Annotated in this window: 48 protein-coding genes and 1 riboswitch (1 of these 49 only partly in view); of the genes, 42 read left to right on the forward strand and 6 right to left on the reverse strand. The window is 51.9% G+C overall.

All coding sequences use genetic code 11. From position 1 onward, the window contains the following. The 18 genes from BLQ36_RS09125 to deoC all read left to right on the forward strand — a co-directional run. Positions 1–1,420, forward strand: partial view of a DUF3375 domain-containing protein gene (locus BLQ36_RS09125; protein ID WP_180364855.1) — the 3' portion only. The gene continues 20 nt to the left of window position 1, outside the view; the window shows 1,420 of its 1,440 coding nt (coding positions 21–1,440); its start codon lies off the left edge, out of view; the stop codon is at positions 1,418–1,420. A 5-nt stretch (positions 1,421–1,425) separates the two neighbouring features. Next, positions 1,426–2,094, forward strand: coding sequence for a DUF4194 domain-containing protein (locus BLQ36_RS09130; RefSeq protein WP_074515297.1), 669 nt, complete (start codon positions 1,426–1,428; stop codon positions 2,092–2,094). Then, a complete protein-coding gene (locus BLQ36_RS09135; RefSeq protein WP_074515298.1) occupies positions 2,069–5,461 on the forward strand; it encodes an ATP-binding protein in 3,393 nt (1,130 codons plus the stop codon). The genes BLQ36_RS09130 and BLQ36_RS09135 overlap by 26 nt, the downstream gene beginning before the upstream one ends. A 272-nt stretch (positions 5,462–5,733) precedes the next feature. Beyond that, positions 5,734–7,443 carry a methyl-accepting chemotaxis protein gene (locus BLQ36_RS09140; protein WP_074515299.1) on the forward strand — a complete coding sequence of 570 codons (1,710 nt, stop codon included), beginning with the start codon at positions 5,734–5,736 and terminating at the stop codon, positions 7,441–7,443. 259 nt (positions 7,444–7,702) lie between these two features. After that, a complete protein-coding gene (locus BLQ36_RS09145; RefSeq protein WP_074515300.1) occupies positions 7,703–9,412 on the forward strand; it encodes a HAMP domain-containing methyl-accepting chemotaxis protein in 1,710 nt (569 codons plus the stop codon). Between the two features lie 196 nt (positions 9,413–9,608). Continuing rightward, positions 9,609–10,130 (forward strand): hypothetical protein, encoded by a 522-nt coding sequence (locus tag BLQ36_RS09150; protein WP_074515301.1) that lies wholly within the window; start codon positions 9,609–9,611, stop codon positions 10,128–10,130. 189 nt (positions 10,131–10,319) lie between these two features. Continuing rightward, complete coding sequence (gene hcp / locus BLQ36_RS09155) at positions 10,320–11,954, forward strand: hydroxylamine reductase (RefSeq protein WP_074515302.1); 1,635 nt, start codon at positions 10,320–10,322, stop codon at positions 11,952–11,954. A gap of 198 nt (positions 11,955–12,152) precedes the next feature. Beyond that, on the forward strand, positions 12,153–12,833 hold the full coding sequence (locus tag BLQ36_RS09160; protein ID WP_074515303.1) for a Crp/Fnr family transcriptional regulator: 681 nt from the start codon (positions 12,153–12,155) through the stop codon (positions 12,831–12,833). Positions 12,834–12,836: 3 nt separating this feature from the next. Continuing rightward, positions 12,837–13,466, forward strand: a complete 630-nt coding sequence (locus BLQ36_RS09165) for an ABC transporter ATP-binding protein (protein ID WP_074515304.1) — start codon at positions 12,837–12,839, stop codon at positions 13,464–13,466. Beyond that, complete coding sequence (locus tag BLQ36_RS09170) at positions 13,438–14,109, forward strand: heme exporter protein CcmB (RefSeq protein WP_074515305.1); 672 nt, start codon at positions 13,438–13,440, stop codon at positions 14,107–14,109. Before BLQ36_RS09165 ends, BLQ36_RS09170 begins: the two co-directional genes overlap by 29 nt. Before the next feature lie 23 nt (positions 14,110–14,132). After that, positions 14,133–14,789, forward strand: a complete 657-nt coding sequence (locus BLQ36_RS09175) for a cytochrome c biogenesis protein (RefSeq protein ID WP_074515306.1) — start codon at positions 14,133–14,135, stop codon at positions 14,787–14,789. Then, a complete protein-coding gene (locus BLQ36_RS09180) occupies positions 14,786–15,157 on the forward strand; it encodes a cytochrome c maturation protein CcmE (protein WP_074515307.1) in 372 nt (123 codons plus the stop codon). The genes BLQ36_RS09175 and BLQ36_RS09180 overlap by 4 nt, the downstream gene beginning before the upstream one ends. Positions 15,158–15,170: 13 nt before the next feature. After that, positions 15,171–17,270: a cytochrome c biogenesis protein CcsA gene (ccsA, locus tag BLQ36_RS09185; protein ID WP_074515308.1), complete on the forward strand. Its 2,100-nt coding sequence runs from the start codon at positions 15,171–15,173 to the stop codon at positions 17,268–17,270. 171 nt (positions 17,271–17,441) lie between these two features. Continuing rightward, the gene (locus tag BLQ36_RS09190; RefSeq protein ID WP_074515309.1) at positions 17,442–17,930 is read left to right on the forward strand and encodes a cytochrome c3 family protein; all 489 of its coding nucleotides are present in this window, start codon (positions 17,442–17,444) and stop codon (positions 17,928–17,930) included. Then, entirely contained in the window at positions 17,923–19,212 is a 1,290-nt protein-coding gene (locus BLQ36_RS09195) for an ammonia-forming cytochrome c nitrite reductase subunit c552 (RefSeq protein WP_074515310.1), read from the forward strand. The genes BLQ36_RS09190 and BLQ36_RS09195 overlap by 8 nt, the downstream gene beginning before the upstream one ends. Before the next feature lie 129 nt (positions 19,213–19,341). Next, the gene (locus BLQ36_RS09200; RefSeq protein WP_074515311.1) at positions 19,342–20,052 is read left to right on the forward strand and encodes an NlpC/P60 family protein; all 711 of its coding nucleotides are present in this window, start codon (positions 19,342–19,344) and stop codon (positions 20,050–20,052) included. Positions 20,053–20,093: 41 nt separating this feature from the next. Then, positions 20,094–21,026: a sugar-binding transcriptional regulator gene (locus BLQ36_RS09205; protein WP_074515312.1), complete on the forward strand. Its 933-nt coding sequence runs from the start codon at positions 20,094–20,096 to the stop codon at positions 21,024–21,026. A 90-nt stretch (positions 21,027–21,116) separates the two neighbouring features. Then, the gene (gene deoC / locus BLQ36_RS09210; RefSeq protein WP_074515313.1) at positions 21,117–21,770 is read left to right on the forward strand and encodes a deoxyribose-phosphate aldolase; all 654 of its coding nucleotides are present in this window, start codon (positions 21,117–21,119) and stop codon (positions 21,768–21,770) included. Positions 21,771–21,825: 55 nt separating this feature from the next. Here the strand turns inward: deoC and moaC are convergent, their stop codons facing one another. Both moaC and BLQ36_RS09220 read right to left on the reverse strand, forming a co-directional pair. Further along, entirely contained in the window at positions 21,826–22,308 is a 483-nt protein-coding gene (moaC, locus tag BLQ36_RS09215) for a cyclic pyranopterin monophosphate synthase MoaC (protein WP_033170209.1), read from the reverse strand. A gap of 92 nt (positions 22,309–22,400) precedes the next feature. Next, positions 22,401–23,744 (reverse strand): MFS transporter, encoded by a 1,344-nt coding sequence (locus tag BLQ36_RS09220; RefSeq protein ID WP_074515314.1) that lies wholly within the window; start codon positions 23,742–23,744, stop codon positions 22,401–22,403. Between the two features lie 195 nt (positions 23,745–23,939). Between BLQ36_RS09220 and BLQ36_RS09225 the strand changes: the two genes are divergently transcribed. From BLQ36_RS09225 to BLQ36_RS09245, 5 genes are all read left to right on the forward strand, one after another. Further along, positions 23,940–24,614, forward strand: a complete 675-nt coding sequence (locus BLQ36_RS09225; protein ID WP_081342301.1) for a Crp/Fnr family transcriptional regulator — start codon at positions 23,940–23,942, stop codon at positions 24,612–24,614. Between the two features lie 305 nt (positions 24,615–24,919). Then, positions 24,920–26,617: a methyl-accepting chemotaxis protein gene (locus tag BLQ36_RS09230; protein WP_074515316.1), complete on the forward strand. Its 1,698-nt coding sequence runs from the start codon at positions 24,920–24,922 to the stop codon at positions 26,615–26,617. Between the two features lie 12 nt (positions 26,618–26,629). Then, positions 26,630–27,649, forward strand: a complete 1,020-nt coding sequence (locus tag BLQ36_RS09235) for a sugar-binding protein (RefSeq protein ID WP_074515317.1) — start codon at positions 26,630–26,632, stop codon at positions 27,647–27,649. Between the two features lie 141 nt (positions 27,650–27,790). Continuing rightward, on the forward strand, positions 27,791–28,126 hold the full coding sequence (locus BLQ36_RS09240) for a hypothetical protein (protein ID WP_074515318.1): 336 nt from the start codon (positions 27,791–27,793) through the stop codon (positions 28,124–28,126). Between the two features lie 15 nt (positions 28,127–28,141). Then, positions 28,142–29,014 (forward strand): serine hydrolase, encoded by an 873-nt coding sequence (locus tag BLQ36_RS09245; RefSeq protein WP_081342299.1) that lies wholly within the window; start codon positions 28,142–28,144, stop codon positions 29,012–29,014. A 55-nt stretch (positions 29,015–29,069) separates the two neighbouring features. Here the strand turns inward: BLQ36_RS09245 and BLQ36_RS09250 are convergent, their stop codons facing one another. The 3 genes from BLQ36_RS09250 to BLQ36_RS09260 all read right to left on the reverse strand — a co-directional run bounded on the left by BLQ36_RS09250 (position 29,070) and on the right by BLQ36_RS09260 (position 31,757). After that, the gene (locus BLQ36_RS09250; protein ID WP_074515319.1) at positions 29,070–30,347 is read right to left on the reverse strand and encodes a serine dehydratase subunit alpha family protein; all 1,278 of its coding nucleotides are present in this window, start codon (positions 30,345–30,347) and stop codon (positions 29,070–29,072) included. Between the two features lie 136 nt (positions 30,348–30,483). Continuing rightward, a complete protein-coding gene (locus tag BLQ36_RS09255; RefSeq protein ID WP_074515320.1) occupies positions 30,484–30,786 on the reverse strand; it encodes a hypothetical protein in 303 nt (100 codons plus the stop codon). A gap of 65 nt (positions 30,787–30,851) precedes the next feature. Then, positions 30,852–31,757 (reverse strand): GGDEF domain-containing protein, encoded by a 906-nt coding sequence (locus BLQ36_RS09260; protein ID WP_074515321.1) that lies wholly within the window; start codon positions 31,755–31,757, stop codon positions 30,852–30,854. Between the two features lie 218 nt (positions 31,758–31,975). On the opposite strand from BLQ36_RS09260, the gene BLQ36_RS09265 reads away from it, so the two are divergent. The 5 genes from BLQ36_RS09265 to BLQ36_RS09285 all read left to right on the forward strand — a co-directional run bounded on the left by BLQ36_RS09265 (position 31,976) and on the right by BLQ36_RS09285 (position 38,771). Then, positions 31,976–35,659: a nitrate reductase subunit alpha gene (locus BLQ36_RS09265; RefSeq protein ID WP_074515322.1), complete on the forward strand. Its 3,684-nt coding sequence runs from the start codon at positions 31,976–31,978 to the stop codon at positions 35,657–35,659. Continuing rightward, positions 35,649–37,067: a nitrate reductase subunit beta gene (gene narH / locus BLQ36_RS09270; RefSeq protein WP_074515323.1), complete on the forward strand. Its 1,419-nt coding sequence runs from the start codon at positions 35,649–35,651 to the stop codon at positions 37,065–37,067. The genes BLQ36_RS09265 and narH overlap by 11 nt, the downstream gene beginning before the upstream one ends. Position 37,068: 1 nt before the next feature. Further along, the gene (gene narJ / locus BLQ36_RS09275) at positions 37,069–37,599 is read left to right on the forward strand and encodes a nitrate reductase molybdenum cofactor assembly chaperone (RefSeq protein WP_074515324.1); all 531 of its coding nucleotides are present in this window, start codon (positions 37,069–37,071) and stop codon (positions 37,597–37,599) included. Then, entirely contained in the window at positions 37,596–38,261 is a 666-nt protein-coding gene (gene narI, locus BLQ36_RS09280) for a respiratory nitrate reductase subunit gamma (RefSeq protein ID WP_074515325.1), read from the forward strand. The genes narJ and narI overlap by 4 nt, the downstream gene beginning before the upstream one ends. A gap of 84 nt (positions 38,262–38,345) precedes the next feature. Further along, on the forward strand, positions 38,346–38,771 hold the full coding sequence (locus BLQ36_RS09285; RefSeq protein WP_074515326.1) for a hypothetical protein: 426 nt from the start codon (positions 38,346–38,348) through the stop codon (positions 38,769–38,771). Between the two features lie 57 nt (positions 38,772–38,828). Here the strand turns inward: BLQ36_RS09285 and BLQ36_RS09290 are convergent, their stop codons facing one another. Continuing rightward, positions 38,829–39,524, reverse strand: a complete 696-nt coding sequence (locus BLQ36_RS09290; RefSeq protein WP_180364856.1) for a sigma-70 family RNA polymerase sigma factor — start codon at positions 39,522–39,524, stop codon at positions 38,829–38,831. Positions 39,525–39,775: 251 nt separating this feature from the next. On the opposite strand from BLQ36_RS09290, the gene BLQ36_RS09295 reads away from it, so the two are divergent. The 14 genes from BLQ36_RS09295 to BLQ36_RS09360 all read left to right on the forward strand — a co-directional run bounded on the left by BLQ36_RS09295 (position 39,776) and on the right by BLQ36_RS09360 (position 57,555). Beyond that, positions 39,776–41,518, forward strand: a complete 1,743-nt coding sequence (locus tag BLQ36_RS09295; RefSeq protein ID WP_074515328.1) for a methyl-accepting chemotaxis protein — start codon at positions 39,776–39,778, stop codon at positions 41,516–41,518. A 93-nt stretch (positions 41,519–41,611) separates the two neighbouring features. Continuing rightward, positions 41,612–42,775: a DNA polymerase IV gene (locus BLQ36_RS09300; protein ID WP_074515329.1), complete on the forward strand. Its 1,164-nt coding sequence runs from the start codon at positions 41,612–41,614 to the stop codon at positions 42,773–42,775. 76 nt (positions 42,776–42,851) lie between these two features. Next, positions 42,852–42,973, forward strand: a riboswitch (molybdenum cofactor riboswitch). A gap of 85 nt (positions 42,974–43,058) precedes the next feature. Continuing rightward, on the forward strand, positions 43,059–44,090 hold the full coding sequence (locus tag BLQ36_RS09305; RefSeq protein ID WP_074515330.1) for a molybdopterin-binding protein: 1,032 nt from the start codon (positions 43,059–43,061) through the stop codon (positions 44,088–44,090). Between the two features lie 12 nt (positions 44,091–44,102). After that, positions 44,103–45,302, forward strand: a complete 1,200-nt coding sequence (gene glp, locus BLQ36_RS09310; RefSeq protein WP_074515331.1) for a gephyrin-like molybdotransferase Glp — start codon at positions 44,103–44,105, stop codon at positions 45,300–45,302. A gap of 45 nt (positions 45,303–45,347) precedes the next feature. Beyond that, positions 45,348–46,337 (forward strand): GTP 3',8-cyclase MoaA, encoded by a 990-nt coding sequence (gene moaA / locus BLQ36_RS09315; RefSeq protein ID WP_074515332.1) that lies wholly within the window; start codon positions 45,348–45,350, stop codon positions 46,335–46,337. A 2-nt stretch (positions 46,338–46,339) separates the two neighbouring features. Next, on the forward strand, positions 46,340–47,272 hold the full coding sequence (locus tag BLQ36_RS09320) for an MOSC domain-containing protein (RefSeq protein ID WP_074515333.1): 933 nt from the start codon (positions 46,340–46,342) through the stop codon (positions 47,270–47,272). Between the two features lies 1 nt (position 47,273). Next, positions 47,274–48,380, forward strand: a complete 1,107-nt coding sequence (gene mobB / locus BLQ36_RS09325) for a molybdopterin-guanine dinucleotide biosynthesis protein B (RefSeq protein ID WP_074515334.1) — start codon at positions 47,274–47,276, stop codon at positions 48,378–48,380. A gap of 261 nt (positions 48,381–48,641) precedes the next feature. After that, positions 48,642–49,469, forward strand: a complete 828-nt coding sequence (fdhD, locus tag BLQ36_RS09330) for a formate dehydrogenase accessory sulfurtransferase FdhD (RefSeq protein WP_074515335.1) — start codon at positions 48,642–48,644, stop codon at positions 49,467–49,469. A 149-nt stretch (positions 49,470–49,618) separates the two neighbouring features. After that, positions 49,619–52,636: a formate dehydrogenase-N subunit alpha gene (fdnG, locus tag BLQ36_RS09335; protein ID WP_074515336.1), complete on the forward strand. Its 3,018-nt coding sequence runs from the start codon at positions 49,619–49,621 to the stop codon at positions 52,634–52,636. 22 nt (positions 52,637–52,658) lie between these two features. Beyond that, positions 52,659–53,519, forward strand: coding sequence for a formate dehydrogenase accessory protein FdhE (locus tag BLQ36_RS09340; protein ID WP_074515337.1), 861 nt, complete (start codon positions 52,659–52,661; stop codon positions 53,517–53,519). Between the two features lie 35 nt (positions 53,520–53,554). Then, positions 53,555–54,340, forward strand: coding sequence for a 4Fe-4S dicluster domain-containing protein (locus BLQ36_RS09345; RefSeq protein WP_074515338.1), 786 nt, complete (start codon positions 53,555–53,557; stop codon positions 54,338–54,340). 1 nt (position 54,341) lies between these two features. Beyond that, complete coding sequence (locus BLQ36_RS09350; protein ID WP_074515339.1) at positions 54,342–55,073, forward strand: formate dehydrogenase subunit gamma; 732 nt, start codon at positions 54,342–54,344, stop codon at positions 55,071–55,073. Between the two features lie 148 nt (positions 55,074–55,221). Beyond that, the gene (locus tag BLQ36_RS09355; RefSeq protein ID WP_318260960.1) at positions 55,222–56,793 is read left to right on the forward strand and encodes a HAMP domain-containing methyl-accepting chemotaxis protein; all 1,572 of its coding nucleotides are present in this window, start codon (positions 55,222–55,224) and stop codon (positions 56,791–56,793) included. Between the two features lie 162 nt (positions 56,794–56,955). Then, a complete protein-coding gene (locus BLQ36_RS09360) occupies positions 56,956–57,555 on the forward strand; it encodes a zinc ribbon domain-containing protein (RefSeq protein ID WP_074515341.1) in 600 nt (199 codons plus the stop codon). Positions 57,556–57,671 lie beyond the last annotated feature (116 nt).

The raw sequence follows: 57,671 nt of genomic DNA on the forward strand, positions 1-57,671 counted from the left end.
CAATCTGCGCATGAATAACGCAGCCTGGCGGTTACTTACAGCCGACCAGGCTGCGTTTATTGCGGCCTTTTTTTACCGGGAGTTCATTGCCGGTAAGCGCCGTGGCATTGAGGCCCAGGAACTTTTGGAGCATTTGGATATGTTCCTCTACGATGCGCAACGGCAGACGGCTGGCGAAGCGTTTGGGCGTGCTCCTCAGGATTATTTGGAGATATGGTCCGATACGGAGCATGGCTGGCTGCGAAAATACGAATATCATGACGATTGGTATTATGACCTGACCGCTCCAGCCCAGAAGGCTGTGGAGTGGCTGGTGAGTCTGCACAAGCAGGACTTTGTCGGTACGGAGTCGCGGCTGCGCACGGTGTTTAATCTGCTGCATGAAATTGCCCGGGAAACGGATACCGATGTGGAGCACCGCAAGGCGTATCTTCAGGAACAGCAGAAAAAAATCGTGGCGGAGCTGGCGGAAATCGAGGCCAGCGGGATAGTAAAGCCGCAGCTGGATGATGTGCAGGTCAAGGAGCGCTTTTTGCAGGCGGAGGATACGGCCCAGGCAATATTGGCCGACTTCCGTGAGGTGGAGGAGAACTTCCGCGAGCTCACCCGCAAGGTTCAGGACGATGTGGTCAAGTGGACTCGGGGTAAGGGCGAATTGCTGGAAAAGATATTTAATGAGAGCGATATTATCCGCAAATCGGAGCAGGGACGAAGCTTTATGGCGTTTTGGCGTTATCTGATGCTGTCCCAGCAGCAGGAGGATTTCCGCGATACCATGGCGCAGATCAGCAAAGCAGAGCCTATCCGTGAACTGTTGCCGGAGCATCCCCTCATGGCCATCAACCGGGATTGGGTGCGGGCGGCCGGTTCGGTACAGCAGACGCTGGGGCAGCTCTCAGCCCAGCTGCGTCGCTATGTCGATGAAGCTTATTTGCAGGAAGAGCGGACGATTTATCAGTTGATTCAGCGAATCGAAACCAAGGCAGTGGAGCAGCGCGGTCAGCTGCCCAATGGTGATTTTACGGAAATCCGGGAGATTGCCCCCGCGGTGCAGCTGCCCATGGAACGCCGACTCTTTGCCCCACCCCAGGCGACTAAACTCGTAAGTCCTGTCTTGCAGGCAGGTGATGGGGAAGATGGTGAGTTGTCGGCTATTTTCAATCAGGTTATTGTCGACCGGCAGCAGCTGCAGGCAAATGTTTGCGACCTTTTGGCTGAGAGGCCGGAGGTTACCTTGTCTGAGGTGCTGGCGGTACATCCTCTGCAGCAGGGACTGCCGGAGCTTTTGGGCTATTTGGTGTTGGCCAGCCATGAGGAAGCGGAGGCCTTTGACAGCAGTGCGCTGGAGCGCATTTTATTTGAGCGCGATGGGCAAAAGCTTATCGCCGTTTGTAATCGAGTCGTATTTCGGAGGAAATAAAGGATATGGATTTGGATAATACTGCAGCCGATAGGGGAGAAAATCCCCAGGAGCAGGCTTTTTCACGGGCAGCAATCATGCTGCTCAAGGGAATTGTAAGCCGTGGCCGGGATGAAGCCCTGTGGCAGGATATTGTAGGCCGTCAGACGGAGTTGCGGGACTATTTCCGCCGCATTGGCCTTAAGCTTATCATCAATGAGCTTGACGAATACGCCTACCTGCGCCAGGAAGAGGGGAGTGGGCTTCCCCATATTGTGCCGCGCTATCCGCTTAGTTATAATCTGTCGATGCTGTTGGTACAGTTGCGCAAGGTTTTGGCGGAGTATGACCGGGCAGCTGGTGGTGACCGCGTCGTCATCAGCTTTGAGGATATTTTGCGCCGCATGGAGCCCTTTTTGCCGGTGCAAATCAATGAGATGAAATACCGTCAGTCGGTGGAGCATCTCGTGCGGGGAGCTGTGCGCATGGGCTTTTTGCAGAAAATCAAGGGCAAGGATACGGATTACGAAGTTCGGCCGATTTTGCGCAACTTTGTGGATGCACAGTGGCTGGATGATTTTGCCCAGAAACTGGAGGCTTATGAACAGTACGGGCAGTCCCGTCATGACGAGCGGGCAGAAGAGGAAACGGAGGAAGGAGAGATGATGGATGAACTTATTCGAGACGACGACTGAGCTAAAAGACATCCCCCTCGGCTTCCGCCTGCAGCGCTTGGAGGTTTATAATTGGGGTACCTTTGATAAGAAGGTCTGGACGCTGGAACTGTCCGGGGACACGTCGCTGCTCACCGGTGACGTTGGTTCAGGCAAGTCCACACTGGTGGATGCTATCATCACGCTGTTGGTGCCACCGCGGAAAGTGACCTACAACAAGGCTGCTGATGCAAGTGCCAAGGAGCGCAGTCTGGCTTCCTACGTACGCGGTTACTATGGACAGAAGCGCACCGAAGATGGCGGCGGCCGTCCAGAAGCGCTGCGGGGCAAAGACCAGTACAGCGTCGTGTTGGGGGTGTTTTCGGACCGGAACTTTGGCCGCACGGTGACCTTGGCGCAAGTATTCTGGTTCCCTGACGAGGCGGCGGCTTCGCCGAAGCGTTTCTACGTGCTGGCCCAGAAGACCTTGTCGATAACGGAGCGGTTTTCGGCTATTGGCGGCGATATGCGCGCCTTCCGCAAGCAGCTCGAACGGGATTCCTTTATTAAGACCTTTGACGACTATCCCCAGTACGGTCATGAATTCCGCAAGATTTTCGGCATTCGTCAGGTTCAGGCTATGGATCTGTTCCAACAGACGATTTCCATGAAGAAAGTCGACAGCCTCACGGGCTTCGTTCGTCAAAACATGCTGGAAGTGCCGGATGCGGAGCAGGAGGTCGAGGTCATGCTGCGCCAGTACCATGACCTGGAAGCAGCACATCAGGCGGTGGAACGGGCCCGGGAGCAGCAAAAATACCTGCAGCCCATTGAAAAACTCGGTCAGGAATATGCAGCAGCCGGCCGGAAACAACAGGAAAATGCCGTCATGCAGCAGCATTTGGCCAGTTGGTTTGCCGGTAAGGCTTATAAAGTCCAGGAGAGCATGCTGCAGCAGTCCGAGGTCAAATTAGCCGAACTGCAGAAAGCCTGGCAGGATGCCAAAGGCACCTGTGATGGCTTGCAACAGCAGCTGGACGGCGTCCGCCGGGAAATGGCCCGCAATGGCGGCCAGCAGCTGGACGAGGTGCGTCACCAGCTGGAACTTTGCCAGCAGCAAAAAGGCCAGTGCGAACTGGTGCGGGAAAAATATCAGCAGCAGCTTGATTTGCTGGCGCTGACTATGCCCTCCTCAGCGGAGACTTTTCGCAGGAATCAGCAGACTATGCAGGAACGGCAGCAGTCCATCGAGCAGGAGCTGGAGGACTTGATGGCCGACAGTGGTGCCATCGAAGCCAATCGCAAAGAGGCCGTGGCGCTGGAAACGCAGCTGACGGAGGAAATCGAATCGCTGGCAAAGCGCAAATCGAATATCCCGAATAAATATGTCAAGATCCGCGAACAGCTCTGTGAGGACCTGGGCTTGGCGGAAGATGAGATGCCTTTTGCCGGGGAACTTATGGCCGTCAAGGAAACGGAAGCCGAATGGGAAGGCGCCTTGGAGCGGTTACTTCATGGCTTTGGCATTTCTTTGCTGATTTCCGATGCCCATTACGGTGAGGTCGCTGGCTGGATGGAGAAACACAATCTTCATGTGAAATTGGTGTATTTCCGCGTTTCGGACTATGTAGAATCCGTGGATATGGAAACTCTGCCTGAGGATGCCGCCTGCCGCAAATTGCAGCTAAAAGAAGAGTCGGCCTATTGCAATTGGCTGAGCAGTGAGCTCTATACCCGGTTTCGTCATACCTGCTGTGAGACCATGCAGGAATTCCGCCAGGCTAAGTTTGCCCTGACCCGCAATGGACAGGTCAAGATTAACGGCCGTCGTCATGAAAAGGATGATCGCCGGGCCCTCGATAACCGCCGTGACTATGTGTTGGGCTTTTCCAACCTGCGCAAAATCCAATCCTTGCAGGAGGAGCGCGAGAACATTCGCGAAGAGCAGAAATTCTTCCAGCAGAAATTGCACAAGAACAAGGCGGCGCAGAAAAAATTGCAGGGAGAAAAAGATGCCATTATGCTGGCCGGTCAGGTTCAGAGCTTTCAGGAGCTTGACATTGCGCCGCTGATCCAGCAGCTGGCAAAACTTCAGCAGCGGGTGGAAGAACTGCGGCAAAAGAACGATGTTTACCGCAAACTTCAGGAGGAAGAGCAGGCACTGGTTCGTCAGGTGGCACGCTGCCAGCAGGACGTAAGTTCCAAGCGGGATGAAGCCAGCCGGATTCAGGAGCGCTGCCGTGGTACCCGGGAACAGATGCTAGTAGAAGCTGAGCTGATGAATGAGACGCCTGTCGAGGTGCAGTCTAAGGTATATCCGCTGCTGGAACGCTATATGGCAGAGGCTTTGCCCAACCAGACCTTTGACCTGACCAGCCGGCAGAAATTGCAGGCCCGTTTTGGTGCCTGGCTCCAAGACGAAGGCCATCAGCAGGAAGAGATCCTTCGCCATCATGGCGAGGAGCTTGCCCGGCTGATGACGGGATTCCGGCAGCAGTGGCCGGAGGCGAGTGTAGATCTTCTTTGTTCTCCCGAGGCAGCTGCGGATTATATCGCCCTGCTCAACCGCCTGCGCACCGATGATCTGCCAAAATTCGAGGGCCGTTTCCGGGAACTGCTACGGGAAAACACCATCAACCAGATAGCCCTGTTCCAGACTCATTTGGAAAATACCTGCCAGGAAATTGAAGACCGCATTGCGCGAATCAATCGCTCGCTGGCGGAGATTGACTACAATGAGGGGCGTTATATCCAGATTGAATGCAGTCATGCGGTAAGCGATACGATACAGCAGTTCTGCCGGGATTTGCGGGCTTGCACCGAGGATGCCCTGACAGGTGCGGGGGATGACAGCTACAGTGAGCAGAAGTTCCAGCAGGTGGCAAGGATATTAGAACGCTTGCAGGGACGGCCAGGAAATACGGAAATCGATGCCCGTTGGCGGCGTGAAGTCATCGATGTGCGCAATTGGTACACCTTTGCGGCCTCGGAGCGTTGGCGTGACCCAGCCCCGGGGGCCGATGCCGAATACGAGCATTATACGGATTCGGGCGGCAAGTCGGGGGGACAGAAGGAAAAACTTGCCTATACGATTTTGGCGGCCAGTATCGTTTATAACTTTGGTCTTGAAGGCAAGCGGGCCGGTGAGCAATCCTTCCGGTTTGTCGTTATCGATGAAGCCTTCCTCAAAAGTTCGGATGAGTCGGCTCGTTTTGGCCTCGAATTGTTCCGCAAAATGGATTTGCAGCTGCTGGTAGTGACGCCTCTCTTAAAGATTGCGACGATTGAGCCCTTTGTGCGTCATGTGGGCTTTGTCTATCAAAAGGATGAGGAGCATAGGTCCTATTTGCGAAATTTGACGATAGAACAATTGCAGGCAGAAAAAATAGCGCATACCAGAAAGAAGTGAAGAATAGCAACAGGTTTAAGGCATCTCATTTATGGGATGCCTTTTTTAATATAAATGACATCGATAAGAAAAGTGATAGTTTTCAGAATAGCGTAATGTAGATTCCTACCGACAAAAGTCCTAAATATTGTAGGATTATAACATTGTGGGGGGGGCTGGCGCAGAGTATAATAAACGATGTGTTGTTTTTTGGAATGTGAAAACAATTGGATGTAGGAAAAAGATCCTGGGGATAAGAAGATCGTTAGTAAAGAGAAAGGCAGAGTGAAGGAATGCGATTAAAAGACGTTCGTATTGGTTACAAGATTATGGTACTGGTAATTATCGGTATCATTGGTATGGTATCTCTCGGTTTATCGAGCTATCAGGGGATGAGTAAAGCAAGTGATGATCTTGACAATATGTATAGTCGCAAATTGCAGGCCACTCGTTTGCTCGGTACTGAAATCAGCCTCATGCGTGCGGTTAAGGTAAGTACCGTCGAGTATATCTTAGAACCGGGCGATGCCAAGGTAGAGGAATCGATTGATGTAAATATCCAGAAGTACGAAAGCTATTGGAGTGAATATAGACCGCTGGGAATGAGGGCCGATAAAGCCGCAGCGGAGATTCCGAATACGGAAGCCAAGTGGAACGAATTCAAGCAGGGGGTGCAGGAAGCCCGCCGCCTGGTGAAGGAAGGCAAGAAAGAGGAAGCCTGGAAGTATTTCCGCAAGGTCGAACTGACGACGGCCGAGGATTTGCTCAAGAGCCAGCAGGCTCTGCGCAAGGTAGCTGATGATAATGCAGATATTCTCAACACCGAAATCAAGGAAAGCAATACCAGCCATATCAAATTCTCTTTCATGGTGAATTTGGTGGCACTGGCATTGCTCGCTGGTTTGTCCGTCGTTATTATCCGCGATATCACGAGCTCGCTTCATCGCGGCGTTGCCATTTGCGAAGCGATGAAGAAAGGTGATTTCCGCACCGATGGGGTAAATCACGTTGACCGTGGCGATGAGCTCGGGGCAATGGCTAATGCCCTGTTTGCTATGCGCAAGGAACTCAATGCTCTCATGCGTAGTGTCAGCGAGTCGTCCGAACAGCTTGCTGCGTCGTCGGAGGAGCTTACGGCCAGCTCGAATCAGGCCGCTCAGGCATCGACTCAGGTGGCTCAGTCGGCGGGCGATGTTGTCAATACGATCGAGAATCAGCAAAAGGCCGTAGCCAATAGTAATGAGTCGGTGGCACGAGTTCAGAGTGCAGTGGCTCATGTCAAGGAACAGTCGCGCATGGTAGCAGGCAATTCTGCTTCAGCTGCTGAGCAGGCTGCTGCTGGTTCGGTGTCGATTGACAATTCGGTTGAGCAGATTAAAAGTGCGGAGTCGACGGTAAAAGATTCGGCTGAGGTAGTCGATCGTTTGGGTGAGCGTTCGCGAGAAATCGGTGAAATCGTTGATACGATGGCAGGTATCGCTGAGCAGACGAATCTTTTGGCACTCAATGCCGCTATCGAGGCTGCTCGTGCCGGCGAGCACGGCCGTGGCTTTACGGTAGTAGCGGAGGAAGTGGGCAAACTCGCTCATGAATCGCAGGAATCGGCAGAAAAGATTGCTCAGCTCATCAAGGGAATTCAGCAGGATACCGATGCGGCGGTCAAATCAATGCAGAATGGCCGTGAAGCGGTAGTATCAGGGGCTCGTTCCGTTGAGGAACTGCGGTCGATGTTCGATGAGATCAGCAACCTTGTCCAGGGCGTATCGAATCAGATTCAGACGGTTGATGAAGCGGTCGATGCAATGACGCAGGAAGCCAACTCCATCATGGGTGAGGTAAATAACATTAGCGGTTACAGCAATAAGGTATCTTCGGAGATGCAGGCTGTATCGGCGGCAACGGAAGAGCAGTCCGCTTCGGCTGAGGAAATTGCCTCGGCTAGTGATTCACTGGCAGTGCTGGCTCAGAAACAGCAGGAAACGCTGTCTTACTTCAAATTCTAAAAATACGATATATGATAGTAGAAAAGCTGTCGTCTCATGCGTTTATGAGACGGCAGCTTTTTATCGTTAGAGTAATATGTAATAATTAGCATAACTTTTTCGTATAGGTAAAATAGGACTTTTGTACAGGTTTACGCTTGTAATAGTTTTTGTTTTCCCTTAAAATTGGCAATACAACTGTTTTGGGAAAAAACAGGACTAACAGGGGGCAGAGGACGAGTTGGGATGTACGGACTACTGCAGAAAGGCGTGTGAGAAAATGAGATTGAAAGACATTAAGATGGGGCACAAGATTCTGGTCTTGGTACTGGTGGGAATCATTGGTATGGCTGCACTTGGCATTTCGAGTTATACGGGAATGAGCAAGGCCAGCGATGATATCGAAGACATGTATAGCAGCAAATTGAAAGCTACGCGCTGGATGGGTTCGGAGATGAGCTTGATGCGTGGTGTTCAGATGAACGTCGTCAAACATATCCTAGATCCGAAAGATAAGGCTATTGAAGATGCCTTGGCAGAGCGTATCAACAAATACGAAGAGAACTGGGCCAAGTATAAAGTCATCGGTATGCAGTCTGAGCGTGCAGCTGCGGAAATCCCCAATACCGAGGCTTTGTGGGCGAAGTATATGAAGGAAGTCCAGAACGTCAAAAATCTGGTGGCTGAAGGCAAGCAGGATGAGGCTTGGAAAGCGTACAAAAAGATTGAGGATACGACGGTTAAAGATCTGCTCAAGAGCTTGCAGGGCTTGCGCCAGGTGGCCGATGAAAACGCAGAGAACCTGAACAATGATATCAAGGCTAGAAATAGTCAGCAGATTGCATTCTCTACGATTCTCGTATTGGTGGCGTTTGCCATTTTGGGCGGCCTCTCGGTTATCATCATCCGTGACATTACGGAATCCTTGGGAAGAGCAGTAGCTGCCTGCAATAAGATGCGTGGTGGGGACTTCCGTACGGCTGGCCAGAGCATTGTAGATCGTGGCGATGAATTGGGACAGATGCTTACAGCACTGGCGCAGATGCGTGGGGAACTCACGAAGCTTATGCGTAATGTCAGCGAGTCTTCTGAGCAGCTGGCAGCTTCTTCTGAGGAACTTACGGCAAGTTCCAATCAGGCAGCGCAGGCTTCTACCCAGGTAGCACAGTCGGCTTCGGATGTCGTGAACTCGGTGGAAGATCAGCAGAAAGCTGTGGTTAAGAGCAACGAGTCCGTAGAGCGGGTTCAGCAGGCAGTAAGCCATGTCAAGTCCCAGTCGGCAAAAGTGGCGGATAACTCGGCATCGGCTGCCCGCCGTGCTGCTGATGGCTCGGTGGCTATTGGTGAATCGGTGGAACAGATTCGCAGTGTAGAAAAAACGGTAAATGGTTCAGCAGAAGTTGTTGACCGCCTGGGCGAACGCTCGAAGGAAATTGGCGAAATCGTGGATACCATGGCCGGTATTGCTGAGCAGACGAATCTGTTGGCGCTTAATGCCGCTATCGAGGCAGCTCGTGCCGGTGAACATGGCCGCGGGTTTACGGTAGTTGCGGAAGAGGTCAGCAAATTGGCGCATGAATCCCAGGAATCGGCGGAAAAGATTGCCCGTCTTATCAAGGACATCCAGCGCGATACGGAGGATGCCGTTGATTCGATGCGGAATGGCCGCGAAGCGGTGGTCGCTGGGGCGCGTTCCGTTGAAGGTCTGCGTTCGATGTTCGACGAAATCAATGGCCTGGTCAATGGTGTATCGCAGCAGATCCAAACCGTGGATGAGGCGGTAGAAGCTATGGCGGCTGAGTCGAAAGCGATTACGGCAGAGGTGGCAAACATCAGTGGTTACAGTAATCAGGTTGCATCGGAGATGCAGGCTGTATCGGCTGCCACGGAAGAACAGTCGGCTTCGGCTCAAGAAATCGCTTCGGCAAGTGATTCGTTAGCACTGCTGGCACAGAAACAGCAGGAAGCTTTGGCAAAATTCAAATTCTAATAACTTCTAACGGGTGTTTTTTCTTGGCATGGCCAGGGAGAAAGGCCCGTTTTCAAAAATATAAACAAATTAAAACAATTTAAAACAGATAACAAAACGGTTGAAAAACGAGGAAAGTAATATTATAATATAGATAGAAAAATATACCTATTGAATAATGGATTAAGGAAATGTACAAGGAAAGAGAGGGATAATCATGGGTATATCGGCGGTTAGCATCACGACGCTGACCAGTTTCCCTCAGATGAACCGCGAGGTAACCGCGAGGGGACAACAGGTAGCGAAGGAGCATAGTGAGGCAGCGGCTTCGTATACGAAGGTTTCCAATTTTGGGAATGAGACGAAAATAGGCAGTAGTGCTTTTCAGCGTGCCAACTCCACGATAATCGACATTGGGGAAAGCAAGACTGCTATGTTGATGGATCGCAGCAAGTCTTATTACGAAGTTTCGAACTTTGGCAATGAGACCAAGTTGGGGTCCAGTAAGTTCCAGCAGCAGATCAAAGCCGATGCGGAACAGGGTGCTCAAAACCTGTCCAAGGGAATGAAAGCGACAGCTGACATTACGCGTGTATCGAATTTTGGAACGGAAACGAATCTTGGCAAGAGCGGTTTCCAGCAAGTCAATGCGCAAATCATGCAGGCTCGTCAAAAAGCCTATACGCAGTTTTCGGATTTCCAAAAACAAGCGGGGGGTAGCATCGATATTGGTGCGTGACAAAACAGAAAAAGACCTTTTCCCTTTGGGAGAGGGTCTTTTTTTTGTGCCGGGATTCCTGTCTATGTAGCGAATGTTACAGCTTGGGCGCAGTGGCTCCGCTATAATTGGTCATATCAAGAAGAGAGCAAATAATAAGGTTTGGGTATTATGGTTCCGAAGCAAACGGAGGAAAAGGAGAGATACTTTATGGAAAACAAGATGTTTTGTTATCAGTGCCAGGAAACGGCAGGCTGCAAGGGCTGCACGCAGGTAGGTGTCTGTGGCAAGAAGCCGGAAGTGGCAGCGATGCAGGATCTTTTGATCTATGTGACGAAGGGGTTGGCTGCGGTTACGACGCGCCTGCGCGCTGAAGGGAAGAAAGTGGCGGCAGAGGTCAATCATCAGATTACGCTGAATCTGTTTGTGACGATTACCAATGCTAATTTTGACCGTGAAGCAATCGTAGAACGCATCAAAAATACTTTGGTCGTTAAAACGGAATTGCTGGCAAGCCTCGCGAACCGTGAGAATCTGCCTGATGCAGCCCTTTGGAATGATACGGAAGACGGGTTTGACGCCAAAGCCGCGAAGGTCGGTATCCTGGTAACAGAAAATGAGGATATCCGCAGCCTGCGTGAACTTATCACCTATGGCCTCAAGGGGTTGGCGGCTTATCAGAAACATGCCAATGTGCTGGGGTATGAAAACGAAGCAATCGATGCTTTTGCCCAGTCGGCACTGGCTAAACTCCTCGATGACAGCCTGACCGGTGACGATCTGACGGCATTGACGTTGGAAACGGGTAAGTGGGGCGTCGATGGCATGGCCCTCTTGGATAAGGCAAATACGGAGACCTATGGCAATCCGGAACTTACCAAGGTTGATCTTGGCGTGCGCCAGAATCCGGGTATCCTGATTTCGGGACATGACCTCAAGGATTTGGAGATGCTTTTGGAGCAGACCCAGGGCACAGGGGTGGATGTCTACACCCATGGCGAGATGCTGCCGGCCCATTATTATCCGAAGTTCAAGAAATACGAGAACTTTGCGGGCAACTACGGCAATGCTTGGTGGAAACAGAAAGAGGAATTCGAAGCCTTCCATGGCCCGATTCTCATGACCACCAACTGCGTAGTACCGCCGAAGGCATCGTATCAGGACCGCTTGTTTACGACGGGAGCAACGGGGGTGCCGGGCTGCCAGCATATTGCCGCTAAAGCTGATGGTACGAAGGATTTTGGTCCGATTATCGAAATGGCCAAGCAGTGCGAAGCACCGGAAGAGCTCGAGCAGGGACAGATTGTCGGCGGCTTTGCCCATGAGCAGGTATTTGCGGTGGCCGATAAAGTCGTTGCAGCCGTTAAGTCTGGTGCCATCAAGAAATTTGTTGTCATGGCTGGCTGCGATGGCCGCATGAAGTCCCGTGACTATTATGCTGAGTTTGCCAAAGCTCTGCCCCAGGATACGGTTATCCTGACGGCTGGTTGTGCCAAGTATAAGTATATTAAGATGAATCTCGGGGATATTGGCGGTATCCCGCGGGTCCTCGATGCCGGCCAGTGCAACGATTCCTATAGCCTGGCCCTCATCGCCTTGAAGCTCAAGGAAGTATTTGGCCTTGATGATGTCAACGAACTTCCGATTGCTTACAACATCGCCTGGTATGAGCAGAAAGCTGTTATCGTCTTGCTGGCACTGCTGCACCTCGGCGTCAAGAACATTCACCTCGGCCCGACGCTGCCGGCCTTCCTGTCTCCCAATGTGGCTAAAGTTCTCGTAGAGAACTTCGGCATTGGCGGCATTACGACGGTAGAGGAAGATATCAAAAAGATGATTGGCTAAGGCCAGCCTAAGGAAATAAGCAGCCTGTTATTGTGGCTTCGTCCATGGTAATGGGCTGCCTTTTTGTGCAGATGACCAAAGCAGGATTTTGTGGGAGTAAGGAGAATAATGGGGGTAAAGAGTTGCTGGTGCAACATAAGCATGTGATTATAAGTGCTATAATTAGGCCAACTACAGCGGCAATGAGGAGGGGATGGAATGAAAGGTTATCAGCTGGACTTACAGGAGTTGCCCTTGTTCCGGGATGTTTCGGTTGAAGAAGTGGAGCGTTTTATTGTGAGTACTGGCGCGTCGGTTAAGCGTTATGCCAAGAATACGCGGATTTTAAAGGCCTATGAGCCGAATGGGAATATCGGGGTGATTGTCGAGGGACAGGCACAGGTTATTGCCGAAGACCGCTTTGGCAATGAATCCATTGGCCATAACCTTGAACGGGGGGCGATGATGGGCAGTGCTTCGGCGATTTTGCCAGAGTTTCAGTCCAATAATAATACGTCAATTGAGACCCTTACTGATGTGATTGTGCTTTGGGTGTCGTATCGATCCTTGCTGGTGGCTGGCCCTAAGCTGGGGCGTACCCATGGCTTGGTTATGCGGAATCTGTTGGAGGCATTTTGCAGCAAGAATGTCATGATGATGGAAAAGATCCAGTTGTTATCGCAGAAGACGCTGCGCGAGCGGCTGATCGTTTATCTGCTGCAGCGGGAAGGGCGCTGCAGCAGTGAGCGGGTAAAGGTTCCCGGACGCGTACAACTCGCTAAGGAAATCGAGTGCAACCGCAGCGCGCTGACCCGGGAAATTGCAGCGATGAAGGACGAAGGGATCCTGTTGGTTGGCGAGGATTGGCTGCAGCTTAACAAAGAACGGATCGGGTGCTGAGCTATGGTGACGATACGATTTGAGGCAGTTACACAATGCTTTCATGGACGGACGATATTTGGCCCGCTTCAGGCAGAGCTTGCCAGCGGACGGGTGGTAGCCGTGACTGGTCAAAATGGCAGCGGGAAATCAACGCTGTTGAAATTGGCTGCTCATCTTTTGCTGCCGACGGCGGGCAGCGTAGTGGTCACGGCAGATGGCAGGGCGCTGAAGGGGGACAGCCTGCGCCGCCGCATGGCTATGGTGACACCGGAGCTCCGTTTCTATCCGCGCCTTACGGCCAGGGAAAATATGGATTTTTTGCTGGGGCTTAGGGGCATAACGCTGGATGAGATCGCGTATCGGGCTTTGCTCAACCGTGTGGAGTTGCGGGAACAAGAAATCGGTACGGCCTTTGCTGGTGAATTTTCGACTGGTATGCGCCAGCGGCTGAAGCTGGCAGTGCTATTGGCCTCGGGGGCTGATATATGGCTGCTGGATGAGCCAGGGGCCAATCTCGATATGGCTGGCCGGAAACTGATCGTCCGTGAAGCCCGCCAGGCGGCTGACGAGGGCCGACTGGTATGCTGGGCGACTAACGACGAACGGGAGGAGGCGGCAGCTGATGCAGCAATCCATTTGGCAGGGCATTAAACTCGTTTTCCGGAAAGAGCTGGTGGCTGGTTTGCGTTTTAAAGCCGCTTGGGCGGCGATGCTTATGTTTGCACTTACGACGCTGGCTTGTGTCAGTATGGCAATGCAGGGGGGAATGCTGGAGCCACGGCTGCTGGCAGCGCTTTTGTGGATTATCCTGTTTTTTGCCTCACTAGCCGGCGCTGACCGAGTCTTTGCCGATGAGGACACGGTTGGGACTCTGTTGGCGTTGCGTATCTATGGCCGGTCACAGGCAGTGCTTATGGGGAAGATGCTGTATACGTTTTTCCTTATGGTGGTGTTGGCCACCTTTATTACGCCATTGTTCGTGCTGCTCTTAGATGTGACGGTTACGGTGCCAGGCCTTTTGGTGGGAGTTTTGTTGTTGGGCTGTGGCGGCATTGCCGCTGCAGGTACATTGGTGGCAGCGTTGACGACGGGAGCGAATATCCACAGCAGCCTGTTTTCGATATTGATGTTGCCGGTTATTTTGCCGGTATTTTTGCCGGCTATTTCCCTTTCGGCGGCCTCTTTTGGCGGCGGAGAGGGGGCGATTTCATACCTTGCGGGGATGGGGCTTTACGACCTTATCCTGGTTGTGGGTGCTTCGCTTTTGTTTGATTATCTTTGGTATGAAGACTGAATGCCTTCTTGGAGTATGGGGGGATGAACTTGAAACAGGGAAATGTTTTGCTGGCAGCTATTGGTTCTTTGACCTTGGTGTTGTTATATTTGGTCTTTTGGGTGGTGCCGCCAGCCCAAGGGCTGGGAAATTATGTGCGCATTGCGTTTTTCCATATTCCTTTAGCCTGGGTGTCGGTGTTGGCATTCTTTATGAGTGCCGGCTGGGGTGCAGGCTATCTGCGGCGGCGGGAGCTGCGTTTTGATGCGCTAAGTGCCGCGTCGGCAAAATTGGGATTGATTTTTGTCGTATTGGCAACGGTCAGTGGAGCAATTTTTTCCAAGCTGACTTGGGGGGCTTACTGGAATTGGGACCCGCGGCAGACGACAATTTTTGTGCTGCTGTTGATCTATGGGGCGTATCTTACGTTGCGGGCGGCTATGCCAGAGCCAAATCGCCGGGCACGGGTGTCGGCGGTATATGCCCTGTTTTCTTTTTTGACGGTGCCCTTTTTAGTGTTTGTCATCCCGCGGTTGTTTTTTTCGCTGCATCCATCGCCAGTCATCAATGGCAGTGGTTCCCTTGCGATGGAGCCGGTGATGTTTATGACATTGATGGTTGGTCTTCTGGATGCAACGCTGGTTTATGTCTGGCTGGTGCAGAAAAGGATCAGCCGGGAGAATAGGGAGGCAGCAGCATGAACCGTAAAATATTGTTGGGGATTCTTATTCTGGCTTTTCTTGGCTATGCTGGCTACAGCTTTGTGGATTCCGTTACGCCCTATGTCGGTATTGCTGAGGCGCAGAAGACTGCAGGCAGTGTACAGGTCAAAGGTTTGCTGGCTGAGTCGGCAGCGGTGCCGCATATGGAAGGGGATTATTTCGTCTTTACGCTTCGTGATGAAGATACAGGGGAGACGATGCTTGTGCGTTATCATGGGCTGAAACCAGACCAATTTGATGAGGCGCATCATATTGTGGCGGTAGGTAAGTATAAGGAGGGCGCGTTTCAGGCAGATAAACTGCTCATAAAATGTCCATCGAAATACGAACAACAAGGGAAGAAGTAGGAGGGAGTTTCTGTTGATAGGGACGATATCTTTAGCAGTTACTTTGGCGTTGGCGTTAGGCGCGCTGCTCTGTTATGCCACCCGTAACGGGGGCATGGAACGCTGGGGACGAGTTTTTACGCTGTTGTCCTTGGTGGGGGCGGTTGGTGCCAGCAGCTATTTGATGTGGCTTATTTTCGGCAATCATTTTGAGATTGCTTATGTGGCCAGTTATTCCTCGGCGGAACTTCCGGCCATGTACAAATTCTCAGCATTTTGGGCTGGCCAGCAGGGGTCGTTTCTGCTGTGGCTGCTGATTCATGCGGGTGCAGGTGTTATCCTGAGTTTTCGCCAACGGCTCACGCCTGTAGGCATGGCGGTGTATATGCTGCTGCAGTCGATGCTGGCATTTCTGGTTATGGCGAAGAGTCCGTTTTTGCCCCAGGAAGTTGTGGTGGAAAATGGCATCGGGCTTAACCCGCTGTTGCAGGACCCATGGATGGCGATTCATCCGCCGATTATCTTTCTTGGCTATGCCTTGTTGGCTGTTCCCTTTGCCTATTGTGCGGCGGCGCTCATAGAGAATCAAAAGGCGAAGCAGTGGCTGGAGCAGGCGCGCCAGTGGGCATTAGTGGCTTGGGCGTTCCTCGGTGCGGGCATCTTTATCGGTGGGTATTGGGCCTATAAAGTGCTGGGCTGGGGCGGTTTCTGGGGCTGGGACCCTGTAGAGAATTCCTCGCTGGTTCCCTGGCTTGTGGCGGGCATCTTTGTCCATGTTCTGCGGGTGGCCAGAGTCCGTGAGGCGGTCCTTCCCATGGTACACCTGGCGGCGGTGTTTGCGTTTTCGCTGGTGCTCTACGGTACTTTTTTGACCCGCAGCGGCATCCTTGGTGACTTTTCGGTGCATTCCTTCAGTGGTACGAGCATTGGCCTGACGATTGCCGTGGTCAACGCCATTGTTCTCGTAAGCGGACTGCTGCTCCTTACGGTACGGGTGAATAAGCTGCCGAAGGGGGAAATGTATCCAGGTTATGACAGCCGTGAGTTTATCATCTTGTTGGGAACGCTGTTGATGGTCTTTATGGCTTCTATTATTTTCCTTGGCATGTCCATGCCGCTCTTGACTCAGCTAGTGGGTAAGCCTGCCGCTGTGGATACGGATTTCTATGTGCGTACGACAATGCCGCTGGCAATTGTCATGATGGTTTGTATCGCCTTGGCCTGCCTGCGCCGCTATGGGAAAAGCAACAAAGTCATGGCGGGCAGGATGCTCAGTATTTTCTTTGCCGCAGGTTTGGTGGTTTCCTGGCTGGTTGGCATCCGTCAGTTTTTTCCGGTCATCTTGGCTGGGGCGGCAGTTCTAGGGGCGGCGGCATCGGTGTTGAGTTGGCGGAAGAAAGCGTTGGGACTCGGCGGCATGGTGGCGCATTTTGGGCTGGGGATTTCGCTGCTGGCCATTGTGTTGGCGGGCAGTGGCAGCAAGACTGTTTCCCAGGAGCTGAGAGTCGATGAACCGGTGACACTATATGGTCATGAGATTGTTTTTAAGGGACAGCAGTTTGCTGACGATATGAGTGCTAAGTATTACCGCTATACGGTGGATGGCCGTGAAATACGCGCGCTGACAAAACTTCATGCCAACGGCGAAGATGCCGCCCGGGAACCGGCTATTGATAAGACGCTGGCGGGAGATATTTATATCGCGCCAACGCCGCCCAAGGACAGTGGCCGTCAGGAGCTCATCCTGAAATACGGCCGGATGGACATGGATGATCTCTACGCTTACCGTTATGAGGGGGCGGCCATTGAGGACCAGGGGGACGGCAGGATGCTCGTCAGGGCGGTCATTGCCGTGACGGATGGTGATACGATTGAGCGCGTTGAGCCGGTGATACAGGCGACGCGGGAGGGTGGCACCTCGAAACCGGTCGACGTATTTGGAGGGAACAAACGTCTGCGCTTGACCGGCATATCTGCTGACCAAAAACAGGCCCGGCTGGAAATCCTGCCATCGATGGAAACAGAGACACAACAGGCCATAACGGCCAGTGTCAGTACCAAACCATTTATCTGGCTATTGTGGCTCGGCAGTGTACTGATTTGTGTTGGTACGTTGGCGGCGGTTAGAAAATAGAAAATAGTTTTAGCAGTAGGGAAGGTCCGATGGCTTTTATTCGAGTCATCGGACCTTTTTTAGGAAATAATTTTTATAAGTTTTAAAAAGTCTGACAAATGGTTGCGTGAGCAACATCATATTAATTTGACTAATGATATAATTGTCGTAAGTGAGAGGAGGGGAGCGGAAGTGGAATTCAAACAGCTTATTCAAAAGCATACGTTAGCATGTTTGGCGGGAGGATTTGTCCTTGGTATTGCAGTTTGCGGGTTTGGGGCAGCGATGATGTCCTTTTCGGGCAGTCCCGAATTTTGCGGTACTTGTCATGCCATGAAAACGGAAGCTTGGACCTTTGCCGAGTCAACGCATAGCAAGCTTGAGTGTACAGATTGTCATTTGCCGCATGATAACATGGCTATCTACATGATGGAGAAGGGAAGAACCGGCATGGTAGATACCTATCATGAGGTGATGCGGGATTATCCGGCTCATATCAAGTTGTCGGCGGATGCCAAGAAGACGGTCAATGCGAATTGCTTGCGCTGTCACGAGAATACCATGAAGAATGTTCATGCGCAGATCGGTGTTGACCTCGACACTGGTGCTGACTGCCTGAAATGCCATAGCAGTATCGCTCATGGCGCGAACCATCTCGAAGGGGGGATAAAAGTTGAGTAAGCTACAGAAAATATTAGCGGGAATCGCAGCTGTCTGCCTTGTATTCTTTGGCTTTGTGGTGGTTCGCATTGGTGCGGCGCCCAATGATGACAGCGTAAAACTGGCTAAGATTCCTAAGGATCAGCAATTGACAAAGGATGGGTATAAGGATGCTTACCCGCTGGAGTACGAGTCTTTTATGAAGAACAATGAGATGCATCCATCGCCAACGGGGTATGGTGGTTCGGATAAGGTGGATCATCTGAAGGAGCAGCCGGAGGCGGTTCAGAACTTTAAGGGCTATAAGTTTGCCATTCAATATGATGATGACCGAGGGCATACTTATGCTGGAATCGATATCCTGGAGTCGAAACGCCGTCCGGGGCAAAAGGGATCGTGTATCGTCTGCAAGAGTTCCTATATGTATGATGTTTACTTCAAAGAGAGTGGCTGGGACTTTGCTACGAAGCCATTTGATGAAATTGCTGCGCCAATAAAAGACGATGAGTGGTTTGGCTGCTCAAGCTGCCATGATCCTGAGACGATGGAACTGCGCGTTTATCAGCAGGGCTTTGTCGAGGCTATGGCTCGCCGTGGCGTTGATATCAGCCAGGCATCCCATAATGAGATGCGTGCCTATGTTTGCGGCCAGTGCCATAACGAGTATTATTTCTCCAAGGAAGATGGCCGGGTAGTTGAGCCATGGGATAATGGCTTCGATGCCGAGCAGATCTATCAGTATTATCAGGATGGACATGCGGGCGGTTTCACGCAGGACTGGATTCATGCCGATTCCAAGACGCCGATGCTCAAGGCTCAGCATCCGGATTATGAGACTTGGCAGGATTCCATCCACGCGATGAATGGGGTTACTTGTGTCGACTGCCATATGCCGTATATGCGTAAAGATGGGCAGAAATACACGTCCCATTGGATGACGAATCCGCTGCTGACGGCACAGGAGTCTTGCCAGAAATGCCATCAGGAAAGTGCGGAAACGCTGACGAAGCGCGTCAAGACAATTGGGGATAATACCTTCAGACTGCAGCGGATTGCTGGACAGACCGTAGCAAAAGCTCATCAGACAATCAAAGCTGCTATGGATGCTGGGGCGACCGATGAACAGCTCGCTGCAGCACGTCAGACGTTGCGTGAAGCTCAGTGGTATTGGGATTTTGTAGCTGCCGAGAGCAGCATGGGATTCCACAATCCGGATAAACAGCTGCGCGTCCTGGGCCTTTCGATTGATAAGGCACATACTGCAATTGCTCAGGTAAATGCAGTGGTAAAGGGAAGTTTATAATATAGAGCAACAAGAGCTGTGAAGTATTCACCGTAATGCTTCACAGTTTTTGTTTTGGGAAAGGTTTCAGGGAAATATGATATAATATAAAAATAGGTAAGAGATTTCATCAGGAAGTGAGGGATAGATATGAAAAAAGGATGGTACGGATTGGGCGCCCTGTTTTTGGGGGCGGCCGGTATTGCGATGAGTGGACCCTTTGCTGTGCAGGAACAGACGGCGGACCAGGTCTTGCAAAAAAGCGTCAAGATTGTGCAGGCCGAAGCGGAAGCTGGCAAGAACATGATAAAGGTGCCAAGGGCAGAGGCTGCCAGCCAGCAGCCGGATATGGAGAAGGCTGTGCAGTGGGCGATGTCCATTGCCGATGACCCGCGTCATGGCTATTCCCAGGGGGCCGAAAATGCTACGGCAAGCTGCCCGTATACGGGATCGCGGGAGGGCCCGGACTATGATTGTTCGTCCCTGGTTTATCATGCGCTGGATCATGCGGGTTTTCCTATTATCGCTGCTTGGCAGAAGAATCCGGATTTTTACCGTTTGTATAATGGCAAACAGGAAACCGGCGATGCAGATACGATTTGGCCGGACATGCAGCGCATTGGTGGTTTTACCCGTTATTCATGGGCAGCGGTCAAAGATGATCTCAAACGAGGGGATATTCTCTGCAAGCCGGATGCTCATGTGGCCATTTATATCGGCAATGGCAAGACTGTTGAAGCCCGTGGCGTGAATAACCCGCGTGGCGGCAGCTGGCGCACTGGCGACCAAGGCGGGGAAATCGACTATTACAGCGCCTATGGACGCAATTGGACTGAAGTGTACCGGTATACGGGAAAATAAAGAAAGACAATGGGGATAGTATAGCTTGAGAGGAGTAACGGATGGAGAGTAAAGACGGACAGAGTATTGCAATAGCCAAGTTATACTATGAATCCGATATGAGCCAGCAGAAGATTGCCGAGACCATGCAGTTATCGCGGCCCACGGTTTCTCGCCTGTTGCGGTATGCCAAGGAACAGGGCTATGTGGAAATCAAGATTATCGATCCGACGGAAAGCATGACGGCGCTGGAGGACCGGCTGCAGGAAAAATATGGGCTGGACTGTGTCAAAATAGCGGCAGCTCCCATGGAGACAGAAAGTGAGCAAAAAAAGGCAATCGGTGCGCTGGCGGCCGAATATCTTAGTGATATCATAAAGGATGAGGATATTGTGGGGGTAGGCTGGGGAGAAGTCCTATACGAGATGGCAAAACGGCTGCCTCACAAGAATCTGCCTCATGCAAAAATCGTCGAACTCAAAGGTGGTATCAGCCTCAACAACAACCGCACTTATGCGCAGGAAATTCTGGATCTCTTTACCCAGGCTTATTCGGCTCAGGGGTATTATCTGCCACTGCCGGTGATGTTTGATACGGTTGAGGTGAAAAATATTGTATCCCAGGACAAGTTCATCCGGAATATCCTGCAATTAGGGTGCGATGCCAATATTGCCGTGTTTACCGTTGGTTCAGCCAGCAAGGAGTCGACTATCTTCCATCTTGGGTATTACATCAACGATGAAGAGTGTAAATTTATTCAGAAACACGCAGTGGGAGATGTATGTTCGCGCTTTTATAATGAGCAGGGGGAAATCTGCGCGCCCCATGTGGATGAGCGTACGGTGGGCATCGCTTTAGAGGATTTGAAGGCCAAGCCTCAGCGGATTATGCTGGCCGGTGGCAAACACCGTCTGCCAGCAATCCGGGCGGCGCTTAAGGGCGGTTTTGCTACGGCGTTTATCACGGACCAATATACGGCAAAATCTTTGGTTTGAAAAAAGTTTCAAAAGTGTATTTACAAAATTTCACAACAGGATTATAATAAGAATCGTAAAGAATGCACTACCGAGAAAGGGGACTTTTAAATGAACGCAAAGGAAATTATGTCTCGTGTTGACCACACGCTGCTGAAACAGACGGCTACTTGGGAGGATATCCAGGCTATCTGTGATGAGGCTGTTAAGTATCAGGCAGCTACGGTCATGATTCCGTCCTGCTTTATTCCGCGCATCAAGGCAAAATATGGTGATGCTCTGAAGATTGCAACGGTTGTAGGTTTCCCGAATGGTAACTGCAATACGGCTGCCAAGATTGCCGAGACGGCACAGGCTTTGGCTGACGGTGCGGTAGAAATCGATATGGTCATCAACATCGGCATGCTCAAAGCTGGTGAGACGGACTATGTTACGGAAGAGATTCGTGCCCTGAAACGCGTCTGCGGTGACCGCGTGCTCAAGGTCATCGTTGAGACTTGCTTCCTTACGGAAGAAGAGAAAATCGCTGCTTGCAAATGTGTCAATGAGAGCGGTGCTGACATCATCAAGACGTCCACGGGCTTCGGCACGGCTGGTGCAACGCTGGAAGATATCGCTCTCTTCAAGAAGCACATCAACGAAAATGTTGGCATGAAGGCTGCTGGCGGCATCCATACGCGTGAAGAGATGGAAGCTTATATCAATGCTGGCTGCTGCCGGTTGGGCGCAAGTGCTGCAGTTAAAGTTTTGAAAGACGAGCTGTAAGCAATAAAAAATTCCGTTGGACTCTTACGAGACCCAACGGAATTTTTTGCGTTTATCAGCGGATAAATTCGCCGCTTTTGCCACCGGTCTTTTTGTCGAGGTGGATATATTGGATTTCCATGCGTTTGTCGATAGCCTTGCACATATCGTAAATCGTTAGCAGCGCAACGCTGACGGAATGGAGTGCTTCCATTTCGACCCCGGTCTGGCCGGTTACCTTGACAGTAGCTTTGGCTTCAACGGCGCATTCCGTGGGCAGCATCGTAAAATCGACGCTGCATTTGGCAATGGGCAGCGGATGACAGAGGGGGATGACCGAGCTGGTGGATTTTGCGGCCATAATGCCGGCAACCCGGGCGACGCCGAGAACGTCTCCCTTTTTTGCTGTGCCTTGTTCGATGGCGTCGTAGACGGCCTGATTGACTTTTATGCGGCCGGTAGCAATGGCCGTGCGGCTCGTTTCCTGTTTGCCGCTGACATCGACCATGATGGCTTGCCCTTCCTCGTCAAAATGGGTAAGACCTGTGCGTGGGTCCATACAATATCGTCTCCTTTTTTTATCGCTAGCAATATTGTAACAGGATTTACCGCGAAACAAAAGCCTTCTCCGTATTCGGGAAGGCTTTTGTTTTAGCAGTTCATTCCGGAGCCTTTGCGGTCATAGAACCACCAGGTAATCAGGATGGTGCTGGCCGTGAAGGCGATGAGAAGGTAAAAGGCTGGGGTAACGCTTTGGAAATTGGCGTAGGACCAGCCAAAAATCTTTGGAATCAGGAAAGCACCGTAGGCGGCGATGGCGGCGGTGAATCCCGTGACCAGCGAGGAATGGAAGGGATTGTTGAAGATATAAGGAATCATGCGGAAGGAGGCCCCGTTGACAAAACCAGTGGTCAGGAACAATAGCAGGAAGGCTGCGAAGAACATGGCAAAATTATGGGCTTGGATTCCTGCGAGCACGGTCAGGCAGGCTGCCAGCATGACGAAGAGCGAGAGCATCGTGATGCGCGAGCCGCTGTTTATCTTGTCGGCCAGCCATCCGCCAAGCGGACGGACGCTGGCACCGATGAAGGGGCCGAGAAAGGCGGCCATGGAGAAGGAGACTTCCGGAAATTCTTTGGTGACGAGAAGTCCCAACGCCGCAGAAAAGCCGATGAAGGAACCAAAGCCGCAGGTATAAATCCAGCACATGAGCCAGGTGTGTTTGTTGCCGAAAATCGAAAGAATGGATTTGGGACTTTGCTTTGGCAGCGGCAGGTTGTCCATGAATAGCCAGATCAGTGCCAGGGTGATAATCGTGGGGATGGCCCAGAAATAGCAGACATTCTGCAGGAAAAGCGTCGTGCCAGCGGTGGTGGTAAGTCCAGGGCCAAAAAGGGAGGAAAGGTTCCAGCCTAAGAGAAGAGGAGCCGTCAGATAGATGAGGGAAACGCCGAGATTGCCGACGCCGGCATTGATGCCGAGGGCAAGGCCTTTATGTGCCTTGGGAAAGAAAAAGCCGATGTTGGCCATGGATGCCGAGAAGTTTGCGCCAGCGATGCCGATAAAGGATACGAGCAGGACAAAGGTATCGTAAGAGGTGGCAGTATCCTGCAGGGCGTTGCCCAGGCCAATAATGGGCAGCAGGAGCAGTGCCGTGGTGATAAAGGTGGAATTTTTGCCGCCGATGAGTCCGGGAAGGTACGTGTAGAAAAGTCTGCCCGTGGCCCCTACAAGTCCTGGCAGGGCTGCCAGTGTGAAAATCTGCTCGTCAGTAAAGTGGAAGCCGACACTGTTTAGTTTAGCCGCAATCGTTGCCCAAAGGGTCCAAACGACAAAGGATAAAGTCAGGGCCCAGGTGGAAGTATAGAGATTCTGATTGGCAATCTTTTTGCCAAAAGCATTCCAGAAGGCTTCGTTTTCTGGTTCCCAGTGGGCCAGAATTTCCTTGCGGCTTGGCTTGTCGCCGAGCAGCTGTAATACATTGTTTTCTGCCATAATAATACTCCTATCCGATTGAAAGAATAATGAATGCGTACAAACCGGTTTATGATTTACATCAAGTATAATTAAAAAACATCAAGCTGTAAGTAACAAATCTCACGAGGGTTGTGATAAATGTTACAGGTAAAAATGCTTTTTTTTAGTACACTGTTATTAACAATAGGAAATGAGGTAATGGTCATGGAATCTATGGAATCGTTAGTCCGCCAGCTTTATGAAATTCCCGGCAAGGTTGTCATGCTTCATGATGGAGAGTATCTGTTTCATGAAGGAAATCCGGCCAAATATTTCTACATTGTGCGGACTGGTCAGATTTTTATCACGAAATACGCATCGTCGGGACGGGTGCTCAGCCTGCGACTGGCAACGCGCAGCAGCATAATCGGGGAACTGCCGCTCTACGAGAGCAATCCCGTCTATATCTTCAATGCTGTGGCGCAGAGTGCGGCGGAGGTCTATGCCATTGAGTTTCCGGTATTGCAGGCGTATCTTGAGAAAAAGCCGCAGCTGGCGGTAAATCTGCTCAAACTCATCAGTGCGCATATGCGGAAACAGCATTCGAAATTCCGCGACCTTGTCCTGTACGGGAAAAAGGGGGCCTTGTATTCAACGCTGATTCGCCTGTCCAACAGCTATGGCAAGGAAGTGGATGGCGGCATTTTGATTTCCGTGCCACTCACGAATCAGGAATTGGCAAATTATTCGGGAACAGCCCGGGAGAGTCTTAATCGCATGCTCAGCGAACTGCGCAAGGCGGGAATTATTGAATATCGCGGTCATTTGATTTTCATCAAAGACTTGGATTACCTGAAAGAGGCTATCCAGTGTGAGAACTGCGGCCGGGAAGTTTGCAATATCGAATGAGCAGTTGAACAAAAATGATAAGCGAAGCGAAACTATGTTACAAGCTATAGGCAACGGTATTGATTGCAGCCAGACAATCGATTATCGTTAGCGTATAGCTTTTTTGTGTGCAGAAAACGCTTAACGGATTGAGCAGATGGAAAAATAGGGAATAAGGGGGAAGGAGAGTGAAAATGCAGAAAAATGAGAACAAAAAATGTGAAAATACTTCAAATTTCTTGCTTTATTTTTGCGTATTTTGAAGTAAATGCTTATTTTTTATGATATAATTAGAGAAGATTATCAACAGGTAAGGAGTGGGTAATGTGGATAAGTTGACCATTCGCCAGAAATTGATTTTTGTTTTTGGCGTGCTCATTGCAATCTTTTTTGCTAATGGGCTCTATACGGGGTATAGTCTGAACAGTATTAACAGCGGTGCACTGCGCATCGCGACCGAACATCTTTCCAGTGTGCTGGCTGGTGTGGAAAGCAGCCGTACGCTGGCGGATTATCGTCAGGGAGAGTATGCTGTCGTAACGGCAACAACGCTGCCGAACCGTATTCATGCGGCGCAGGAAACGCTAAAGAAAGCCGACCAGCTCGATATTGCTTTTGACACCATTGAGCCGGCGGTAGCTCCCGATGTCCGCGATGATTTCAACAACATGCGTGGCACTTGGGAAAAGTATAAGCAGAACACCAAAGAAATCATCAAGTTGTCCAAAGATGGCAAGAAGGATGAGGCAATCAAACTGCTTGACCAGTCAAATGGGCAGTATGCCGATATGACGAATAAGCTCAACCGCGTTGTCGACAGCAGCAAGGATTTCATCCACAAGGAAAGTGCTGAGGCATCCAAGAAATACGAGCAGACGAAATGGACGCTGATTGTCTGCATTTTGTTCGTGGTATTGCTTTCTGGTTTTATGGCGTTCTACCTGAGTTCTTCCATTATGAAGTCCATCCAGTACCTCATGGCGGTTTCGAAGGAAGTGGCAGCCGGCAACCTTACGGTTGAGGCAGTGGCCAAAACGCAGGATGAATTCGGCCAGCTTACAGCGGCTTATGGTGACACCATTAAGAATTTGCGGGCGCTGATTAAGAATATCCAGCAGACGTCGGATGAAGTATCGACGTTTGCTACCCATCTGACGGAAAATGCTAGCCAATCGGCACAGGCGACCCAGCAGGTGGCGGTGTCGATTACGAATGTAGCGGGAAATACCAGCGTTCAGGGCGAATCCGTCAGCAAGTCGCTGGCTGATATTCAGGAAATGTCGGACAGCCTTCATGGGTTCCAGGATAAGGCATCTTCGTCAGCTGATGCGGCCCGCAATGTGGAAGGCATTGCTGCCGAGGGCAAGAATGCGATTGCCGGTGCTGTGGATCAGATGGCCGAAATTGCTGACTCGGTAACCGATTCGGCGGAGGTTATCAAGAAGCTGGCAGAGCGCTCGGAGGAAATTGGCCAGATTTCGGTTACGATTTCGGGCATTGCCGAGCAGACCAATCTGCTCTCGCTCAATGCGGCTATTGAGGCAGCCCGCGCGGGCGATGCCGGCCGCGGTTTCGCTGTTGTTGCCGATGAGGTTCGCAAGTTGGCCGAGGAATCCAATACGGCAGCGCAGAAGATTTCGGAACTCATCACGACAATCCAGAAGGACACGGAGCAGGCAGTTATGCGCATGCAGAAGGGCACGGAAGATGTCAAGAGCGGCCGCGAAGTCGTTGCGAAGGCCGGCAGTGCGTTTGAGTCGATTTCAACCGCCGTGTCCAATCTGACCAAACATGCAGATGATATTCTCATGGAGGCACGCAAATCCACGGCTAAGGCCGAAGAACTGGTCGGTGTGATGGAAGGCATCAATAAATCCGGTCACGATGTAGCGTCGGAGACGCAGTCGGTATCGGCGGCAACCGAGGAACAGTCAGCGGCCATGGACGAAGTGGCCAATGCCAGCCGCAACCTGGCCAGCTTGGCCGAAGAGCTTTCCGAGTCAGCGGCGAAGTTCAAGATTTAAGGAGACCTTGCAATGAAGAAAATTATCACGATACTCTGCCTGGCGCTCTTGGTCATCAGCACATTGGTGCTCGGAGGTTGTGGCAGCAGCGATACCAATAACAAAAAAGTAGCCGTAGCCTTTGCCAACTCGTCAAGCAGCTGGCAGAAGAACGGCCAGACCATTAAAGAAATGCTCGAAAAAGAAGGCTATACGGTGGACTTGCAGTTTGCCGATACGCCGGAGCAGCAGATTGACCAGATCAAAAAACAGCTGGCTGACAGTCCGAAATGTCTGGTCATTGGCGCCGTTGACAGTACCGCGCTTAAAGATGTGCTCACCGAAGCCAAGGAAAAGAAGGTTGCCGTCATTGCGTTTGACCGCTTGATTATGAATTCCGATGCGGTATCCTATTATGCGTCGTTTGATAATCTGGCCGTGGGGCAGGCCATGGGCGAATACATCGAGGCAAAACTTCAGCTGAAGACAGGAGCAGGCCCGTTCAATATGGAAATCTTCGCTGGAGACCCGGCGGATAACAATGCGCATGTGTTCTACGATGGCGCGATGGAAGTGCTGAAACCTTATATTGATAAAGGCCAGCTCGTCATCCCCTCGAAGGAAACGAGTTTTGACCAGGTCGCAATCAAAGGCTGGAAGCCCGAAGGGGCAACAGAGCGCATGACAAAGCTTCTGCAGGGGCCGGACGCTGGCGTTAAACTTGACGTCGTGCTTTCTCCGAACGATGGCCTGGCGGGCGGCATCCGCGATGCACTCGCCAAGGGGGGCTATAGCGAGATGCCACTGCTGACCGGTCAGGATGCGGAGAGTCAGGCACTCGATGCCATCCGAAGCGGCAAGCAGACCATTACGATTTATAAATCACCGGAACTTTTGGTGGCCAAGACCGTCCGCATGATTAAAGCCGTGGTCGAAGGCACCCAGCCGGATATCAACGATGTCAAATCGTATAACAATGGGGTAATCGTTGTCCCGGCGTACCTCTGCACGCCGATGATTATCGATAAGGATAACCTCAGTGAAGTGAAATAATAATATGGCAGAGCTTGTGCATCTTTTTTGATGGGCAGGCTCTGCTTTTTATTTCCCCGAAAAAAGAGAAGGAATTAAGCGCGGGGCGGCGAAGTAAAAAATAAATAATTGATAATGTTGGTTGATAAGGAGGTAGGTATTATGGTTAAACGATTGTTTTCGGCGGTTTTGCTGGTGGCGGCGCTGATTTTGGTGGCGGCACCGTCGGCTCCGGCAGAGGCCAGTGACTATTACATGGGAACGTATACCGATGGAACGGATGCGTATCTTATCACGCAGTCGGTCAGTATTTCGAGCCGCAGTCCGTACACATTTCGCTGTACGGTGAAAAATGCGGGCAATTACCTCTATTATTCGTTCTATCCGTCAAATGGCAGTCCGTATTACCGCAATTCGGAAGGCTACCATGGCTATGTGTTTGGCGGAGCTTCGCCGATTGCGGCCAATATTTACCGCTTTGTTGTCAATAATTATTGAGGTGGAGGTTTGTTAATGCGGCGTTTTACGGTTATCGGTTGTTTGGTGGTTTGGCTGCTGGCAATGTTTTTGCCAGCTGGATATGGTAAAGCGGCGGCCGCAGCTTCGCCGAAGGTCAGCAATGATTCGCTGGCGCAGGTGGTGACGGCGCTTTCTAATTCAGACAGCACGCAATATGCCTTGTTTGTGGCGTATCCAGGCGAAAATCGTGAGGAGTACAGTTATCAGTCAAAACAGATGCGTTCGGCCAGTATGATTAAAGTGTTTATTTTAGGTACGGCGATGGAAAAGGTTAGGGATGGCCAGCTGTCGCTTTACCAAAATTTGGTTTTGCACAGTTATGACAAGGTCGGCGGAGCTGGTGTATTGGCTGGTTATGCTAGCGGGACGGAACTCACGTTGGACACCGTCATGCGGCTGATGATTACCGAAAGTGATAATACGGCAACGAATATGATGATTGACCTCTTGGGCATGGAGGAAATCAATGCTTACATAACGCGCAATGGCTATGGAGATACGATTCTTCAGCGGAAGATGATGGATAGCCAGGCCGTAGCCGAAGGCCGTGAAAACTATACTTCGGTCAATGATTTAGGCCATTTTTTCCTGAAACTTTACCATAGGAATTGTGTAAGCCCGGAACTGGACGATGTGATGCTTGGCTATCTGGAGGCCCAGACCGATACGGAATGCTTTCCGGCAGCACTTCCCGGCGTTATGATTTGCCATAAGACCGGAGAGCTCTATGGGCTTTATGACGATGGTGGCATCGTTTATCAGCCTGGCAGGCATTTCATTATCGTAGGGATGACCGAAAATTATTCCAGCCGTGGACGGGCGATTTCCATCCTGCGGCAAATGGCAAAAGCCGCTGCAAATAATTGAGAAAGAAAAAAGTGGATTGACTTGTCAAAATGTAATTGACGAGTCAATCCACTTTTTATTTGCCAATCATCATGTTGATGATTTCTTTGTCGGTTTCTTTCATGCCGATGCGGCCGAGACGGCTGATATTGCGGATGGTGTTTTCGACGCCTTTTAGTACAAGCCCGTCGCCACCGTAGAACTGCTGGCCGTTGCGGTACATCTCAAAGCCTAGGATGCCGGCGTCAACAGCTGCTGATATCTTGGCGGCACAGGAAGCCTTGGCTCCGTCGCAGACAATGCCGGAGGTGATGGCCAGGGCATTGACGATGGTGTGGATGACGGCTTTGTAGTCGCCGCCGCAGAGCCAGGCAATGCCGGCACCGGCGCCAGCTCCAGCGCTGACGGCACCGCAGTAGGCGGAGAGCCGGCCGATGCCTTCTTTTTCGTGCAGGGTAACCAGGTTGGAAAGAAGCAGGGCCCGCAGCAGTTTTTCTTCATCGGCGCCGACTTCTTTGGCGTATTCGATGACTGGCAGCGAGACGGTCATGCCCTGATTGCCGCTGCCGGAGTTGATAATGACCGGCAGTTCGCAGCCATTCATGCGGGCGTCACTGCCAGCGGCCGCTTTGGCCCGAGCGCGGATATGGATGTCATTTCCGTAGGCTTTGAGCAGAGTAGAACCGATGTTAGCGCCGTAATTGTTTTTGAGGCCTTCTTCGGCAATGGCCGTATTGTATTGGATTTGGCGCTGGAGGATATCCCGGACATCGTCCAGGTCGCAGGTCATGGCAAAGTCGTAGATATCCTCGATGGTCATGCTTTCGTAGTCCGGTTTGTCTGTTTCAGGGGTATCGACGATTTCTTTTTGGAAGAGAATCTTTCCATTGCGGGTGATTTCCACGATGTTGGTGTGTTCGTTGACGATATGGACGCAGGCGGTATTGCTGCCTTTGCTGGCGGTTACGAGGATGTCGAGGACGTGGTTGGATTCGGCCGACAGGACGGTGATGGTGGTATTTTCCATGTAGTCGGCAAGTTTTGCCTTGTCTTCGTCTTTGGCATGGGCGATGACTTCTAGTTCTGCCCTTTCATCGCCAGCGACGACGCCAATGGCGGCGGCAGCTTCAATGCCCTTGCGGCCGTCGGTGTTCGGTACGATGACGCTTTTTACGTTTTTGATGATGTTGCCGCTGGCGGCGATTTCCAATTTGTCCGGCAGTTCCCCTAAGGCAGCCCGGGCCTTAGCGGCACAGTACGCGATGGCGATAGGTTCGGTGCAGCCCATGGCTGGTACGAGTTCCCGCCGGAGAATTTCTACATAGTCCTGATAGATTTTCGACGTTTTTTTCACGGGGATTCTCCATTCTTTTCCGATTTACATAGCGAATAGTTTTATTATAACGTTTTGGATTGTTTTTGCCAAAGAGGAAATTGCATTTTAGGGGCAAAAAAAGCCTTCCCACAGGTGGGAAGGCTTCGTTGCCGACTTATTCAATGCCGTGTTTGCGGCATTCGTTGAAAAAGAAAATTGCGTTGGTGTCTTTTGGATTTTCATTCCAGAAGTGAATGAGCTTTTGGGCCATATCGTATTTATCCAGTAAAAAGGACAGCAGATTATCGGCTGTTACCGGTCCGCCTACAGACATAAATACATCGATATTATGACCGAGGGCATCCAACATTTCCTCGGTGCATTCTTTGTTGGCCAAGGCTTGGGCAAAGCGGATGCCCTGCTCAAGGTCATCGGCATAGCCGCGCTGTAAAAGCCAGACGGCTATTTGCTTTTCCATAGGGATCCCTCCTTCAGCATTTTAGGTATTTTATTATTTCGTGATGGAAGAAAAAAATCCTTCTTCTAAATCACAACCTTTTTATGGATTTTTCGCTTGCGGTCATAAAGCTGCTGGTCGGCGGCGTGGAGGGCTGCCGCGGCAGTATCATAGGAATGAACGTCAGCTAATCCGTAGCTGATGGAGACGCGGAAACAGGTCGATTCGTTGCAAAGCAGGCTGCTATGTGTCTGGTGGTCGATGTCGTCTTTGATTGCTTGCAGCAAATGCTCACAGCGGTCGCGGTCGGTATGGTGAAACAGTATCATGAACTCATCGCCGCCGAAGCGGGCTGTGATGCCATCCTTAGGGGATAGGCCGCGTTGTAGTGCTTGGGCAACACTTAGCAGGATTTTGTCTCCCATATCGTGGCCATAGGTATCGTTGACTTGCTTGAAATTGTCGATATCCCAGATGGCAAGGTAAAGCGGGGAATCCGGCTGGGACTGTGCATGACGCTGTTCCAAGGCTTGTGTCAATTCCTTTTGCAGGTAATTTTTGTTGAATAAGCCCGTAAATGGGTCCCGTGATGAGACTCGTTCGAGTTCATGGATTAGATTCATGACAAAATTTCCTTCGTTGGGATTGTTTTGGGTGAACTGGTTGGTAACATCCATCACGAGTTCCAGCGCGTATTTTTTTCCTTGCAGCCAGATGGGCCGGGCGATGACAAAGTAGTATCGGTTCTTGGCGTATTCAAATTTGACGTGCTGGCGTTCCTCGTCATATGCCTGCCGCGATACGCAATTGCTGCAGCGATGTGTCTTTCCCCAGACAGAAAAACACGTTTCGTCCGTGACCGTGCAGGAACCGTCGTGCTGGTATTTGCAGACGTAATGGCCGTCCTGCTCGACCAGGCGGATAACGTCAAACATCTGCTGGAAGATGCCCTCTTTCATTAGATAATTTGCGAGTTCCTTATCCAGTGACATAGTAGTTCCTCCTAAAATGCATACAAAATCAATTCATGGGGATGTGCTCTATCGTAGTGTAATGATATGTTCTCCGCCTGTCGATGCTTTTTGTTACAAAATCGGGGATATCCTTTTGGCTTCTTTATCAATGGCAAGTGATGTTTGTCACATGAAAAATCAACGAAGTCGAATAAAATAAGAAAAAAATGATGTTATGTTTTGGGAAGGAGATTAACGTGAGCAACATCTTTAAGAAGTTCAAGTACCTGGTTCCGAAAGAGCAATCGGCCAGTGGTCATCAAGAGCTCCATGAAGGCGGGCGCGACTGGGAAAACATGTATCGTGACCGCTGGTCTTTTGACAAGTGTGTACATTCTACCCATGGGGTCAATTGTACGGGTTCCTGCAGTTGGAATATCTACGTCAAAAATGGTCTGGTGGCCTGGGAGAATCAGATTCACGATTACCCGGAGACCGGGCCGGATATGCCGGATTTTGAACCCCGTGGCTGTCCCCGCGGGGCGTCGTTTTCCTGGTATCTTTACAGCCCGCATCGTATCAAGTACCCCTATCTGCGCAGCGAGCTGGCAACTCTTTGGCGTGAGGCCAAGAAAGAGCATAAGACAGCGCTGGCAGCTTGGCAGAGCATTGCCAATGACCCGGCAAAGATGAAACAGTACAAACAGGCCCGCGGTATGGGCGGCTTTGTGCGCTCAAATTGGGAGGAGGCGGCGGAAATCGTCGCGGCTTCCGTGCTGCACACCGCAACGAAATACGGCCCGGACCGCATTTTTGGCTTTTCGGTTATTCCGGCAAAATCCATGCTGTCCTATGCCGGTGGCATTCGCTTTATTCAGATGCTGGGAGGAGCGGGGCTTTCCTTTTATGACTGGTATGCGGATTTGCCGCCAGCCAGCCCGCAGATTTGGGGCGACCAGACGGATGTACCGGAATCCTCGGATTGGTACAACGCCGGCTACATCATGACTTGGGGCTCTAACGTACCCCAGACCCGGACGCCTGATGCACACTTTTTGACCGAGGCCCGTTATAAGGGTACGAAGGTGGTCTCGGTATCGCCAGACTATGCCGAATCCACGGCGGTGGCGGACACTTGGATTCCCCTTAAAGTGGGCAGTGACTCGGCTTTTGCCATGGCAATGGGGCATGTCATCCTCAACGAATACTATTGGGGGGAGCCCTGTAACTTCTTCTTGGACTACACGCGCAAGTATACGGATTTCCCCTTCCTGGTGCGCTTGGTGAAAAAAGAAAATGGCAAATATCATACGGACCGTTATCTGACTGCCTCCGATTTTGGCCGGGAGGATGCCAATTCGGCGTTTAAGTATTATGTCATCGACGAGAAAACCGGCCAGCTGGTCATACCAAATGGCACCATTGGCGATCGTTGGGATCGTCATGAGAAGTGGAACCTTCGCGAGGAAAATGCCGATACCGGTGAAAAAATCCTGCCGCAGCTTTCGATTCTCGGCTGTATGGACGAAGTGGCGGAACTGGAACTTCCTTACTTTGGCAACGAGCGGGAATCCCGGTCGCTTACGCGGGCGGTTCCGGTCAAGCGGGTCAAGACGAAAGAGGGCGAGATACTCGTTACCACCGTTTATGATTTGACTTTGGCCAACTATTCCATTGACCGCGGCCTTGGTGGCGAGGCTGCTTCTTCCTATGAAGAAGATATCCCCTATACGCCGAAATGGCAGGAAAAATATACTGGCGTTTCGATGGACACGGTTATCCATACGGCGCGGGAGTTTGCGGATAATTCCATCAAGACGAAGGGCCGCACTATGGTCATCATGGGTGGTGGCATCAACCATTGGTTCCATGCGGATATTGTCTACCGCGCTATCTTGAACAACCTGCTGTTCGTGGCGGCGGAGGGCCGCAATGGCGGCGGTTGGGCCCATTATGTCGGCCAGGAGAAACTACGTCCCGCCGAGGGCTGGCAGCGCATCATGACGGGGCTTGACTGGAAAAAGCCGCCGCGGTTGCAGAATTCGACTTCCTTCTATTACTTTGCCACGGACCAATGGCGCAGCGATGAGATTGATGTGGCCGACATTACCTCGCCTACTGAAAAACCGCGTTACCGTCATGCCGGCGACTACAATGTCATGGCGGCGCGGCTGGGCTGGCTGCCGTCGTATCCGACCTTTAACAAGAGCGGCCAGCAGCTCCATGATGAAGCAGCTGCCGCTGGCAAGGAGGTCAAGCAGTATATTGTCGACAGTCTCAAAGATAAGAGCTTGCAATTTGCCATCGAAGACCCGGATGCGCCGGAAAATTTCCCGCGCAACCTGTTCCTGTGGCGCAACAATCTCATCGGTTCCTCTTCAAAGGGGCATGAATTCTATTTGAAATATCTGCTGGGTACCAAGAATAGCTTGTTTGCCGAGGAGGAGTGTGCCCTTCGTCCGTCGGAAATCAAATGGCGGGAAGCAGCTGAGTTGGAGCAGGCCGGTGGTGCAGCCGAGGGAAAACTGGATCTCTTGGTGGATATTGATTTCCGTATGGCCTCGTCGGCATTGTATGCCGATGTGGTTTTGCCGACAGCCACCTGGTATGAAAAGGATGACCTTTCCTCGACGGATATGCATCCCTTTGTGCATCCCTTCCAGGCAGCGATTGATCCCATGTGGGAATCCCGCACTGACTGGGATATCTTCCGCACCCTGGCCAAAAAGGTCTCGGAGGTAGCTAAGGAAGCGGATCTCAAGCCACTCAAGGATGTGGTGGCGATGCCAATCCAGCATGATACCAAGGGAGAGATTGCCCAGCCCTATGGCAAGATTCGCGACTGGAGCAAGGGGGAGTGTGAACCAATACCGGGCAAGACAATGCCGAATCTCATCGAGACGGAACTTGACTATACGAAGCTCTATGAAAAATGGATTGCACTGGGACCAGGTGTTGCCAAGATCATGGGAGCTGAGGCGATGACCTGGAGTTCCGAGAGCGAATATCAGGAAATCGGCAAGCGCAATGGCCTGGTGGATAACAAGGCGTATGTATCCTATGGCTGCCCGTCCATTTATTCGGCAAAACAAGCCGCTGATGCGGTTTTGGGGCTTTCTTCGACCACCAATGGCAAGGTGGCCGTTAAGGCCTGGGAAGCCTGTGAGAAGGAATCTGGTCTCAGTAATCTCACGCGGCTGGCCAAAGACCGCGAAAGTGAGCGCTTCACCTTTGAACAGCTGACGGTACAGCCCAAGGAGTCCATCACGTCACCGACCTTTACGGGTTCCAATCAGAATCGCCGCTATACGCCCTTTACGACCAATATCGAGGAGCTTTTGCCCTTCCGCACGAATACGGGCCGTCAGCATTTCTATCTGGACCATGAGCTGATGCGTGAAGCCGGCGAGGCCATGGCGACCTACCGGCCCATCCTCGACTATGCGCCAATCAAGCAGAAGCTTGGCGGTTGCAAGGAACTTACGCTGAAATATTTGACGCCTCACAACAAATGGAGCACCCACTCCATGTATTTTGACAGCCAGCAGCTGCTTACCCTGTTCCGTGGCGGTCAGTCCGTTTGGTTTAACGAGAAGGATGCCAAGGAATTGGGCGTCAAGGATAACGATTGGGTGGAACTCTATAACCATAACGGCGTGGTGGTATCCCGGGCCGTGGTGACCCCACGTCTGCCCCAGGGCGTAGTCTACATGCACCATGCCCAGGATAACCACATCAACGTTCCGGGATCGAAGATTTCTGGTACCCGTGGCGGTACCCACAACACGCCGACGCGGCTGCACATGAAGCCAACCCATATGATTGGCGGCTATGGGCAGCTAAGTTATGGCTTTAACTATTATGGACCAACTGGCAACCAGCGCGATATGTATGTAGTAGCCCGCAAAATGCAGGGGGAGGTAGATTGGCTTGAAGATTAAAGCGCAGATTTCCATGGTCATGAATCTTGATAAGTGTATTGGCTGCCATACGTGCTCCATTGCCTGCAAGAATGTCTGGACCAACCGCCAAGGGGCGGAATATATGTATTTCAACAATGTGGAGACGAAACCCGGTATCGGCTATCCGAAGCATTGGGAAGACCAGCAAAAATGGAAAGGCGGCTGGGAGCTCAAACATGGCAAGCTGCAGCTGCGTTCCGGATCGAAACCGGAACGGCTGTTAAAGCTTTTCTATCATCCGGATCAGCCGGAGATGGAGGATTACTATGAACCCTGGACCTATGACTATGAGTCCTTGATTTCGTCCAAGCGCAAGAAACATCAGCCCGTGGCGCGTCCCCGGTCGCTGATAACCCAAAAGCGCATGGAAATCAAATGGGGCCCGAACTGGGAAGATGATTTGGCCGATGGCGAGTCCGTCCGTCAGGATATCAACCTCAAAAATATGGCTGACGAAATCACCATGGAATTCCATGACTTGTTCATGAAATATTTGCCCCGGGTCTGCAATCATTGCCTGAATCCGGCCTGTGTGGCGGCTTGTCCTTCCGGGGCAATTTACAAGCGCGAGGAAGATGGTGTCGTGCTGGTTTCTCAGGATGGCTGCCGCGGTTGGCGTCATTGCATCCCGGCCTGCCCCTATAAAAAAGTCTACTTCAACTGGAAGACCAATAAGGCGGAGAAGTGCATATTCTGTTTCCCGCGGTTGGAAAACGGCTTGCCGACAATCTGCACCGATACCTGTGTGGGCCGCCTGCGTTATATGGGCGTTGTGCTCTATGATATGGATAAGGTTAAAGAAGCGGCCTCCGAGCCGGAGGCCGGCAATATCTACCACCGGGTCTTGGATATCCTTCAGGACCCCAATGACCCGGCGGTTATCGAAGCTGCCCGTCAGCAGGGCATTCCCGAAAACTGGCTCAAGGCGGCGCAGAATTCGCCGGTCTACAAAATGATTAAAGAGTGGAAGATTGCTCTGCCACTTCATGCTGAATATCGGACGCTGCCCATGGTTTGGTATGTACCACCCCTTTCGCCGATTACCCGCCGAATGGAAGCGGATGTCTACCTGCCGGAGGTTCAGGAGATGCGCATTCCGCTGGCTTACTTGGCGGAACTTTTCGGTGCCGGCAATGCCGAGGTGGTAGCTAAGTCCCTTCAAAAGCTGTTGAACATGCGCCAAGTTATGCGCTGCCGGGAAACTGGGGAGGAACTTCCTCCGCATTTGGCGAAGGATGCGGCCCTTTATCAGGAGATGTATCGCCTGTTGGCCATTGCCAAATATAAAGATCGGTTCAATATACCCGCTGGGCTTTCGGAGCAGTCCCAGGACAAGCTTCATCAGCTGCAGGGAACTTGTGGTTATAACTGTCCAGGAGGGTGCTGATATGGGAGCACAGGAATATAAAGAGACACTATCGCTGGCGGCGTATCTTTTTGATTACCCGGATGCAAAATGGTGGGAGTCGTTAAAGGAGGCGCGATTGGCCGCGGAAAAAGCCCCGGCCCATCAAATTCGCGAGGAACTGCTGGCAGTCATTGACTATATCCAGGAGATGGGACAGAAGGAATACGAAGAATGGTATGTCCGCGTATTTGAATTTTCGGCTAACACCAATCTGTATCTGACGATGCACAACCGCACGGATTTTGGCCGGCAGTCAAAGGACATGTTGGAGTTTAAGCGGCTGTTTTTGGAAAACGGCTTTGACACCAATAAGGAATTGCCGGATTATCTGCCGGCGGTTTTGGAGCTTTCGGCAGCCCTTTCCAGGGAGCGGGCCCGTGACGTTTTAGCCGTGGCGGCTCCCAAATTGGAGTTGCTGCGCAGCCGTTTTGCCGAAGCCAAATTGGCGCATACGTTTTTGCTGGATGTCATCTTGACTACAGCAGAGGAATTGGAGAGTGAGACTGCATGATGGCGTTTTTATATGGCGTGCTGCCTTATATCGCATTGACGATACTTGTTGGCGGGACAATTATTCGCTATACGTATTTCGAACGGAATTGGACGACTAAGTCCAGTGAATTTTTGTCCAAGGGGGACAGCAAATGGGGCAATCCCTTGTTTCATCTGGGATTGGTCATGGCCTTTGGGGGCCATTTTGTCGGTGTCCTGGTGCCCAAATTCGTGACGGAAATGGGAGGAACCGATGAACACACGTATCATCTGATGTCCTTGGCGGGCGGCATCCCGGCAGGTATCCTGTTTTTAGGGGGCTTCCTGCTGATCTTGAAGCGGCGCTTTGCTGGCAGTGCCCGTCTGAAGGTCAACACCAGCCGCCTGGACTGCTGGCTTTATCTGGTGCTTTTGGTCACCTTGGTATCGGGGATGCTGGCAACTCTGTCCAATATTCCGGGAACCTTTGACTATCGGGAGACGATTTCTCCCTGGTTCCGTTCCGTGCTCCTGCTGCAGCCTGAAGTATCGCTGATGGCTAGGGTACCGGTTCTATTCCAGCTGCATATGATATGCTGGATGCTTTTGGCGATTCTTTTCCCCTTTACCCGGCTGGTTCATTGTCTGAGTTTTCCCCTGGAGTATTTTTTCCGCCGGGATATCATCTATCGCCGGAAATGATGGCCACCCCCAAGACTTTTTTCCGGTATTCTTGTATAATAGGTAGCAGTGAATGACAACGGATAAGTTTTGAGGAGAGATAAAATGGGTGAAGAACATTGCTCCTGCGGGCATCATCATGACCATCAGCATACCCCAGGGGAGATTGCCGGCCTGCGGCGCAAGAAAGAGCAGCTCAGCATGCTGCAGGACAACATGCGGGAAATCCAGCAGCTCCATGACAAGATTGATGGAGCCCTTGCCCGGGTGGAACGCGAAAATGTCGGGTTTATCCTGACCCAGCGAAAGACGCTGAAAGAGCTTAAGAAACTGGCGGATAAGGTCTTAGGGAAGGGCAGAGAACCAATTTTTGCCACCCTGTATGCGGCAGAGCGGGATTATATCGAAAACATTGAAGATATCATGCACCACGCCCAGATTTTAAAGCGGGCCGGTCAGGGCAATGTCACACCCGAAGTGCTGGCCAATATGGAAAAGAGCCTCAAGGCGGCAGAAGAAGCTGCCAAATAAAAAACAGAGCTTGTTATCTTGCTTTTGCGACAACAAGCTCTGTTTTTTTCGGTCATATTACGATACGGTGGCGGTTAAATCGTCGGATTCCGTAAAGTAGTTGGCAATGTACTGGCAGAAGTGGCGAAGGGTATCGATATCGATATCATCGTGATTATCCATATAGTGGGCAATCTGACGGCGGCAGCGCTGCAGCGCATTGTCGATGGATTTGCTGTCGTGTTGGAGCTGCTGGCTGATATGCTCGTAGCTGTTCCCCTGTAAGCGGGAAATAAATACCTGATAGGCATAGGGGGACAGAATTTGTTTGAGCACTTCTTCGCAGCTTTCAAAATCATCCTGGATAATCAAATCATGGGCCGGGGATTTCGTTTCCTGGTCGGCGATGGTATCGAGCCAGCAGGTTTTCTCGTTGTCTTCGAATACGGAGACGTTGAGAGAAAGTGCCTGGTTGAGAATGGCGTGTTTATAGCGATTGGCTTTATTGATGGCGGAGATACATTCGCAACGGATGCAACGGGTGGCAAAGGACCGGAAGGAAACGCCACGTTCCGGTTCGAAGTCGCGGAGAGCCTTGAAGAGGCCAATGCGTCCTTCCTGCAGGATATCTTCGTGGTCTGCCCAGGTCATATAGAGGGTTCGGCAGGCCGTGGTGACCAGATAATCATAACGGCTTGCCAATTGGGATCCAAGCTTGGGATCACCGGTTCGTTGAAACTCCTGAATCAATTCATTTTCGTTGTTTGTGTCCATATCTAGTTCCATGTAATAGTCCCAATTCCTTTAAAAGTCCATATATTAGCGTAACATTATAACCACATAAAAGTCAATAAAATTATCGAAAGTATAAATTTTGTCCGCTACAGGTGAAAAGGAACCAAAATGCTTGCGAACGCAAACAATTTTTTGTTGTCAGAAGCCTTATATATGATATAATAAATGACGGTCTGTGATTGTTTGTGATTGAAATTGAGAAAAATGTGGGAGATTTAGGAGGAGTATGAATGTTTTCAAGATGGAATGATTTCACAATCAGTACCAAGATACGGCTTACCTTTATGGTGGTTATGTTGGTCGCGTGTGTGTTAGGTGGTGTGGGGATATACAACCTAAACGCGTTGAACGACAAGGCAACGGAGATTACGGAAAACTGGCTGATTATGACCGATGTGTCCCATCGCATGTATGAGGATTCAGCCAATATGCGCTTTGATGCGTATAAGTACACCCATGTAACGGATAAAGCGGTACTGGACAAATGCCTGAAAGACACCATGATGCATCAGGACAACATCACGAAGGGGATTGAAAAATACGAGGCGGCTTTGGAACGGGAGATGAAAATCAATCCGGAGAAGGCCAAGGTCAATAAAGAGAAATTCGACCAGCTCAAAAAAGAACTGGACAAGAATTTCGAAATCAATAAGAAAATCCGTGCCGATATGGAAGCGGGCAGCAAGGAATCCATGATGAAGGGCATCACGGTGGACGGCTTCAAGCAGTATGATGTAATCGCCGGGGCATTGGAAGAATTCACCAAGATGAATATCGACAGTGCCAATGAAGCCAATGAGGAAGCCGAGGCTGTATACCATCGTGGGGCAGTGGTAAGCGTTGTCCTGCTGGTGCTGGCCTTTGTCATGATTGTGATATCGGCACTGTATTTAGGGCGCAGCATTACCCGCGGTGTTCGCGTGCTGGAAGATATTTCCGCGAAGATGGGAGATGGCAATCTGCGCGACCGGGCCCCGATTCTTTCTGGGGATGAGCTCGGACAGCTGGCTGGTCACTACAATAAGGTAATGGACCGTCTGTCGACCATGATGCGCAAGATTCAGCAGAGCGCCGAGGAATCGAATAACGCAGCGGAGATGCTTCGCCAGGGGTCTGAGCAGTCGGCCCAGGCGGCAACGCAGATTGCCGATTCCATAACCCGGGTGGCCCAGTCCGCAGCTGAGCAGAACGACATGGCGGCTACCACTACGGCAACGGTAGAAGAAATTCGCAAACAGCTTGACCAGGTAAATGAAGGAACGACGACGGTGCTGGCACATGCCGACGAGGCTCAGAAGAAGGCCGATGATGGTTCAGATGCCATCAACCAGGCCGTGTCGCAGATGCGCAATATCGGGGCATCGGTGGAGGAATCGGCAAAGGTTGTGGCTTCCTTGGGAGAGCGTTCCCAGCAGATTGGACAGATTGTGGAGACCATTTCGGTCATTGCTGAGCAGACGAACCTGCTGGCCCTCAATGCTGCTATCGAGGCTGCCCGGGCTGGTGAAGCTGGCCGTGGTTTTTCGGTGGTTGCCGATGAAGTCCGCAAGCTGGCCGAAAGTTCCAGCGAGGCCGTTACGGAGATCGCTTCGCTGATTCATGGGATTCAGGCCGACACCGAAGCTGCTGTGGTTTCGATGCAGACAGGCAACGAAGAGACGAAATCCGGTGTGGCCATTATGGACCAGGCTGGCCAGACCTTCAGTGAGATTGTCGCCCTTATGGCCAAGATGAACGAAGAGATTAAAACGATGAGCGACAGCATCAATACGGTGGCAGTTGGGGCTGACGGGATTGTCGATACGGCAGACCGTCTCAGTGAGGCTAGCAATTCTGTATCCAGCGAGACCCAGACGGTTTCGGCGGCTACGGAAGAGCAGTCCGCGTCGGTGGAGGAGATTGCTTCCTCGGCGCATAATCTGACCACGGTATCCCAGGAGCTTCAGGCAGAGCTTAAAAAATTCCGTATCTAATCGATAGATTGGTTGTAAGACTACCGAAAAGGTGTTTGCTTTTTCGGTAGTCTTTTTATATAATGAAAAAAACGGCGAAAGGAAGGATGCAGCATGAAGCAGTTGGTTATGCATGTCGATATGGATGCCTTTTTTGCTTCGGTGGAACAGTTAGACCACGAAGAATATCGTGGCAAGCCCTTGATTATCGGCGGTCTGGCTGGGCGCGGGGTAGTATCTACTTGTTCCTATGAGGCGCGGAAGTTTGGGGTTCATTCGGCCATGCCCATGGGGCGGGCGCAACAGCTTTGCCCCCAGGGCATCTTTATTGAAGGCAATTACTCTCGTTATGCCGAAGTTTCCCAACAGATTTTTGCTGTCTTCGACTGCTATTCGCCTGTTATTGAACCGTTATCTATTGATGAGGCCTTTTTAGACCTTACGGGCATGGAAAAAATCATGGGAACGCCCCTTGGCTATGCGCGAAAGTTGAAAGGGGAGATTCGGGAGAAAACCGGAATCGTGGCTTCCGTTGGCATTGCGCCTAACAAGTTCCTGGCCAAGCTGGCATCAGATCTGGAAAAGCCTGATGGGCTGGTGATTATTACCGAAGATAAAATCCGGCAGGTCCTTGACCCGTTGCCGGTGCGGCGCATTTGGGGCGTTGGCCGGCGGATGAATGAACAGCTGGAAAAACTCGGCATACAGACCATTGGCCAGCTTTACCGGGCGGATTACCATCGCTTGCAACAGCAGGTGGGGGAGAATATGGCGCGGCATCTTCATCAGCTGGCGGCAGGAATCGACCATCGCATCGTAGCCCCAAGGGAGCGGGCCAAGTCCATTGGCAAGGAAATGACCTTTACCGAAGACCTTCAGTGCCGGGAAGATGCGGAACGGGTTTTGCTGGATCTTTCCTGCAAGGTGGGCTGGCGTCTCCGCAAGGCGGGGGAGAAGGCTCGGACGATTCAGCTTAAATTGCGCCTGTCCTCGGGGTTTAAGACCTATACCCGAAGCCGTACCCTTTCCGAGGCAACCTGCTATGATGAGGAAATCTATCATACGGTGCTGGACCTTCTCCATGAACTGAAGCTCTTTCGTGGAATCCGCCTGCTGGGGGTCAGTACCGCCGGTTTTGATGACGGCAGGGAACTGAATCTGTTTCAGGACGAGGGCAAGAAGGACAATCTTTATGCGGCTATCGATAAGATTCGGGCCAAGTTTGGGGAAGGTGGCATTACGAAAGCCCAGCTGCTTTGCAAAGATAAACGAAAATAATGATAATAGCGGATAAACATAAAAAAGTAACAAAAATCATAAGCACAAGTTCTGTTTTTCGTGTATAATAGGAGGCAGAAATAACCGACTCCGAGCGAAAATGTCTAAGGTCACGTTGGGTGACTATGAGATTTAGCCGGGGCCCCAGGGGAAACGCTGGGACCTTCCATTTTGAAAAGGGGTCTTTGCTTGCGCAATAGGTGAAGACTATCTTTCTGTCAAAGGGAAGGTGGTCTTTTTGTATTTGTGGGGAAATCGGAGAGCAAGATAGGAGATAGGCCGTATGAAGGAAATGAAAACCGTAGATGCTGTCGGACAGATTCTCTGCCATGATATCACGCAGATTATCAAGGGCGTGACGAAGGATGCCGTATTCCGCAAGGGACATGTGATTACGGAGGAAGATATCCCGGTGCTGTTGTCGGTGGGAAAAGACCACATCTATGTCTGGGAAAACGATGATACGATCCTGCATGAAAATGACGCGGCAGAAATTCTGCGTCAGCTTTGCCAGAATGACTACATGACGGCCTCGGAGCCAAAAGAGGGTAAGATCGAGCTTACGGCAACTGTTGACGGCGTCTTCCAGGTTGACGAGTCAAGATTTGACGATGTCAACGAGCTTGACGATGTGACGATTGCCACTTTGCCCCAGAATATGCCGGTAAAGGCTGGCCAGAAGCTCGCTGGTATGCGCGTGATTCCGCTGGTCATCAAAAAAGACAAGATGGAACAGGTAAAAAAAGTGGCTGGGGATAAGCCGCTTTTGCGCCTGCGGCCGTATCAGAAAGATATCAGGGTCGGTGTGGTGACGACGGGCACCGAGGTTTTCCTGGGCCGCATCGAGGATACTTTTACGCCGGTCATCGCGGGAAAGCTTAAACCCTTTGGCTTAAAGATTGACGAGCACCGCATCACGGATGATGTGACAGAGCATACCCGGGATGCCATCCGTGAGCTGGCAGCGCTGGGTATGGATATGATTATCTGTACGGGAGGGATGAGCGTTGACCCCGATGATCGCACGCCAGCGGCCATTCGCGATGCCGGTGCCGATATCATCACCTATGGTGCGCCGGTACTGCCGGGCGCTATGTTTCTGCTGAGTTATTTGGAGTATGAAGGCCGAACCATTCCCGTTATGGGGCTGCCGGGCTGTGTCATGTATGCGGCCCGCACGGTGTTTGACCTTATATTGCCGCGGGTCATGACGGGGGAACGGCTGACACGCCGGGAGATTCGTCATTTTGGTATCGGTGGTCTCTGCATGAACTGCAAGACTTGTCATTTCCCGGTTTGTGGGTTCCAGCACTGAGGAGGGATTACCATGCAGGATATTTCGTTGGAAAAAGCCGTGGCCCTATTGTTGGAGCAGGCCCCGGAAATCCGTGAGGTGGAGGAAGTTTCCTTGATGGAGGCCTTGGGGCGCACCTTGGCGGAGGATTACAGGGCGCCCTTTGACAATCCTCCCTTTGACCGGTCACCCCTTGACGGCTACACCTTTGCGGCCAGTGGTACGGCTGGGGCAACGGAGGCCCGGCCGGCTGAGTTTCAGATCATCGGTGAGGAGTGTGCCGGCCAGTATTTTGATCAGTCCGTGCCGGCGGGGAAAGCCGTGCGCATTATGACCGGGGGCGCAATTCCTGTCGGTTGTGACTGTGTCGTGCGGCAGGAAGCTGTCACCGCCGATGGCGACATGCTGCTAGTTCCCTTTGTCATGCATTCCCATGAAAATTACTGCTTTGCTGGTGAGGACATCCAAAAGGGGACACTGCTGGCTAAAGCTGGTACCAAGTTGACGGCCGCCCATCTCGGGGCCTTGGCTAGCATGGGCTTTCCTAAGGTCAAGGTCATCCGCAAGGTTCGCATTGCCATTGCCAGTACCGGGGATGAACTCTTGCAGCCAGGGGAGCCGCTGGCGCCGGGGAAAATATACAACAGCAATCTCTACATGATAAGCAGCCGCTTGCGGGAGCTGGGCTTTGAGCCGGAAGTCCTGGGAATTCTGCCCGATGATGTGGACGCCGCGGCAGCAGTGCTGGAGCGTTGGCAGGATAAGGTAGATGTATTCTTGACCACTGGCGGCGTGTCGGTGGGCAAGAAGGATATCATGCACGGTGTTGTCCGTAAAATTGGTAGGCGGCTCTTTTGGCGGGTTTGCATGAAGCCGGGAGGGCCGGCGATTGCCTACACCTTTGGCAAAACCCTTGGTATTGCCCTTTCGGGAAATCCCTTTGCGGCCTATGCGACCTTTGAGCTTATCGCCCGACCGGTGCTGGTGGCGCTCAGCGGAAACGATAAGCTTGCCCTTCGCCATACTCAGGCCGTTTTGACAGACGCTTTTCTAAAGGCCAGTAAAGGACGCCGCTTTATCCGGGCCTATTATGAAAAGGGCAAGGTTCGTCTGCCGGAACAGCATGCGTCAGGCAGTCTGTTCTCAGTGGTGGGCTGCAATGCCTTTGTGGCCATTCCAGCAGGAACCGGTCCGCTGGAACCGGGGACTGAGGTGGATGTGGTCTTGCTCTAAGGACACGTACTTTCAAAGGAATTGTTTTGGAATTGGGATGAGAGTATGATTGACAAATATCAGCGTAAAATTGAATACGTCCGCATTTCGCTTACAGACCGCTGTAATTTGCGCTGTCGTTATTGCATGCCGGAAGGCGGTATCGAAAAGCTAAACCATGCGGACATTCTGACCTTTGATGAAATCCTGCGGGTGGTGCAGGCTTTTGCATCTCTAGGGGTGCGCAAAGTTCGGCTGACCGGCGGCGAACCTTTGGTTCGCCGGGGCATCGTTGATCTTGTGGGGGCTGTCAAGGCGGTGCCGGGAATCGAGCAGGTTGTGTTGACGACGAATGGGGTATTGCTGGATGAATTGGCGGAGCCGCTGATGGCGGCTGGCCTTAGTGGAGTAAATATCAGCCTGGATACCTTGCAGCCGGAGGTGTTTGCCGCGATTACGCGCCGTCCGCTCTATCAGCGGGTGGAACGGGGCGTTGAAAAACTGCGGGCGCTGGGAATGGAAAACATTAAGTTCAACTGCGTGCCGATTGAGGGAGTCAATGAAGCGGAGATTCCCGCTTTGGCAGGGCTGGCCCGGGACTATGCGGTTAAAGTTCGATTTATTGAGCTCATGCCCATTGGCTGTGCTTATGAAGTGGGATACAAGGGCGTGGTCATGGACAAGGTTCGCCGGGCAATCGAGCGTGCCTATGGAACGATGAAGCCGGCGGGAATAAAAGAAGGGGCCGTTAATGGTCCGGCGGTATACTACCGATTACCAGGCTTTAAGGGAGAGGTGGGCTTCATCGATGCAATGGAGCATAAATTCTGTTCCTCCTGCAATCGCGTACGGCTGACCGCCGAGGGCTTTTTGAAACTCTGCCTCAATGCGAAGTCGGGGCTGGATATCCGTCAGCTGCTGCGCCGTGGCATCAGCGATGACAATTTGCGGCTGGCGATTTATCAAGCCATCTATCATAAACCGGAGGAACATTTTTTCTTGGATAAACATAATGAGGCTCGGGACAGCCGGGCCATGGTTCAAGTAGGAGGCTGACAATGGGAAAGATTCAGGCGCTTTGCGTAAGTGAAAAAAAGGGAACCTTAAAGGTACCGGTGGATTCGGTGTTGTTTCAGACAGAATGGGGGATTGAGGGAGACGCCCATGCGGGCAAATGGCATCGGCAGGTCAGTTTCCTAGGGCTCAAGGAAATCGAGGATTTCCGCAAGCTGGGTGTGGATGTGAAGTTTGGCTCCTTTGGCGAAAATGTCGTGGCCGAAGGCTTCCGGTTTAAGGAACTGCCGGTGGGCACCCGGCTGCGCGCTGGTGAAGCCTGGTTTGAGATCACGCAGATTGGCAAGGAATGTCATAAGGGCTGTGCCATTCGCCAGCAGGTTGGCGATTGCATCATGCCCCGGGAGGGCGTCTTTGCCCGGGTGCTGCGTGGCGGCCCCGTGAAGGTCGGCGATGAACTGGAGCTGGTGCCAGCGGGGGAAAAACTTCCCCTTGATGCAGCCATCATTACCGCCAGCGACAAAGGCAGCCGCGGCGAACGCGTGGATAAGAGCGGCCCGAAGGTCAAGGAAATGCTGGAGGCAGCTGGCTACCGCGTGGCCGATATGACCATTCTGCCTGACGATCAGGCGGCTCTGGAAGGGAAGATGCAGGAATATGCTGCCCGTGGTATCGGCCTTATCGTCACGACGGGGGGCACTGGCTTTTCTCCCCGGGATATTACGCCGGAGGCGACGCTGGCTGTCTGTGAGCGGCTGGCACCGGGAATCCCCGAAGCTATGCGGGCTCTTTCCATGCAGGTTACTCATCGGGCAATGCTGAGCCGCGCACAGGCAGGAATTTGCCGCCGCAGCTTGATTGTCAACCTGCCAGGCAGTGCCAAGGCCGTTGAAGAGTGTTTAGGTTTTATTCTGCCAGAACTTCAGCATGGCATTGAAATCCTGCGCGGCGACGCCGGGGAATGTGGCAGGAAATGATATGGATACGTTGCATTTAAGCCTGCTGCTCATTGCAGGCGGTAAAAGTTCGCGGATGGGACAGGATAAGCGCTGGCTTGAATACGATGGCGCGTCGATGCTGGAGTGGCAGCTGCGCAAGGCGCAGCGGCAGGCATTTGCCCGCAAGTATCTGTGCGTGGAGAAGGCGACGGAGGAACTGCTGGCGTTGGCAAAGCAGTATGAGTTTGAGCTGCTGGTGGATGAACAGTCAGGCCTTGGTCCCATGGAGGGCTTACGCCGTGGTCTTTCGGCCATGCCAACCCAGTATGGCTTGGCCCTTTCCTGTGATATGCCCTTTTTTGTCTTTTCTGCCTTGGAGCCTTTATTGGTAGAATTGACTGGTCAAACTGGCTTAATGGCCATGCTGGCGGAGACCAATGGCCGCCGGCAGCCGCTGGCAGCCATCTACCATCGGGATTTGGCGCAGGACTTCGCCACTGCGCTGGCAGCTGGCGAGCGGAAACTCGGGAAAGTCATCGATAGGGTGCCTCATCGGTTGGTGGCTGTTCCGCGGGTCAATTGTTTTTTTAATGCCAACACCCCGGCGGATATGCGGTTGGTGCGCGGCCGGCTGGCCAACAGTTGGCGTGAGGTTCCCCTCGTTACTGTTTCCGCGCCAGTGTCCAATACTGGCAAGACGACATTTATTGAGCGGCTGATTCCGCGTTTGCGGGCAGCGGGAATCCGCGTTGGTGTCGTCAAGGGAGATTGCCATGGCTATCAAATGGATGTAGAGGGCAAGGACAGTTGGCGTTTTTCCAAGGCCGGTGCCGATGCGGTGGCCGTAGTATCGCCAACAGGGTACTTTATCCAACAGCAGACCGGAAAAAGGGCTTCACTGGTGTCGATGGCGTCGCGGCTGGAGAATGTGGATTTGGTGCTGATTGAGAGCCGCAACCATGGAACAATGCCAGAACTGTCTCTCTGGCGTGGATTGGGAAGCCCCTGCCTTCGGGAGGATACGGCTGCCCTGTTTGCTGGCGGCAGTCTGCCTGATGGGGGGCCAGTGCAGGTACATTGTTACGATATCGAGGATATTGCCCAGGCGGAAAAACTGGTGAAATTCCTTATGGGAAAAGACTTTTAAGGGATTTGTCAGATTTTTCATCAGCTTGAATTTTGCCGTGGGACAAATGACACAAAAAACAATAATGATAAGATTATTTTTATTTATAACCGGCCTTTGGCCGGTTTTTTTGTCGTTTGCCAATGGACAAAATCTTTGTTACCATGGCACTTGTGGCAGCGGAATTCTTCTTGTTGTGATAAAAATCGTCGCAGAAAACAGGATGAAAAGATAAACTGTTGCCGGAAGGAAATTTGAGATTCCGATTAGGAGGCGTTTGCCATGCAGCCAAGAGAGACAGAGCTTATTGATTTCCCTGTGACGCGCTACGATGCGCAGCAGGGACAGATTGTCGAGGACCACAAGTATACATCCATCGAGCGCTATCTGGACATCTATCTCAACGGGGCAAGGCTTACGACCTCCTTTTGTTCGCCAGGGGATCTGGAAGACCTAGTGACAGGTGTATTGGCCCAGCTGGGGAAAATCCGTACAAATGACGATATCGTAGGCCTCAGCATCGACGAGAAGGCCTTTACCGCCCGGGTGGAGACGACGGCGGATGCTCAGCAGTGGGCGGCCCATGCCGCCGAGGATCCGCGTTACTATTCGGCCCGTGAGATTCTAGACTGCGCCCCTGAGCGCATCTTTGCTCGGCCCCGGGCGGTGCAGTTTGTGGCCCAGGATATCCTGGCTTGCGCGGACAAATTGCTGTCGGAGTTGGCGGCTACTCACGAGAAGACCAATGGCGTGCACAGCGGCATCCTCTACGACCAGCGGCAGCGCCGTATTCTCGTGTTCCGCGAGGATATCGGCCGTCACAACGTCTTTGACAAGCTCTACGGCTGGTCGTTGCGGCAGGGGATTGACCTTACGGATAAGATCATCATCTTCAGCGGCCGCTGTTCCTCGGAGATGATGCTAAAGCTTGGCCGCATGGGCATTGGCGCGGTGGCTGCAAAGTCGGTGCCGACCACGCTGTCGCTGCGACTGGCAAAGAAATTGGGGATTACCTTGGTGGCGCGGATGCGCCCAGGCAGCTTCTGTATTTACACGAATCCTGAGCGGATAATCGTCGCGGATGATGACCGGGTAGAAAAAGAAGCGTAAAATCGCAATATTATTTTTGCATAGAATCATAAATATCACATATGGATTTTTCATAGCTTTGCACTATAAAGGATAGAAGAATTTTATGGGATGTGGATGATTTTATATATACTAGAAATGGTTTTAGGAGACTAAAGGAGGAAGTTTTGATGAATTTGAGCAGACGTGACTTCTTGAAAGCCACAGGTCTCAGCGGGATTGGCCTGGCTATGGCCAGTCTGGGACTCGACATGCCGAAGGTCAAGGCTGCCGCAAAAGAATTCAAGCTCAAGGGGGCACGGGAGTTTACCTCGATTTGCCACTTCTGCGCTTGTGGTTGTGGCGTCATCGGCTACGTGAAGGACGATAAACTCGTCCAGCTCGAAGGTGCCGTTGACAGTCCGATCAACCGCGGCGCTCTTTGCAGTAAGGGACTGGGCTATGGCCATATCCCGAACTCAAAGGAGCGTCCGCAAAAGCCGCTGTACCGTGCACCGGGCAGTGACCACTGGGAGGAAATCAGCTGGGAAGAAGCTATCGACAAGGCCGCTCATGCCATGAAGAATGCCCGTGAGAAAGGCTGGAAACAGACCGAAGAAATCGATGGCAAGACCTATGAGGTTCGCCGTACCGATGGTCTGGCCTTTATCGGCGGTTCCCAGATTAACAACGAGGAATGCTATCAGAATATCAAGATGGCCCGGGCTCTCGGCGTTGTTTATATCGACAACCAGACCCGTGTCTGCCACGCGAATACGCCGCCGGCTTTGGGCGCTGCCTTTGGCCGTGGTGCCATGACGAATCCCTGGGCGGATATCAAGAACACGCACCTCATCTGGATTGAGGGATCGAACCTGGCCGAGTGCCACCCGATGGGCCTCAAGAATGTCATGGCTGCCCGTGAGAAGAACGGCTCGAAAATCGTCCATGTGGATACGCGCTTCACGCGTACGTCGAAGATTGCCGACGATTTCTTCCAGGTACGTCCGGGCACGGATATCGTCTTCATGGGTTACATCATCCATGAAATGCTGGAATCCGGAAAATTCAACAAGGAGTACGTCCTGCAGAACACCAACGGTGCCTGCCTGCTGCGCGATGACTTCAAATTTGACGATGGTCTGTTCTCAGGTTATGATCCAGAGAAAAAAGCCTATACCAATATGGAGACCTGGGGCTATGCCCTCGGTGCCGATGGCAAACCCCAGAAGGCTAATGACCTCTTTGCGCCCAATACGGTTATGTCGCGGCTCAAGGAATTCTACAGCCGTTACACCCTCGAGATGGTGGAAAACATCACGGGCATGAAGGCCGAGGATGCTAAGCGCGCCGCTTCCATCTGGATTGAAAACGACAAACCGGCCATCATCATGTATGCTCTCGGCATGACCCAGCATACGGTGGGCGTACAGAATATCCGCTGCTTTACGATTATGCAGCTGCTCAAAGGCAACGTGGGTATCCCCGGCGCCGGTATCATCGCTATGCGCGGACAGCCAAACGTTCAGGCATCCACGGACTTTGGTATCGAGTTCAACATGCAGCCGGGCTATCTGGTTCATCCGACCCACAAGACGCCGGACCTCAAGTCCTGGACTGAGGCCTATGGTACCTTCCGCCGCAAGTGGTATGTCAATATGACAAAGGCTTGGTTCGGTGAGCATGCTACGCCGGAGAACGGCTATGGCTTTGACTATGGTGCTATCCGCAACGGCAATCATCCCGATTCCATTTATGCGATTTTCGAGGATGCCTGGAAGGGCACGATGCATGCCCTCTATCTTTGCGGCCAGAATCCCCAGATGACCAATGCGAACCTTACCATGGTTCATGATGGTCTTGCCAAGATGGATTCCCTTATCGTACAGGATGTCTTCGTCAACGAGACGGCGGAGTTCTGGAATCGTCCGGGGGACAACCCCAGCGAAATCCAGACTGAGGTCATCTTCCTGCCGGCTTGCTCGTATCTCGAGCGCGAAGGCACGATCACGAACTCCATGCGCCTGATTCAGTGGCGTATGCAGGGACCGAAACCGGTGGGCGAATCCAAGCCGGATTACCTGATCAACGACATGCTTTGGAAACGCATCCGCGAACTCTACAAAGATTCCACGGAGAAAAAGGACGAGCCGATCCAATACATGTCTTGGAATTATTCCCAGGAAAACTACATTGAAGACGTCATGAAGGAAATCAGTGGCTACAACGTGGCTACGGGTGAGCTGGTCAACGGTATCGGCGAACTCAAGGACAATGGTGAGACGGCTTCGGGCATGTGGATTTACGCTGGTTACATCAGCCGCGAGGGCAACCGCACGAAACGCCGCGGCCAGGAGGACCCGGGCGATTTCGGTATTTTCCCGCAGTATGGCTGGGTATGGCCGGATAACATCCATATCCTCTACAACCGCGCTTCCTGCAACCCGGACGGTACGCCGAAGGATAAAGAGCATCCGCTGGTCTGGTGGGATGCGGCAGCTGGCAAATGGACCGGCTACGATGTACCGGACGTTGGCAACCGCACGGCTGGCCCGGATACGCCGGACGGCCAGAAACCCTTCCGTATGAACGGCGAAGGCATTGGCCGCCTCTTTGCCGCAACGTATAAGGACAAGAACCCCGATGGCACGACCCGCGATGCGTCCTCGACGCCGGTGGACGGCCCCATGCCGGAATTCTACGAGCCGGTCGAAAGCCCGACCCACAATGCCCTGCATACGAATGAATTGGCACAGTTCAACCCCTGCGTCAAGTATCCGCGCGTTCCGGAAAAACAGCCCCTGGGCACGAAGGATAAATTCCCGTACGTGCTCACGAGTTCGGGCATTGCTGAGCACTGGTGCTCCGGTACGATTACCCGCAACATTCCATGGCTCAACGAGCTGGTCAAGGAACCCTTTGTGGAAATCAGTGAGCAGCTGGCGAAAAAGCTCAGCATCAAAGAGGGCGACAAGGTAAAAGTAAGTTCAGCCCGCGGTGCCGTGGTAGTAAAAGCCATGGTTACGAAACGCGCGCAGCCCCTTATGATTAATGGCGACGAGACGCATATGGTCTGGATGCCGTACAGCTGGGGCTTCAAGGGACTGGCTAAAGGTCCGAGCACCAACTACCTGACCATCGATGCCCTTGACCCGAATACTCAGGAGCAGGAGTTCAAGGCCTGCCTGGTTAACATCGTGAAAGCATAATCTGTTTATATAGGAGACTTTTATGAAAACCGCCAAGAAATCACCCATGGATGAATATCTGAAAAAACACCCTTTCCTTGCGGAAACGGCCAACTTGCAGCTTGCTATGGAGAAAATCCTTACAGGTGCAGTCTCGCCGGTTTCCTTTCCCGAAAAGGATGACATTGTAAATCTCGTCAAAGACGGCATGCCCCTTTTGCAGCAGCCTAAGCTCCAGCGCACCATGGTTAAGGTGGCCGCAGTATCGCTGGGGGATTGCCTCGAATCCCTCAAGGATCTCGAAGCACCAGAGATGATGAAGACCGCCATCAAGGCTTGGCAGAGCTGGATGGCAGAAGCTGAGCTTACGGAAATCCAGCAGTTCTTCGACTATTTATTGCGGCAGGAAGATGCAGAAATCCAGAGCTTTGCGGCAGATAACAAGCTCAACGAGGCACTGGTGCGTACACTGGGCTGGCAGATTGTCGAGGCTTTGGTTCCCGCCGAGGTCAAAGACCCTGTTTTTTGGCAGGGGATCGGCTGGAAACGCAATTACTGCCCGGTCTGCGGACGCCAGCCAGTTCTCGCGCAGCTGCGCAAGGAGCAGGAGGGCCGCGCCCGCGTGCTCGCCTGCGATGGCTGCCATACGGTATGGCCTTATGCCCGCCTTGGCTGTGTCTACTGCGGCAACGACGATCTCAAGGAAATGCATATCCTTGAGCCTGAGGGCGAATCTGCTATGCGGATTGATGTCTGCGACAAATGCCATGCCTACCTCAAGACTTATAATGAGGAAGGCGAAGAGGAGATTTATTTGCGGGATTGGGCGACAATTCATCTTGATTTTCTCGGTGAGGAGAAAAGTCTCCAGAAAAAAGGAAGCGTAATGCTCGCTAATGCGTAAAGCTGTGTATTTGCGAGTACGAAAGGAGAACTATAATGGCACAAGAAATCGCTATGCTGCATGATGTGGCACGCTGCAGCGCCTGCCGTGCCTGCATGGTCGCCTGCAAGCAGTGGCACGACCTGCCGGCCGATATGTCAACGCCCTTTGAAGGACAGTATCAGTCCCATAAAGAGCTGACCCCGACGACTTGGAACCTTATCCAGATGAATGAGCGCGTGGATTCGGAAGGGAAATTCCACTGGGATTTCTTCAAGCGCCAATGCATGCACTGCGCTGACCCGGCCTGCGCCAAAGGCTGCCCGGAAGAAGCCATCACGAAACTGGAAAATGGTGCTGTGGTCATTGATGAGGATAAATGCGTGGGCTGCGGCTATTGCACCCACAACTGCCCGTTCAGCGTTCCGAAGGTTGATCGGGAGAAGAACAAGTCGACGAAATGCGACCTCTGCTTTGACCGCATTGCAGAAGGCATGGAGCCGGCCTGCTCGAAGACCTGCACGGCAGATGCCATCCGCTTTGGCACGAAAGAAGAAATGCTCAAGCGCGCCGAAAAGCGCGTGGCCATCCTCAAAGAGGAAGGTTACAAAGATGCCAATGTCTATAACCCGCAGGGAGTAGGCGGCATCCATATGCTCTATGTACTGCCGGAGAAACCGTCGGTCTATGACCTGCCGGAAAATCCGCAGACGCCGGATTCCATCGATCTCTGGAAGGATATCGTACGGCCAATCGGCAAGATCGCTGGTGCCGGTGCGCTGGTGGGCGTGCTTGGCATGGCTGCACTCAAAGGGATGGCCAGCAAGAAGGAGGAGAAATAAGATGCTCGTAAACAAGAAATACATCAAGCGTCACAAGATGGGCTTTGTCTATTTCCATTGGATCAATGCTGTCTGCTTCTTCATGCTGTTTTTGACGGCACTGCCCCTTTATGCCGATACCTTCCATTTCCTTTACGACATGTTTGGTTCGGTGACGCTGCAGTATGCCCATCGCGTCTTTGCCGTAATCTTCATCTTGAACCCGATTGTCGGTCTGGTAACGGCCCATGACGGCATTCGCCGTTTGGTCAAAGAAGTCATTAGCTTTGGCCGCGATGATATCGTCTTCAACCAGAAGTTCCCGGCTGAACTCATCGGCAAGGAACCCGAAGGCATTCCGCCGCAGACCTTCTACAACGGCGGCGAGAAGATGAACATCCTGCTGCAGGCTGTCATCTGGGGACTGCTGGTCATCTCGGGGGCTGTGCTCTGGTTTGGCGATGGTCTCATCAGTCCGGCTATCCGCACCTGGATGATTCCGCTCCACAGCATCTGCGCTGGCTTCGGCTTGGCCGCAGCTATTGGTCATATCTACCTGGCTGTGGGCATCAACCCCGATTCCCTGCAGGGCATGTGTGATGGTACAGTTAAGGCCAGCTATGCTGCCAAACATCATGGCAAATGGGTGGATGAACTGGTGGCTGAAGGAAAAGTCACAGCGGCAGAAATTGCCGAGGCAGCAAATCAGGACGATGAAACGAGGAAAGAATTGGCTGTCGAGGGAAAACTTTAAGGAGAGCTGTAGCCAGATAAAACGAGGCAATCCATAAGAAAATCAGCAAATGAAATGAGAAAATTCTCACACGGTGTGATTTTTATCACAGCTGTGTGAGAATTTTTTTGTTATACTTATAATAGGTATATTATGGGATAAAGGGAGAGTGAGAACGGTGAATCAGCAGGAGACAATTGCGTATTTGATTCAGCGGCTGCTGGCACAAGTATTTGCCATCGTCGTCGGTGTGGTAGTTATCGTGGGGATAAGCCTCTATCTGTTCACGAGTTATGTTGCGGTGGTAAACGATGCTGGTGTGGTGCGCGGCGGTTCGCAGCGCATCGTCAAACAGGTGCTGGCCGGAGCGGATGCCAGCCAGACCACGCAGAAAATCGAGGGGCTGCTTAAAGATCTCGGCAGCCGGGTGCATTTGGGCAGTTTTCCCGCTAAGCGCGATGCAGTGGAAAACTATTGGCAAGGGGAAGTGAAAACAGCCATTGCTGAGTATGAGCAGACGAAAAATTCCGCGCATCTGCTTGAGGTAAGTGAAACGTATTTTGCTAAAACCAATGAAATGGTTGAAGCGGCACAAACGCTGGTCGATGTGATGGCAGTACTGTTGTATGTGTTGCTGGCAGGCTTCATTGCTGCGGTTGGCCTGGTGCTGCGCCGGGTTTATTATACCTTCCAGGAACGGGTGGTCGACCCCTTGTCGGCATTGGAGGGAAGTGTCAACAAGCTGGCGCATGGACATATGACGCAGCAATTCAGCTATCCGCGCCACGATGAAATCGGGGCGCTTTATGAGTTGCTGAATACGATGCGCACGGCGATTCTCGGCTATGTGCAAGATATCGATAAGAATCTCAATACAATGGCTGCCGGTGATTTGGTGAGCACGACGGATATGAAGTATATCGGCGACTATGAGCCGATCCAGCGTAACATCAACCATATCCGGCAGACCCTCTGTGCGGAGATGCAGAGTATGGGGGATATGGCCGAGCAGGTAGCGGTAAGCTCTGGAGAAGTGTCGAAAGTATCGCAGAGCCTGGCCGAAGGCGCTATGTCACAAAATGAAAGTGTCCAAGACCTTCAGAATAAGATTCATGAGACGATGGCTGAAAATGCCAAGGTCGAATCCTTTGTGGAGGCGGCGCGCGAGTCGAGCCGCTTGACGAATGAAAGCATTGAGATGAGCCGTCAGCAGATGGATAATGTGGTGGCTGCGATGCGTGATATCAGTGTGGCCTCGGAGGAAATTCGATCGATTCTTGGCACGTTGGATGAAATCACGGGGCAGACCTCCCTGTTATCGCTCAATGCCTCAATCGAAGCAGCTCGAGCTGGTGATGCTGGCCGTGGCTTTGCTGTCGTTGCCGAGGAAGTCCGCAAGCTGGCCGAGCAGTCCGCGCTCAGCACCCAGAATATCCAGACGCTTATCAACAAGGCTCTGGGGGCGATTGAAAGTGGTACGGAGGTCGTAGGGATAGCGGCTGATTCCTTGTCGGGAATCACGGAAAATACGGAGGCCGTCAACAAGGTTATTGAACAGCTCAGGCAGCAGAGCCTTGAACAACAGAAGATGATGGAACAGGTAAACAGCTTATCGCGTGATATTTTAGGGGTTGTCACGGACAATTCCGCAGTATCGGAGGAGTGTGCCGCATCGAGTACGGAGCTTTCGAATTTTTCCGATTCGCTTAAGGATAGTGTGAACAAATTCCGGACCAAATAACAGAAAAATCAGGATAAATGTAAAAAAATCCCCTGCGAAAGCAGGGGATTTCGATTTTGTGGCGAATAGTATAAGATACCAATAAAGTACCATTCAAATCGTTGGTTTTTCTAGAAACAATTGCAACATGCAACGCCAAGACGACAGAAAGGAGGAAGAACGATGATTTGCAGAAAATGTGGAAGTGTATTGGAAGAAGGACGGATGAGCTGCCCTTTCTGTGGGGAGTCTGTAGCCTCCGGAATGGAAGGGACAAAGCACAAGAAAGTAGAACTCAAGGCATTAGCAGAAGTTCCCGATGACAAGGAAAAACTGCTGACGGAATTGCAGCGACTCAAAGATTATTTTCTGGCAATCCGTGGAAAATATGCCGTTATGGAAGATTTGTGGCTCATGCAGCTGAAATGGCAGGAACCATCACTGCTTCACTGGGCGCTGGGTGGTTTCCTGGTGACCTTTGCTCTTTATCTGATGCTCTACGGAGCTGGTCTGCTGCCCCATGTCGCCCTGTCGTTCTTCTTCGTCCTTTGGGGAAGCATTACCAGCGTGGGCTACATTCGTTCCGGCCGTATCTATGAGGCCAGAAAAGCTCGGATTGCGGAGGACATCTTCGAAGTCGAAAATGATGTCCGCAACTATTACAATCAGGCTGCTGACTGCTTCCTGCCGCTCGACTATTCCGACCCGCGGGTAATCGGGGAACTCATTCACGGAATTGAGACCGGAACCATCAAATCCTTTCAAGACTATCGGATAAGTTAAAAAATTTTTCAGGATATCAACTATTCATAAAAGGAACTGTGAAATTGCAGTTTGTAGGTTACACGAATCTCATTCGAAGCAACTCTTCGCCGCCGCTAGGGGTAGTGCCAACACTA

Origin of the sequence: Selenomonas sp. WCT3 (assembly GCA_900100835.1) — a bacterium.
GTDB classification, from domain to species: domain Bacteria; phylum Bacillota; class Negativicutes; order Selenomonadales; family Selenomonadaceae; genus Selenomonas_A; species Selenomonas_A ruminantium_E.

Bases quoted from the DNA above. Each gene is read 5' to 3' on its own strand.
- BLQ36_RS09165 (WP_074515304.1), top strand. From the start codon at position 12,837: ATGGTGACGATACGATTTGAGGCAGTTACACAATGCTTTCATGGACGG.
- BLQ36_RS09290 (WP_180364856.1), bottom strand. From the start codon at position 39,524: ATGGACACAAACAACGAAAATGAATTGATTCAGGAGTTTCAACGAACC.
- BLQ36_RS09300 (WP_074515329.1), top strand. From the start codon at position 41,612: ATGAAGCAGTTGGTTATGCATGTCGATATGGATGCCTTTTTTGCTTCG.
- BLQ36_RS09170 (WP_074515305.1), top strand. From the start codon at position 13,438: ATGCAGCAATCCATTTGGCAGGGCATTAAACTCGTTTTCCGGAAAGAG.
- BLQ36_RS09235 (WP_074515317.1), top strand. From the start codon at position 26,630: ATGAAGAAAATTATCACGATACTCTGCCTGGCGCTCTTGGTCATCAGC.
- deoC (WP_074515313.1), top strand. From the start codon at position 21,117: ATGAACGCAAAGGAAATTATGTCTCGTGTTGACCACACGCTGCTGAAA.
- BLQ36_RS09225 (WP_081342301.1), top strand. From the start codon at position 23,940: ATGGAATCGTTAGTCCGCCAGCTTTATGAAATTCCCGGCAAGGTTGTC.
- BLQ36_RS09150 (WP_074515301.1), top strand. From the start codon at position 9,609: ATGGGTATATCGGCGGTTAGCATCACGACGCTGACCAGTTTCCCTCAG.
- BLQ36_RS09205 (WP_074515312.1), top strand. From the start codon at position 20,094: ATGGAGAGTAAAGACGGACAGAGTATTGCAATAGCCAAGTTATACTAT.
- moaC (WP_033170209.1), bottom strand. From the start codon at position 22,308: ATGGACCCACGCACAGGTCTTACCCATTTTGACGAGGAAGGGCAAGCC.
- BLQ36_RS09145 (WP_074515300.1), top strand. From the start codon at position 7,703: ATGAGATTGAAAGACATTAAGATGGGGCACAAGATTCTGGTCTTGGTA.
- BLQ36_RS09240 (WP_074515318.1), top strand. From the start codon at position 27,791: ATGGTTAAACGATTGTTTTCGGCGGTTTTGCTGGTGGCGGCGCTGATT.
- BLQ36_RS09180 (WP_074515307.1), top strand. From the start codon at position 14,786: ATGAACCGTAAAATATTGTTGGGGATTCTTATTCTGGCTTTTCTTGGC.
- fdhD (WP_074515335.1), top strand. From the start codon at position 48,642: ATGCAGCCAAGAGAGACAGAGCTTATTGATTTCCCTGTGACGCGCTAC.
- BLQ36_RS09295 (WP_074515328.1), top strand. From the start codon at position 39,776: ATGTTTTCAAGATGGAATGATTTCACAATCAGTACCAAGATACGGCTT.
- BLQ36_RS09255 (WP_074515320.1), bottom strand. From the start codon at position 30,786: ATGGAAAAGCAAATAGCCGTCTGGCTTTTACAGCGCGGCTATGCCGAT.
- BLQ36_RS09340 (WP_074515337.1), top strand. From the start codon at position 52,659: ATGAAAACCGCCAAGAAATCACCCATGGATGAATATCTGAAAAAACAC.
- BLQ36_RS09135 (WP_074515298.1), top strand. From the start codon at position 2,069: ATGAACTTATTCGAGACGACGACTGAGCTAAAAGACATCCCCCTCGGC.
- BLQ36_RS09140 (WP_074515299.1), top strand. From the start codon at position 5,734: ATGCGATTAAAAGACGTTCGTATTGGTTACAAGATTATGGTACTGGTA.
- BLQ36_RS09360 (WP_074515341.1), top strand. From the start codon at position 56,956: ATGATTTGCAGAAAATGTGGAAGTGTATTGGAAGAAGGACGGATGAGC.
- BLQ36_RS09245 (WP_081342299.1), top strand. From the start codon at position 28,142: ATGCGGCGTTTTACGGTTATCGGTTGTTTGGTGGTTTGGCTGCTGGCA.
- fdnG (WP_074515336.1), top strand. From the start codon at position 49,619: ATGAATTTGAGCAGACGTGACTTCTTGAAAGCCACAGGTCTCAGCGGG.
- BLQ36_RS09160 (WP_074515303.1), top strand. From the start codon at position 12,153: ATGAAAGGTTATCAGCTGGACTTACAGGAGTTGCCCTTGTTCCGGGAT.
- narI (WP_074515325.1), top strand. From the start codon at position 37,596: ATGATGGCGTTTTTATATGGCGTGCTGCCTTATATCGCATTGACGATA.
- BLQ36_RS09130 (WP_074515297.1), top strand. From the start codon at position 1,426: ATGGATTTGGATAATACTGCAGCCGATAGGGGAGAAAATCCCCAGGAG.
- BLQ36_RS09305 (WP_074515330.1), top strand. From the start codon at position 43,059: ATGAAGGAAATGAAAACCGTAGATGCTGTCGGACAGATTCTCTGCCAT.
- glp (WP_074515331.1), top strand. From the start codon at position 44,103: ATGCAGGATATTTCGTTGGAAAAAGCCGTGGCCCTATTGTTGGAGCAG.
- moaA (WP_074515332.1), top strand. From the start codon at position 45,348: ATGATTGACAAATATCAGCGTAAAATTGAATACGTCCGCATTTCGCTT.
- hcp (WP_074515302.1), top strand. From the start codon at position 10,320: ATGGAAAACAAGATGTTTTGTTATCAGTGCCAGGAAACGGCAGGCTGC.
- BLQ36_RS09285 (WP_074515326.1), top strand. From the start codon at position 38,346: ATGGGTGAAGAACATTGCTCCTGCGGGCATCATCATGACCATCAGCAT.
- BLQ36_RS09260 (WP_074515321.1), bottom strand. From the start codon at position 31,757: ATGTCACTGGATAAGGAACTCGCAAATTATCTAATGAAAGAGGGCATC.
- mobB (WP_074515334.1), top strand. From the start codon at position 47,274: ATGGATACGTTGCATTTAAGCCTGCTGCTCATTGCAGGCGGTAAAAGT.
- BLQ36_RS09200 (WP_074515311.1), top strand. From the start codon at position 19,342: ATGAAAAAAGGATGGTACGGATTGGGCGCCCTGTTTTTGGGGGCGGCC.
- BLQ36_RS09175 (WP_074515306.1), top strand. From the start codon at position 14,133: ATGAACTTGAAACAGGGAAATGTTTTGCTGGCAGCTATTGGTTCTTTG.
- BLQ36_RS09345 (WP_074515338.1), top strand. From the start codon at position 53,555: ATGGCACAAGAAATCGCTATGCTGCATGATGTGGCACGCTGCAGCGCC.
- BLQ36_RS09320 (WP_074515333.1), top strand. From the start codon at position 46,340: ATGGGAAAGATTCAGGCGCTTTGCGTAAGTGAAAAAAAGGGAACCTTA.
- BLQ36_RS09350 (WP_074515339.1), top strand. From the start codon at position 54,342: ATGCTCGTAAACAAGAAATACATCAAGCGTCACAAGATGGGCTTTGTC.
- narJ (WP_074515324.1), top strand. From the start codon at position 37,069: ATGGGAGCACAGGAATATAAAGAGACACTATCGCTGGCGGCGTATCTT.
- BLQ36_RS09220 (WP_074515314.1), bottom strand. From the start codon at position 23,744: ATGGCAGAAAACAATGTATTACAGCTGCTCGGCGACAAGCCAAGCCGC.